This is a genomic window from Citrobacter sp. CK189 (assembly GCF_030333505.1).
Classification (GTDB): domain Bacteria; phylum Pseudomonadota; class Gammaproteobacteria; order Enterobacterales; family Enterobacteriaceae; genus Citrobacter_B; species Citrobacter_B koseri.
The window spans coordinates 377,933-435,603 of record NZ_JAOWFV010000040.1 but is presented as its reverse complement, the minus strand read 5'-3'; the positions used below and the strand labels follow the sequence as shown (position 1 = coordinate 435,603).

General features: G+C 51.8%; 45 protein-coding genes, 1 tRNA gene and 4 pseudogenes (1 of these 50 cut by a window edge). 30 read left to right on the top strand and 20 right to left on the bottom strand.

Going from position 1 to position 57,671, the window contains the following annotated elements; translation table 11 throughout:
• Nucleotides 1–104: the 5' portion of a PTS sugar transporter subunit IIC gene (locus tag OGV83_RS20385; RefSeq protein WP_024130738.1), read on the bottom strand. The gene continues 1,240 nt to the left of window position 1, outside the view; 104 of the gene's 1,344 nt are visible here — the first part of the coding sequence; its start codon is at nucleotides 102–104; its stop codon lies beyond the left edge, outside the window.
• A 363-nt stretch (nucleotides 105–467) separates the two neighbouring features.
• Here OGV83_RS20385 and OGV83_RS20380 point away from each other — a divergent pair, with 363 nt between their 5' ends.
• Nucleotides 468–926, top strand: a complete 459-nt coding sequence (locus OGV83_RS20380) for a YbaK/EbsC family protein (protein ID WP_012134213.1) — start codon at nucleotides 468–470, stop codon at nucleotides 924–926.
• Nucleotides 927–990: 64 nt separating this feature from the next.
• On the opposite strand, the gene bglJ is transcribed toward OGV83_RS20380, so the two are convergent.
• Both bglJ and OGV83_RS20370 read right to left on the bottom strand, forming a co-directional pair.
• Nucleotides 991–1,659, bottom strand: a complete 669-nt coding sequence (bglJ, locus tag OGV83_RS20375) for a DNA-binding transcriptional activator BglJ (RefSeq protein WP_286464518.1) — start codon at nucleotides 1,657–1,659, stop codon at nucleotides 991–993.
• Complete coding sequence (locus OGV83_RS20370; protein ID WP_058668534.1) at nucleotides 1,620–2,342, bottom strand: LuxR C-terminal-related transcriptional regulator; 723 nt, start codon at nucleotides 2,340–2,342, stop codon at nucleotides 1,620–1,622. The genes bglJ and OGV83_RS20370 overlap by 40 nt, the downstream gene beginning before the upstream one ends.
• Before the next feature lie 569 nt (nucleotides 2,343–2,911).
• On the opposite strand from OGV83_RS20370, the gene OGV83_RS20365 reads away from it, so the two are divergent.
• The 7 genes from OGV83_RS20365 to OGV83_RS20335 all read left to right on the top strand — a co-directional run bounded on the left by OGV83_RS20365 (nucleotide 2,912) and on the right by OGV83_RS20335 (nucleotide 9,237).
• Entirely contained in the window at nucleotides 2,912–3,688 is a 777-nt protein-coding gene (locus OGV83_RS20365; RefSeq protein ID WP_024130740.1) for a threonine/serine exporter family protein, read from the top strand.
• Complete coding sequence (locus OGV83_RS20360; protein ID WP_012134217.1) at nucleotides 3,679–4,152, top strand: threonine/serine exporter; 474 nt, start codon at nucleotides 3,679–3,681, stop codon at nucleotides 4,150–4,152. Before OGV83_RS20365 ends, OGV83_RS20360 begins: the two co-directional genes overlap by 10 nt.
• A gap of 124 nt (nucleotides 4,153–4,276) precedes the next feature.
• Nucleotides 4,277–4,816: a primosomal protein DnaT gene (gene dnaT, locus OGV83_RS20355; protein WP_049008309.1), complete on the top strand. Its 540-nt coding sequence runs from the start codon at nucleotides 4,277–4,279 to the stop codon at nucleotides 4,814–4,816.
• A gap of 2 nt (nucleotides 4,817–4,818) precedes the next feature.
• The gene (gene dnaC, locus OGV83_RS20350) at nucleotides 4,819–5,556 is read left to right on the top strand and encodes a replicative helicase loader DnaC (protein ID WP_049008305.1); all 738 of its coding nucleotides are present in this window, start codon (nucleotides 4,819–4,821) and stop codon (nucleotides 5,554–5,556) included.
• Nucleotides 5,557–5,619: 63 nt separating this feature from the next.
• Entirely contained in the window at nucleotides 5,620–6,111 is a 492-nt protein-coding gene (locus OGV83_RS20345) for a YjjA family protein (protein WP_058668533.1), read from the top strand.
• Between the two features lie 254 nt (nucleotides 6,112–6,365).
• Complete coding sequence (gene opgB / locus OGV83_RS20340) at nucleotides 6,366–8,657, top strand: phosphatidylglycerol--membrane-oligosaccharide glycerophosphotransferase (protein ID WP_058668532.1); 2,292 nt, start codon at nucleotides 6,366–6,368, stop codon at nucleotides 8,655–8,657.
• 64 nt (nucleotides 8,658–8,721) lie between these two features.
• On the top strand, nucleotides 8,722–9,237 hold the full coding sequence (locus OGV83_RS20335) for a GNAT family N-acetyltransferase (RefSeq protein ID WP_286464517.1): 516 nt from the start codon (nucleotides 8,722–8,724) through the stop codon (nucleotides 9,235–9,237).
• A 286-nt stretch (nucleotides 9,238–9,523) separates the two neighbouring features.
• Here the strand turns inward: OGV83_RS20335 and tsr are convergent, their stop codons facing one another.
• A complete protein-coding gene (tsr, locus tag OGV83_RS20330) occupies nucleotides 9,524–11,188 on the bottom strand; it encodes a methyl-accepting chemotaxis protein (RefSeq protein ID WP_012134223.1) in 1,665 nt (554 codons plus the stop codon).
• Nucleotides 11,189–11,554: 366 nt separating this feature from the next.
• On the opposite strand from tsr, the gene btsT reads away from it, so the two are divergent.
• The 3 genes from btsT to yjiA all read left to right on the top strand — a co-directional run bounded on the left by btsT (nucleotide 11,555) and on the right by yjiA (nucleotide 15,008).
• Nucleotides 11,555–13,705: a pyruvate/proton symporter BtsT gene (btsT, locus tag OGV83_RS20325; protein WP_047459136.1), complete on the top strand. Its 2,151-nt coding sequence runs from the start codon at nucleotides 11,555–11,557 to the stop codon at nucleotides 13,703–13,705.
• A 131-nt stretch (nucleotides 13,706–13,836) separates the two neighbouring features.
• Nucleotides 13,837–14,040 carry a YbdD/YjiX family protein gene (locus tag OGV83_RS20320; RefSeq protein WP_024130742.1) on the top strand — a complete coding sequence of 68 codons (204 nt, stop codon included), beginning with the start codon at nucleotides 13,837–13,839 and terminating at the stop codon, nucleotides 14,038–14,040.
• Nucleotides 14,041–14,051: 11 nt separating this feature from the next.
• Nucleotides 14,052–15,008: a GTPase gene (gene yjiA, locus OGV83_RS20315; protein ID WP_286464515.1), complete on the top strand. Its 957-nt coding sequence runs from the start codon at nucleotides 14,052–14,054 to the stop codon at nucleotides 15,006–15,008.
• A gap of 112 nt (nucleotides 15,009–15,120) precedes the next feature.
• On the opposite strand, the gene OGV83_RS20310 is transcribed toward yjiA, so the two are convergent.
• The 4 genes from OGV83_RS20310 to OGV83_RS20295 form a co-directional block, all read right to left on the bottom strand.
• Nucleotides 15,121–16,185 carry a DUF2955 domain-containing protein gene (locus tag OGV83_RS20310; protein ID WP_112001230.1) on the bottom strand — a complete coding sequence of 355 codons (1,065 nt, stop codon included), beginning with the start codon at nucleotides 16,183–16,185 and terminating at the stop codon, nucleotides 15,121–15,123.
• Nucleotides 16,175–17,242, bottom strand: coding sequence for an HlyD family secretion protein (locus tag OGV83_RS20305; RefSeq protein ID WP_047459142.1), 1,068 nt, complete (start codon nucleotides 17,240–17,242; stop codon nucleotides 16,175–16,177). Before OGV83_RS20305 ends, OGV83_RS20310 begins: the two co-directional genes overlap by 11 nt.
• A 12-nt stretch (nucleotides 17,243–17,254) precedes the next feature.
• On the bottom strand, nucleotides 17,255–17,713 hold the full coding sequence (locus OGV83_RS20300; RefSeq protein WP_012134229.1) for a MarR family winged helix-turn-helix transcriptional regulator: 459 nt from the start codon (nucleotides 17,711–17,713) through the stop codon (nucleotides 17,255–17,257).
• A gap of 149 nt (nucleotides 17,714–17,862) precedes the next feature.
• A complete protein-coding gene (locus tag OGV83_RS20295) occupies nucleotides 17,863–18,027 on the bottom strand; it encodes a DUF1127 domain-containing protein (RefSeq protein ID WP_071818873.1) in 165 nt (54 codons plus the stop codon).
• Between the two features lie 177 nt (nucleotides 18,028–18,204).
• Here OGV83_RS20295 and OGV83_RS20290 point away from each other — a divergent pair, with 177 nt between their 5' ends.
• Nucleotides 18,205–19,617, top strand: coding sequence for an aminotransferase-like domain-containing protein (locus tag OGV83_RS20290; RefSeq protein WP_012134231.1), 1,413 nt, complete (start codon nucleotides 18,205–18,207; stop codon nucleotides 19,615–19,617).
• A gap of 55 nt (nucleotides 19,618–19,672) precedes the next feature.
• On the opposite strand, the pseudogene OGV83_RS20285 reads toward OGV83_RS20290, so the two are convergent.
• Nucleotides 19,673–20,107, bottom strand: a pseudogene (locus OGV83_RS20285) (Rpn family recombination-promoting nuclease/putative transposase); the annotation flags it as partial.
• Between the two features lie 166 nt (nucleotides 20,108–20,273).
• Between OGV83_RS20285 and mdtM the strand changes: the two are divergent.
• Entirely contained in the window at nucleotides 20,274–21,515 is a 1,242-nt protein-coding gene (gene mdtM / locus OGV83_RS20280) for a multidrug efflux MFS transporter MdtM (protein ID WP_049009412.1), read from the top strand.
• 67 nt (nucleotides 21,516–21,582) lie between these two features.
• Here mdtM and metC read toward each other — a convergent pair whose 3' ends face one another.
• Nucleotides 21,583–22,773 carry a cystathionine beta-lyase gene (metC, locus tag OGV83_RS20275; RefSeq protein WP_219936051.1) on the bottom strand — a complete coding sequence of 397 codons (1,191 nt, stop codon included), beginning with the start codon at nucleotides 22,771–22,773 and terminating at the stop codon, nucleotides 21,583–21,585.
• A gap of 19 nt (nucleotides 22,774–22,792) precedes the next feature.
• Entirely contained in the window at nucleotides 22,793–24,043 is a 1,251-nt protein-coding gene (locus tag OGV83_RS20270; RefSeq protein ID WP_047459152.1) for a dicarboxylate/amino acid:cation symporter, read from the bottom strand.
• Between the two features lie 226 nt (nucleotides 24,044–24,269).
• On the opposite strand from OGV83_RS20270, the gene OGV83_RS20265 reads away from it, so the two are divergent.
• The 7 genes from OGV83_RS20265 (at nucleotide 24,270) to trpS (ending at nucleotide 31,344) form a co-directional block, all read left to right on the top strand.
• Nucleotides 24,270–25,196, top strand: coding sequence for a LysR family transcriptional regulator (locus OGV83_RS20265; RefSeq protein ID WP_012134237.1), 927 nt, complete (start codon nucleotides 24,270–24,272; stop codon nucleotides 25,194–25,196).
• 41 nt (nucleotides 25,197–25,237) lie between these two features.
• A complete protein-coding gene (locus OGV83_RS20260) occupies nucleotides 25,238–26,518 on the top strand; it encodes a DUF445 domain-containing protein (protein ID WP_058669144.1) in 1,281 nt (426 codons plus the stop codon).
• 82 nt (nucleotides 26,519–26,600) lie between these two features.
• A complete protein-coding gene (locus OGV83_RS20255) occupies nucleotides 26,601–27,752 on the top strand; it encodes a double-cubane-cluster-containing anaerobic reductase (RefSeq protein WP_286451523.1) in 1,152 nt (383 codons plus the stop codon).
• Nucleotides 27,753–27,761: 9 nt separating this feature from the next.
• Nucleotides 27,762–28,529 (top strand): putative 2-hydroxyacyl-CoA dehydratase activator YjiL, encoded by a 768-nt coding sequence (gene yjiL / locus OGV83_RS20250; protein WP_115182037.1) that lies wholly within the window; start codon nucleotides 27,762–27,764, stop codon nucleotides 28,527–28,529.
• Nucleotides 28,526–28,777: a putative Se/S carrier protein gene (locus OGV83_RS20245; protein WP_115182038.1), complete on the top strand. Its 252-nt coding sequence runs from the start codon at nucleotides 28,526–28,528 to the stop codon at nucleotides 28,775–28,777. The genes yjiL and OGV83_RS20245 overlap by 4 nt, the downstream gene beginning before the upstream one ends.
• Nucleotides 28,778–28,892: 115 nt before the next feature.
• Nucleotides 28,893–30,083 carry an MFS transporter gene (locus OGV83_RS20240; protein ID WP_286464514.1) on the top strand — a complete coding sequence of 397 codons (1,191 nt, stop codon included), beginning with the start codon at nucleotides 28,893–28,895 and terminating at the stop codon, nucleotides 30,081–30,083.
• 253 nt (nucleotides 30,084–30,336) lie between these two features.
• Nucleotides 30,337–31,344, top strand: coding sequence for a tryptophan--tRNA ligase (gene trpS / locus OGV83_RS20235; RefSeq protein WP_115182039.1), 1,008 nt, complete (start codon nucleotides 30,337–30,339; stop codon nucleotides 31,342–31,344).
• A 407-nt stretch (nucleotides 31,345–31,751) separates the two neighbouring features.
• Here trpS and OGV83_RS20230 read toward each other — a convergent pair whose 3' ends face one another.
• The 6 genes from OGV83_RS20230 to OGV83_RS20200 form a co-directional block, all read right to left on the bottom strand.
• A complete protein-coding gene (locus OGV83_RS20230; RefSeq protein ID WP_012134247.1) occupies nucleotides 31,752–33,014 on the bottom strand; it encodes an aromatic amino acid transporter in 1,263 nt (420 codons plus the stop codon).
• A gap of 106 nt (nucleotides 33,015–33,120) precedes the next feature.
• Nucleotides 33,121–34,491 carry a tyrosine phenol-lyase gene (locus tag OGV83_RS20225; RefSeq protein WP_047459198.1) on the bottom strand — a complete coding sequence of 457 codons (1,371 nt, stop codon included), beginning with the start codon at nucleotides 34,489–34,491 and terminating at the stop codon, nucleotides 33,121–33,123.
• Nucleotides 34,492–35,613: 1,122 nt separating this feature from the next.
• Entirely contained in the window at nucleotides 35,614–36,657 is a 1,044-nt protein-coding gene (locus OGV83_RS20215; protein ID WP_353654427.1) for a Wadjet anti-phage system protein JetD domain-containing protein, read from the bottom strand.
• A gap of 24 nt (nucleotides 36,658–36,681) precedes the next feature.
• Nucleotides 36,682–41,118 (bottom strand): coiled-coil domain-containing protein, encoded by a 4,437-nt coding sequence (locus tag OGV83_RS20210; protein ID WP_286464512.1) that lies wholly within the window; start codon nucleotides 41,116–41,118, stop codon nucleotides 36,682–36,684.
• A gap of 2 nt (nucleotides 41,119–41,120) precedes the next feature.
• Entirely contained in the window at nucleotides 41,121–42,017 is an 897-nt protein-coding gene (locus tag OGV83_RS20205) for a hypothetical protein (protein ID WP_198447320.1), read from the bottom strand.
• A 2-nt stretch (nucleotides 42,018–42,019) separates the two neighbouring features.
• Nucleotides 42,020–43,495, bottom strand: coding sequence for a hypothetical protein (locus OGV83_RS20200; protein WP_286464511.1), 1,476 nt, complete (start codon nucleotides 43,493–43,495; stop codon nucleotides 42,020–42,022).
• Between the two features lie 175 nt (nucleotides 43,496–43,670).
• On the opposite strand from OGV83_RS20200, the gene OGV83_RS20195 reads away from it, so the two are divergent.
• The 4 genes and pseudogenes from OGV83_RS20195 to OGV83_RS20180 all read left to right on the top strand — a co-directional run bounded on the left by OGV83_RS20195 (nucleotide 43,671) and on the right by OGV83_RS20180 (nucleotide 48,947).
• Nucleotides 43,671–44,561: a BrxR family helix-turn-helix transcriptional regulator gene (locus tag OGV83_RS20195; RefSeq protein WP_198447317.1), complete on the top strand. Its 891-nt coding sequence runs from the start codon at nucleotides 43,671–43,673 to the stop codon at nucleotides 44,559–44,561.
• Between the two features lie 60 nt (nucleotides 44,562–44,621).
• Nucleotides 44,622–45,738: pseudogene (locus tag OGV83_RS20190) on the top strand (IS3 family transposase).
• A 31-nt stretch (nucleotides 45,739–45,769) separates the two neighbouring features.
• Nucleotides 45,770–46,186: pseudogene (locus OGV83_RS20185) on the top strand (phage polarity suppression protein); the annotation flags it as partial.
• Between the two features lie 439 nt (nucleotides 46,187–46,625).
• Nucleotides 46,626–48,947: a P-loop NTPase gene (locus OGV83_RS20180; RefSeq protein WP_286460419.1), complete on the top strand. Its 2,322-nt coding sequence runs from the start codon at nucleotides 46,626–46,628 to the stop codon at nucleotides 48,945–48,947.
• Between the two features lie 41 nt (nucleotides 48,948–48,988).
• On the opposite strand, the pseudogene OGV83_RS20175 reads toward OGV83_RS20180, so the two are convergent.
• Nucleotides 48,989–50,122, bottom strand: a pseudogene (locus OGV83_RS20175) (tyrosine-type recombinase/integrase).
• A 150-nt stretch (nucleotides 50,123–50,272) separates the two neighbouring features.
• Nucleotides 50,273–50,363: transfer RNA gene (locus tag OGV83_RS20170), tRNA-OTHER, on the bottom strand.
• Nucleotides 50,364–50,409: 46 nt separating this feature from the next.
• Here OGV83_RS20170 and OGV83_RS20165 point away from each other — a divergent pair.
• From OGV83_RS20165 to OGV83_RS20140, 6 genes are read left to right on the top strand one after another with little or no spacing between them, the layout of a single operon-like run.
• The gene (locus OGV83_RS20165) at nucleotides 50,410–51,294 is read left to right on the top strand and encodes a ParA family protein (protein WP_159771542.1); all 885 of its coding nucleotides are present in this window, start codon (nucleotides 50,410–50,412) and stop codon (nucleotides 51,292–51,294) included.
• Nucleotides 51,291–51,665, top strand: coding sequence for a hypothetical protein (locus OGV83_RS20160; RefSeq protein ID WP_286464507.1), 375 nt, complete (start codon nucleotides 51,291–51,293; stop codon nucleotides 51,663–51,665). The genes OGV83_RS20165 and OGV83_RS20160 overlap by 4 nt, the downstream gene beginning before the upstream one ends.
• The gene (gene dnaB, locus OGV83_RS20155; RefSeq protein WP_159771547.1) at nucleotides 51,658–53,013 is read left to right on the top strand and encodes a replicative DNA helicase; all 1,356 of its coding nucleotides are present in this window, start codon (nucleotides 51,658–51,660) and stop codon (nucleotides 53,011–53,013) included. The genes OGV83_RS20160 and dnaB overlap by 8 nt, the downstream gene beginning before the upstream one ends.
• The gene (locus OGV83_RS20150) at nucleotides 53,010–54,494 is read left to right on the top strand and encodes a ParB family protein (RefSeq protein WP_032199437.1); all 1,485 of its coding nucleotides are present in this window, start codon (nucleotides 53,010–53,012) and stop codon (nucleotides 54,492–54,494) included. The genes dnaB and OGV83_RS20150 overlap by 4 nt, the downstream gene beginning before the upstream one ends.
• Nucleotides 54,478–55,017, top strand: a complete 540-nt coding sequence (locus tag OGV83_RS20145; RefSeq protein ID WP_032170378.1) for a DUF2857 domain-containing protein — start codon at nucleotides 54,478–54,480, stop codon at nucleotides 55,015–55,017. Before OGV83_RS20150 ends, OGV83_RS20145 begins: the two co-directional genes overlap by 17 nt.
• 48 nt (nucleotides 55,018–55,065) lie before the next feature.
• Nucleotides 55,066–56,169 carry an STY4528 family pathogenicity island replication protein gene (locus tag OGV83_RS20140; RefSeq protein WP_479684415.1) on the top strand — a complete coding sequence of 368 codons (1,104 nt, stop codon included), beginning with the start codon at nucleotides 55,066–55,068 and terminating at the stop codon, nucleotides 56,167–56,169.
• Between the two features lie 50 nt (nucleotides 56,170–56,219).
• On the opposite strand, the gene fic is transcribed toward OGV83_RS20140, so the two are convergent.
• On the bottom strand, nucleotides 56,220–57,296 hold the full coding sequence (gene fic, locus OGV83_RS20135; protein ID WP_159771550.1) for a protein adenylyltransferase Fic: 1,077 nt from the start codon (nucleotides 57,294–57,296) through the stop codon (nucleotides 56,220–56,222).
• Nucleotides 57,297–57,671: the final 375 nt, after the last annotated feature.

Genomic DNA, 57,671 nt, shown 5'->3' with positions numbered 1-57,671 from the left:
ATTGCCATAACATGACGTTGTGAGGAAATACGTCCGGCAACGGGACTTACGTAGTTTTCGACAAACCGAAAAATCACATTAAACACAGCATGGTTGGTAGACATAGCGTTCTCCTGTCAGTCAAAACAACATAGACGTGCTGGCAGCAGCACCGCCGTGTAAGGGTCCATTACTACTTTTCGCGACCGCGCCGGGGAGAACACCAGCGATACAGCAGAGAGAATGAAGTTTCATAAATGGCTCTTATTATGTGATACAGAGGAAGTGACAGGTTCAGTATTAATCCCCGCCCGCCGGACTGCAACCGGTTACTGTAACCGGTTTCCGTGAATGTGAAGACGATCGAAAAATCGCTCATGCTGCTGGTTTATTACATAAATTATTTACAGTGGCGCTTTCCTTATGACAAATTACGCCACGCGGTTTTCTGAAAAACAGGACTGCTAATACAGCGTCAGGAGAAAAGAATGAGTCTGCAATCGGTACGGCAGTTTCTGGCCGAACGTGCCCCGGATATTGAAATCATCGAATTAAATCAGAGTACGGCGACGGTGGAACTGGCAGCGAAAGCGCACAATGTCGCGCCAGGACAGATAGCGAAAACGCTTTCGCTTAAGGTGAAAGACGACATTATTCTGGTTGTCGCCAAAGGCGATGCTCGCCTGGATAATAAGAAACTCAAGAGCACGTTTGGCGCAAAAGCGCGAATGCTCAGCAGCGATGAAGTAGTGATCGCCACAGGGCACCCGGTCGGCGGTGTCTGCCCTTTCGGGCTGGAAACGCCTCTGCCCGTCTATTGCGACGTCTCATTAAAACATTATGCTGAAGTCTTACCAGCAGCAGGGGCAACGCACAGTGCAGTCCGAATTTCCCCCGACAGAATGGCAGAACTCACTTCAGCAACCTGGATTGATGTGTGCCAGTGATGCTATTTGTGCCCGGGCGATAAACCCGGCACAAGCAACCTGTAAATACAGAGCGACTACAGAATTACGCGGATAAGCGACCCGGCTTTTCGGCGCGCAGAGACAGCAGGATATCCGCCGCATCAAGCAATCCGGCATCTGAGCTGACGCCCAGTTTAGACATCACATTAAATTTATGGGCGCGAATCGTCTTGATATTGCGTTCCAGCTGGACGGCTATCTGTGGCATCGAATAACCATTCGACATAAAACGCAGAATTTCACGCTCAGTGGGGCTTATCATTCGGCTCTGATTGAGATACCAGAGGTTCAGAGTGTGTTCCGTCACCTCTCGCTTACTGTTCAATAATAAAAAGAGCTTTTCCTGCAAACTGGTCAGTGACGACGCTTTACTTAAGACCCCATCTAACGGCGAAGGCGACAGCGAATCAATTAACCGGGCTTCCGCATCATCATCCGCGATGACCAGTCGGCGCACACGAGGAAAATTCACAGCCAGTTCCGCCAGATAAGCCAGCCCCATCCGGCGATCTTCCCGCATCGCAGAAAGTGAAAAAATAACGACGGAAAAGGGAGTACTTAACATCGCTTTCTGGAAAGCAGATTGAGTTGGAAAAATATGAAGTTTATATTGGCAATCAGGAAACGCGTCAAATAAACTCTTCATTCCAATACTGCTCATTACGCACTTCTCTATGAGTGCGACATTTCCCTTGGCAATTCTGTTTTCCATTCAGTAGCATCTCCATAAACTGAAGGTAAATTCAATTCTCTTGCTCCCTGAGAACTGTTTATCCAGGCATACATCTCAGCATTGCTGTGTATTGACAGACGCCGCATCGCACTGTTTTTCTGCGCGCTAATCGTTTTATTACTCTTCTTAAGCAACATCGCTATCTGATTAATCCCCCAACCCTTACCCAGAAGCCGTAACACTTTCCGTTCCGACAGCGTAAGAACAACCGGACGATGGCCAAAACTCGAGACGTCTGGCAGAGCGGGAGATAGCAGCGTCTTACTGATCCTGTCCGTATGGGCATTGCCTGCTTCAATCACGTTTACCAGATTCTCAACCGGTTCAACGTCAGACAGCAACGTACTGAAGGGGCTCATCAGAAGCTCAATCGCCTGTGAGTAAAACGCACGGGAAACAAGAAATATCCAGTGAATATCATGGTATTGAGATAATAAAGCGTAAAATTGCTCGCAGACAGCGCGGGGATGTTTACATTCTCCCGTTAAATCCGTAATCACTACATCGGAGCGGCGCAGCTGCATTAATGTCAGTTCTTCTACGGAACGGCAGTACATCAGTTCATAAGCAGGGAAATGGCCCTGCACCACCTCTTTTAACCCCGTCTGTATAACAGGTATTTTACTGATAATAATTATGTTTTTGCGGCATCCTGGCAACATATCTCCTCCATATCCACAGGTCTCCCCTCCTGTTCACTCATTAATAAATAATATAATTAATGAGAAAAACAGACGTGGTAATAGACGAAGTGAATTGTTTATCCTTGGCTTTTATTTGAAATGTTATAGCAATAACGACTCTATACAATGATCCGCATAGTATAAAATCACCAAACTATTATTGCATAATTACCGCTAAAAATAATTGCGGTACAATTAAATTAACTAAATTAGATCATTAGCATTTCTAACATATGCAAGGGGAATTTAATAAACTCACGCTATGTTTCGCATCAGATAGTTATGCTTTCAGGAAGCACAAGAAAAGAATATCGTCTCATTAATTTCAGAGGTTACAGACGATACTTCATTCCCTGTCATTCACGTCCGACGTAAGGCATTCAATATACTGCAATTATGACATTCAGCGACTGATTGTCTGGCATCCTGCCTCTTTTTTCATCACAAAATTGATCTTAGCCAGAGCCAAAAGGGTCGGGCTTCATGATACAAAGAAGACTTTCGTCATTCAGATGGTACGCAACGCGTCTTTTCAGTCAGGGCGAGTCATGCAAACAGAGCAGTCGTTACAGCGAACGGTTACACGGTTATGTATTCAATGCGGGCTTTTTTTACTGCAACACGGCGCAGAGAGCGCGCTGGTTGATGAACTCTCCACCCGCCTGGGGCTGGCGTTAGGGATGGACAGCGTGGAAAGCGCCATCTCCTCCAACGCTATCGTTCTCACCACCATTAAAGATGGGCAGTGTCTGACATCGACACGTAAGAACCAGGATCGCGGTATTAATATGCACGTTGTCACGGAGGTGCAGCATATTGTCATCCTGGCCGAACATAATTTGCTGGATATAAAAGGCGTAGAGAAGCGCTTTAGCCAGCTCAGACCGTTGCGCTACCCGCGGTGGCTGGTGTCGCTGATGGTCGGGCTTTCCTGCGCCTGTTTCTGCAAACTGAATAACGGCGGATGGGATGGCGCGGTGATCACCTTTTTCGCCAGCATGGTGGCGATGTATATTCGCCAGATGCTGGCGCACCGGCATTTACACCCACAAATCAACTTTTGCATCACCGCTTTTGTCGCCACCACCATTTCCGGCCTTTTGCTTCGCTTGCCCACTTTCAGCCATACCCCGACCATCGCCATGGCCGCCAGCGTCTTACTGCTGGTGCCGGGGTTTCCGCTGATTAATTCCGTTGCGGATATGTTTAAGGGCCACATTAATACCGGTCTGGCACGCTGGGCGATTGCCAGTCTGTTAACGCTGGCGACGTGCGTCGGCGTGGTGATGTCGATGACGCTGTGGGGGCTACGCGGATGGGTGTAATCGATTTTCTTCTGGCGCTGATGCAGGACATGATTCTCTCCGCAATCCCGGCAGTGGGCTTTGCGATGGTGTTCAACGTGCCGCACCGGGCGCTCCCCTGGTGTGCGTTGCTCGGCGCGCTGGGCCACGGCTCACGCATGGTGATGATGACCGCCGGGTTTAATATCGAATGGTCGACATTTATGGCCTCGCTGCTGGTAGGGAGCATCGGCATTCAGTGGTCGCGCTGGTATCTGGCGCACCCCAAAGTCTTTACCGTCGCGGCAGTCATCCCGATGTTTCCGGGGATATCCGCCTATACGGCAATGATATCCGCCGTCAAAATCAGCCACTTTGGCTACAGCGAACCGTTGATGATCACATTGCTGACCAATTTCCTGAAAGCCTCCTCTATTGTCGGCGCGCTTTCCATCGGGCTTTCCGTTCCCGGTCTGTGGCTGTATCGCAAACGCCCACGGGTGTGATGCTTTTCTCCCTGCGCTCAGGCAGGGTGAGGCTGCGTTCCCTCACCCTGCCGATATCTCCCGTCTGTGTGTTACTATAAAAACAGTATTCCTTCTCGGTTGTGGTTCCCTGTTGAGAAACATTATGTCTTCCAGAATTTTGACCCCGGACGTCATCGGTATTGACGCCTTATTACACGATCACAACGCGGTGCTGGCAAAATCGGCAAGCGGCGCGGTGGCGGTCTTCGCCAATAACGCGCCCGCGTTTTATGCCGTGACGCCGGCACGTCTGGCGGAACTGCTGGCACTGGAGGAAAAGTTATCGCGCCCGGGAAGCGATGTCACACTGGATGCTCAACTCTACGAAGACTCCCAGGCCGCGCCTGTGGCTGTTCCGCTGGGGAAATTCGCCATGTACGCAGACTGGCAGCCGGATGCTGACTTTCAGCGGCAGGCCGCGCTGTGGGGCGTCGCGCTAAGGGAACCCGTCACCGCCGAAGAGCTGGCCTCGTTTGTGGCTTACTGGCAAGCGGAAGGTAAGATTTTTCACCACATCCAGTGGCAGCAAAAGCTGGCGCGCAGCGTGCAAATCAGCCGGGCCAGTAACGGCGGTATGCCGAAACGTGATGTGAACAACGTCAGCGAACCTGACGACCATATTCCACCTGGTTTTCGAGGGTAACGATGAAAAACGTTGGCGACCTGATGAAACGTCTGCAAAAAATGATGCCAGCAAATGTTGAGCCTGCATTCAAAACGGGCGAAGAACTGCTGGCATGGCAGAAAGAGCAAGGCGAAATGCGTGCGGCAGCGCTGGCGCGTGAAAACCGGGCGATGAAAATGCAGCGCACGTTCAACCGTTCCGGCATCCGTCCGCTGCATCAAAACTGCTCGTTTGATAACTATCGTGTTGAGAACGACGGGCAGATGAACGCGCTGAGCAAAGCGCGGCAGTACGTCGAAGAGTTCGACGGCAACATCGCCAGCTTTATCTTTTCGGGCAAACCCGGCACCGGGAAAAACCATCTCGCGGCGGCAATCTGCAATGAACTGCTGCTGCGCGGAAAATCGGTTTTGATCATTACCGTCGCCGATATTATGTCCGCGATGAAAGGCACCTTTAGCAATCGCGAAACCAGCGAAGAGCAGTTGCTCAACGATCTCAGCAATGTGGATCTGCTGGTGATCGACGAGATCGGCATGCAGACCGAATCCCGCTATGAAAAAGTGATCATCAACCAGATCGTCGATCGCCGCTCATCATCCAAACGCCCTACCGGGATGTTAACCAACAGCAATATGGATGAGATGACCAAACTTCTTGGCGAGCGCGTAATGGATCGTATGCGTCTGGGAAACAGTCTGTGGGTGATCTTCAACTGGGAAAGCTACCGTAGCCGCGTCACCGGCAAAGAGTATTAAGACCATTCCGACCCAGGCAAGCGCTATACTGCGACGAAAAGTACACACACACGAGTCATAACGATGAAAACCACAAAACGTCTTCTGTGCTGCGCGGTTGCCGCCAGCGCGTTTATCGCCACCAGCGCTTTCGCCGCGTCCTGGCAGGATTCTCTCTCCAGCGCCGCCAGCGAACTGAGCAAACAAAGCAGCTCTTCACAGCAGGGCGGCATGTCGCTGTCTTCTCTGACCAGCCTGCTGAATGGCGGCAATCAGGCATTAAGCGCTGATAACATGAACAACGCGGCAGGTATTTTGCAGTATTGCGCGAAACAGAAACTGACTTCTGTTACCGATGCGGAAAACGTTAAAAACCAGGTGCTGGATAAACTGGGACTTGGCGCCGCCGAACAGAAGCAGGACACCAATTATCTGGATGGCATTCAGGGTCTGCTGAATACCCAAAATGGCGAACAGCTTAGTCTGGATAACATTGGCAGCACGCCGCTGGCGGAAAAAGTGAAAACCAAAGCCTGCGACCTGGTGTTAAAACAGGGGATGAACTTCATTTCCTGATGCGCCAACATGCCGCGTTTCAACCGTTTAGCGTTGAGCGCGGCCTGACCTCTCTCTTTCTACTTCTCTCTGTCTCGCCTTCCCCGCATCACGGGAAGTGACGACGATCAAAAAAGCCAGGTTCTAAACCAATTCTTAATCACTGCACATTTTAATGTCACCATAATTGCAGCAATATGACATCGCCATTACATTGTATGTCCTGAAAAGAGATTACGCCGCCTGCCGAATGCGGGTTTATTGAGGATCATCAGTTGTCTGAGTTACTTTCCATCGCCCTGTTTCTCGCGTCCGTGCTGATTTATGCGTGGAAAGCGGGTCGCAACACCTGGTGGTTTGCCGCCATTTTAGCGGTACTTGGGCTTTTTGTTGTCTTAAATATTACGCTCTATGCCAGTGATTACTTTACCGGTGACGGCATTAACGATGCGGTTCTCTACACGCTGACCAACAGCCTGACGGGTGCCGGCGTCAGCAAATATATTCTGCCCGGCGCCGGTATCGTACTTGCGCTGGCCGCCGTATTTGGCGCGTTAGGCTGGGTTCTGCGCAGGCGTCGCCACCATCCTCACCATTTTGGCTACAGCCTGCTGGCGCTCTTACTGGCGCTGGGATCGGTGGATGCCAGCCCGGCATTTCGCCAGATCTCCGAACTGGTCAAATCCCAGTCGCGCGATGGCGACCCGGACTTCCCGGCTTATTACAAAGAGCCGTCGAAAACGATCCCGAATCCGCAGCTCAACCTGGTCTATATCTACGGTGAAAGCCTGGAGCGCACCTATTTTGATAACGATGCCTTCCCGGATCTCACGCCGGAACTCGGCGCGCTGAAAAACGAAGGGCTGGATTTCAGCCACACCATGCAATTGCCGGGCACAGATTACACCATCGCCGGAATGGTCGCCTCGCAGTGCGGCATCCCGCTGTTTGCGCCGTTTGAAGGCAACGCGTCGGCTTCCGTATCCAGCTTCTTCCCGCAGAATATCTGTCTGGGCGATATCCTGAAAAACTCCGGCTATCAGAACTATTTTGTGCAGGGCGCAAATCTGCGTTTCGCCGGAAAAGACGTGTTCCTCAAATCCCACGGTTTCGACCACCTGTATGGTGCGGAAGAGTTAAAAACCGTGGTGGCAGACCCGAGCTACCGTAACGACTGGGGCTTTTACGACGATACGGTGCTCGACGAGGCATGGAAAAAGTTTGAAGAACTCTCTCGCTCCGGCCAGCGTTTCTCGCTGTTTACGCTGACGGTGGATACTCACCACCCGGACGGGTTTATCTCACGCACCTGTAACCGCAAGCGTTACGACTTCGACGGTAAGCCGAACCAGTCCTTTAGTGCCGTCAGTTGCAGCCAGGAGAACATCGCCGAATTTATCAATAAAATCAAAGCATCGCCGTGGTTTAAAAATACCGTCATCGTGGTTTCCTCCGACCATCTGGCGATGAACAACACCGCGTGGAAGTACCTGAACAAACAGGATCGCAACAACCTGTTCTTCGTGCTGCGCGGCGACCAGCCTCAGCAGGATACGCTGGCGGTGAAACGCAACACGATGGATAACGGCGCGACCGTGCTGGATATTCTGGGCGGGGATAACTTTATCGGCCTGGGGCGCAGCAGCCTCTCCGGTCAGTCGCTGTCGGAAGTCTTCCTGAACAGCAAAGAGAAGATCCTGGCGATGAAGCCGGACATTATTCGCCTGTGGAACTTCCCGAAAGAGATGAAGGATTTTACCGTCGATCGGGATAAAGACATGATCGCTTTCTCAGGGAGCCACTTCCGCCTGCCGCTGCTGTTGCGGGTGTCGGATAAGCGCGTCGAACCGCTGCCGGAAAGTGAATACTCCGCCCCGCTGCGTTTCCAGTTGGCTAATTTTGCCCCGCGCGATAACTTCGTCTGGGTCGATCGCTGCTACAAAATGGCGCAGCTGTGGGCGCCGGAGCTGGCGCTCTCCACCGACTGGTGCGTTTCACAAGGGCAACTGGGCGGGCAACAAAGCGTCCAGCACGTCGATAAAGCACAGTGGAAAGGCAAAACGGCGTTTAAAGATACGGTTATCGATATGGAACGTTACAAAGGCAACGTTGATACGTTGAAAATCGTCGATAACGATATTCGTTACAAAGCCGACAGTTTTATCTTTAACGTGGCTGGCGCGCCGGAAGAGGTGAAACAGTTCAGCGGGATTTCACGACCGGAATCGTGGGGGCGCTGGTCTAATGCGCAACTGGGTGATGAAGTGAAGATTGAATACAACACGCCGTTACCGAAGAAATTCGATCTGGTGATCACCGCCAAAGCCTTTGGCGCGAATGCTAATCGCCCTATTCCTGTTCGCGTAGGCAAGGAAGAACAGACGCTGGTGTTAGAAAACGAAGTCACCACAACAACGCTGCATTTTGATAACCCGTCAAATGCCAGTACGCTGGTGATTGTGCCGCCCGACCCGGTATCGACCAATGAAGGCAATATTCTCGGCCACTCCCCGCGTAAGCTCGGTATTGGGATGGTTGAGATTAAAGTGGTGAATGCCGAAGGCTAAACTTAGTACAGGCCCGATAACACAACGTTTATCGGGTCTGCGCAATCCACGCTATACTCCCCGCATGAAGATGACTTTTCGCCCTACCACGCTGGCTGATATCACCGTCATGCCCGCCATTGAACGTTCTGCGGGTCAACGCTTTCGGGACGTGCCTGCGCTGGCATGGATAGCCGACGGCCCTGTTATTTCAGTTGAACAACACCGGGAACACGCCGCAAAAGGATTAAGCTGGCTGGCGCTGGCCGATGAGCGTCCTGTCGGTTTTTTACTGGCCGAGGCGCTGGATTCATCGCTGTTTATCGCCGAGGTGTCTCTGCTGTGTGAATGGCAGGGGAAAGGCATTGGTCGTCAACTGATTGCGTACGTCGCGGAGCAGGCGCGCAGCGGCGGTTTTGACGCGCTGACGCTTACCACCTTTCGGGATGTGGCGTGGAATGCGCCGCTCTATGCGCGAATGGGATTTGTGGTGCTGGATGATGAGCACCTGTCGCCAGGGTTACGTCAAAAGCGAGAGGAAGAAGCGGCGCACGGTCTGGCGTATGAATCACGCTGCGCCATGCGCCTGAGGCTGGTCTGAAGCGCCCGATGGCGGCTGTCGCCTTATCGGGCCTACAAGCACCGCATCCATACCGTATGCCGGATTCATCCGGCATCACAGCAGCTCCCTGCCCGTAGGCCGGATAAGCGCCAGCGCCATCCGGCATCACAGCAGCTCCCTACCCGTAGGCCGGATAAGCGCCAGCGCCATCCGGCAACACAGCAGCCTCCTACCCGTAGGCCGGATAAGCGCCAGCGCCATCCGGCATCACAGCAGCTCCTTACCCGTAGGCCAGATAAGCGCCAGCGCCATCCGGCATGACGGCTTAGAAGGTTTCCCAGTTATCGCCGCTATCCGCGACGGCTGCTTTACGCGGCAGTACAGACGCAGAAGCCGGTTTCACCGCTGCGGCATCACGCGCACGCTGCTGTTCCTGCTGAATGCGGAATACGGCAACGGCCTGCGTCAAGCGGCTGGCCTGCTCTTCCAGCGCGGCAGCGGCGGCGGCAGACTCTTCCACCAGCGAGGCGTTCTGCTGGGTAACGCGATCCATCTCCGCTACCGCCAGGCCAACCTGGTCAATACCACGGCTTTGCTCATCAGATGCCGAGGCGATTTCCCCCATGATATCGGTCACACGCGTCACCGCGTTCACGATTTCATCCATCGTTTCACCGGCGCTTTCGACCAGCGTTGAGCCCACATCCACACGGCTGACGGAGTCTTCAATCAGGCTCTTGATCTCACGCGCCGCCTGCGCACTGCGTTGCGCCAGGTTGCGAACTTCACCCGCTACCACGGCAAAACCACGACCCTGTTCACCCGCACGCGCCGCTTCTACCGCCGCGTTCAGCGCCAGGATGTTGGTCTGGAAAGCAATACCGTCGATCACACTGATGATGTCGGCAATTTTCTGCGAACTGGAAGCAATATCACGCATCGTTTGCACGACATTATCCACCACTTTACCGCCTTTCTGCGCGGTTTCAGACGCGCTCAATGCCAGATGGCTGGCCTGACGCGCGTTCTCGGCGTTCTGTTTCACCGTGGCGGTCAGCTCTTCCATGCTGGCGGCGGTCTCTTCCAGAGAGGCGGCCTGCTGTTCAGTACGGGAAGAGAGATCGTTGTTGCCCATCGCGATTTCGCTGGCGCCGCTGTAAATCGCATTCGCGCCGTTACGCACATCACCGACGGTACGAACCAGCTCGCCCTGCATATGACGCAGGCTCTGCGCCAGTTGTCCCATTTCGTTAGAGCCTTCCACATCAATGCGTTTCACCAGATCGCCGTTCGCAATATGACGAATACTTTCGATCAGACGGTTCATCGGCGCGATCAGGGAGAGCTTAATGCCGAACCAGACGGCGACGATCACCAGCAGCACAACGATTAACACGCTCGCCAGTACCCACATCGCCTGGCTGTATGAACGGTTATTATCTTCTACCGCAATGTCATACAGACGATCGTTCTGCTGCATGTAGTTAACATACTGCTTCTCAAAACCGTCCTGATAACCCTGAGTGGGCTGATCGAAGAAGTCGTTGATCTTACCTGCGCCCAACAGCTGGATCAGCTCCGCCAGCGCATTATGGTAGATATCGTAGTTACGCTTGATCTCCACTGCCGCCGTTTCACTCTGGCGCGGATCGCGAGGCAACGCCTCGTACTCAGCCCAGTGTTTTTCCGCCAGTTTCAGAGAGGTCGTCGCAATTTGCATCAGATCGGTAACGGTCGCACCGCTGCCAATATTGTTCTGATCCATCATGTAACGGATACCCGCCCGGTTCAGGGTGTTTCGCGTTTGCAGCAGCGCAACCCAGCTGGCGTTCAGCGTGGACTGTTGCTGACGAATGGTTTGCAGAACGGTGAAGTTCTCTTTGTCATTCTTCAATGAGTTAAAGAACAAACCGCCTGAGGTGAGTTGTAAAAGGCCAAATATTGCCAGGACCAGCAGCAAGCTGGTCACAATCTTGATTCGTTTTAACATGTTTTCTCTTTCCGCTAGACAGATACCAGAATTTTCGGCCTGGAAAGGGAAAACTTTACCGAATTCGTACTGGTTGGGACGATATCAGCACGAATGATTCTCCGTTCACGATCGACGAAAAAGAAATGCTGGATTTTAATTAGTGATCTCAATCACATAAATGACCGCATCCCGCCGTCGGAAAAACCACTCACTGACACTCCTGACCGCTTAAGCCCACATATAACCACTCACTTATTTACCTTACTTTACGCGCGCGTATCTCTGGCAGGATCACCTCAGCATAGCAGTCAATTTACCTCCTCAAACACAGACTCAAACCCAACGGCTTCGGCCAATTATTAATCTTAAAAACCAGGTTTTACTATGGATACGAAAAAGATATTCAAGCACATACCCTGGGTGATTCTTGGAATCATCGGTGCATTCTGCCTCTCGGTCGTCGCCTTACGCAGAGGTGAGCACGTCAGCGCCCTGTGGATCGTGGTCGCTTCCGTCTCTGTTTATCTGGTGGCTTATCGCTACTACAGCCTGTACATCGCCCAGAAGGTGATGAAACTCGACCCAACGCGTGCTACGCCTGCGGTCATTAATAACGACGGCCTGAACTACGTCCCGACAAACCGTTACGTACTGTTTGGTCACCACTTTGCCGCTATCGCTGGCGCCGGTCCGCTGGTCGGCCCGGTTCTGGCCGCGCAAATGGGCTACCTGCCGGGTACGCTGTGGCTGCTGGCGGGCGTAGTGCTGGCCGGTGCGGTACAGGACTTCATGGTGCTGTTTATCTCTTCCCGCCGTAACGGCGCGTCTCTCGGTGAGATGATCAAAGAAGAGATGGGCCCGGTGCCGGGCACCATCGCCCTGTTTGGCTGCTTCTTAATCATGATCATCATCCTCGCGGTACTGGCGCTGATCGTGGTAAAAGCGCTGGCCGAAAGCCCGTGGGGCGTCTTCACCGTTTGCTCAACCGTACCTATCGCGCTGTTTATGGGGATCTACATGCGCTTCCTGCGTCCGGGACGTGTGGGTGAAGTCTCCGTTATTGGCATCGTGCTGCTGGTTGCCTCTATTTACTTCGGCGGCGTGATTGCGCACGACCCGTACTGGGGCCCGGCGCTGACCTTTAAAGACACCACCATTACCTTCGCGCTGATCGGTTACGCGTTTATTTCCGCACTGCTGCCGGTATGGCTGATCCTCGCCCCGCGCGACTATCTGGCAACCTTCCTGAAAATCGGCGTTATCGTCGGTCTGGCGCTGGGGATTCTGATCCTCAACCCAGAGCTGAAAATGCCAGCGATGACCCAGTACATCGACGGTACCGGCCCGCTGTGGAAAGGCGCGCTGTTCCCGTTCCTGTTCATCACCATCGCCTGTGGCGCGGTATCTGGCTTCCACGCGCTGATCTCTTCCGGTACGACGCCGAAACTGCTGGCTTGTGAAACCGACGCGCGTTTCATCGGCTATGGCGCAATGCTGATGGAGTCCTTCGTGGCGATCATGGCGCTGGTTGCGGCGTCTATCATCGAACCGGGTCTCTACTTCGCGATGAACACCCCACCGGCGGGCCTCGGTATTACCATGCCGAACCTGCACGAAATGGGTGGCGAGAACGCGCCGCTGATTATGGCGCAACTGAAAGACGTCACCGCACACGCGGCGGCAACCGTCAGCTCCTGGGGCTTTGTGATTTCGCCTGAGCAGATCCTGCAAACCGCGAAAGACATCGGCGAACCGTCGGTACTGAACCGCGCAGGTGGCGCACCGACGCTGGCGGTCGGTATCGCTCACGTATTCCACAAAGTGTTGCCGATGGCTGACATGGGCTTCTGGTATCACTTCGGTATTCTGTTCGAAGCGCTGTTCATCCTGACCGCGCTGGATGCAGGCACCCGCTCCGGCCGCTTTATGTTGCAGGATCTGCTGGGTAACTTCGTCCCGTTCCTGAAGAAAACCGACTCTCTGGTTGCTGGCGTCATCGGTACTGCGGGTTGCGTCGGTCTGTGGGGCTACCTGCTGTATCAGGGCGTGGTTGATCCGCTGGGCGGCGTTAAGAGCCTGTGGCCGCTGTTCGGTATCTCCAACCAGATGCTGGCCGCCGTGGCGCTGGTTCTGGGTACCGTGGTACTGGTTAAAATGCAGCGCACCAAATACATCTGGGTTACCGTTATCCCGGCAGTATGGCTGCTGATCTGCACCACCTGGGCGCTGGGTCTGAAACTGTTCAGCACCAACCCGCAGATGGAAGGCTTCTTCTACATGGCTAACCAGTACAAAGAGAAGATTGCCAACGGCAGCGAACTGACCGCGCAGCAAATTGCCAATATGAACCACATCGTCGTGAACAACTACACCAACGCAGGCCTGAGTATTCTGTTCCTGGTAGTGGTGTACAGCATCATCTTCTATGGGTTCCGTACCTGGCAGAAAGCCCGCACCATCAACGGTCGTACCGATAAAGAGACGCCGTATGTACCGGTGCCGGAAGGCGGCGTGAAGACCTCTTCACACCATTAATCGGATGCCGGGTGGCGCTACGCTTACCCGGCCTACAAAATGCAGTTAACGTAGGCCGGATAAGGCGCAAGCCGCCATCCGGCAAAACCAACGCCCGGTTCGCTGGGCTTTATTCATATCTGGATGAGAAAATGTTTGGTAACTTAGGTCAGGCAAAAAAATATCTCGGCCAGGCGGCGAAGATGTTGATTGGCATTCCAGACTACGACAACTATGTCGAGCATATGCAAACCAACCATCCAGACAAGCCGTACATGAGCTATGAAGAATTCTTCCGCGAGCGCCAGCAGGCACGTTACGGCGGCGACGGAAAAGGCGGCATGCGCTGCTGTTAATGGAGGCACTGATGACCCCGATTGCAGTTACCCTACTCACCGGTTTTCTCGGCGCGGGTAAAACCACCCTGCTGCGCCACATTCTTAACGAAAAGCACGGCTACAAGATTGCCGTTATCGAAAACGAATTCGGCGAAGTTTCCGTTGACGATCAGCTGATTGGCGACCGCGCCACCCAGATCAAAACCCTGACTAACGGCTGCATTTGCTGCACCCGCTCCAGTGAACTGGAAGACGCGCTGTTAGACCTGCTCGACAATCTCGACCAGGGCAACATCCATTTCGACCGTCTGGTGATTGAGTGTACCGGCATGGCCGACCCCGGCCCGATTATTCAGACCTTTTTCTCCCATGACGTGATTTGCCAGCGCTACCTGCTGGACGGCGTGATTTCGCTGGTCGATGCGGTACACGCCGACGGGCAGATGAACCAGTTCACCATCGCCCAGTCGCAGGTCGGTTATGCCGACCGCATCCTGTTAACCAAAACCGACGTGGCGGGAGTTAGCGAAAAACTGCGTGAACGCTTAGCGCGCATCAACGCCCGCGCCCCGGTTTACACCGTCACGCACGGCGATATCGATCTCTCCCTGTTGTTCGACACCAACGGCTTTATGCTGGAGGAGAACGTAGTCAGCGCCAAACCGCGCTTCCACTTTATCGCCGACAAACAAAACGATATCTCATCAATTGTGGTGGAGCTGGATTATCCGGTAGACATCAGCGACGTTTCCCGCGTCATGGAAAACCTGCTGCTGGAGTCCGCCGAGAAACTGTTGCGCTACAAAGGAATGCTATGGATTGAAGGCGAACCGAACCGCCTGCTGTTCCAGGGCGTCCAGCGCCTGTACAGCGCCGACTGGGACCGCCCGTGGGGCGACGAACAGCCGCACAGCACGCTGGTGTTTATCGGCATTCAACTGCCGGAAGACGAGATCAGAGCCGCGTTTGCGGGGCTGAAGAAGTAACCCTCATTCTGGATTGCCCGGTGGCGCTGCGCTTACCGGGCCTGGAAATCCCGCTCCTTGTAGGCCGGATAAGGCGCAGCCGCCATCCGGCACTCACTCCCCCTCCCCCCACTCACTCAGTAATCACAAACCGCGTCGCTGCAAAGCAGTTGAGGATGCGGTGGACCAGAAACACCATCGTCAGCGTCGCTACCAGCGCGACGGTGACTGAAGTGATGCGGTACAGATCGCTGAACACCAGATCGCTGTCCGGGTGCAGGTTCTGGCCGAACATAATGCCGATGGTGGTGATACTGGCAAAACCGACGCCCGCGCCAACCTTTTCCATCACATGCAGACGAGCGCTGAAGCCTAGCCCGAGACCGATCAGCGGCATCATCAGCAGCATATGGTTGCTGAAGTCATAAATAAGCAGTTGCACCAGCAGAATATACAGGCAGGCCAGCACCACGCCGACGACGCGCCAGATCGAGCTGATCACCGCGCCACGATAGTGCATCGGAAACAAAATCAAAATTCCCGCCATCAGCGCCGACAACGAATCGCTCAAATCGCAGATCTGGAAAATCACAAAGATCATCGTCGCCACGGTGCCGGAAAGCAGCGACTCATGGCGAATACGGGCATCATCCTTCTCAATACGCGGCGGCAGCTGACGCGGTTCGACATCCGGGATCAGATAGTGCAGCAGCGCGCTCAGGGCTACCGCCATCACGCAGGCCTCCATATTGGAGAACATCAGCGTGTGCCAGTTGGTGCCAGGGTAACTCATAAAGTTGAGCATCGTGCTCTGGCACACCACGCCCATCGAACCGAGCAAAAACAGCGGCCCCTTGCTCATAAAACGAAAGCGCATCACGTACAGGCCAAACACCACCAGCGTCATAATTACCGGCCACTGCGAGAGATAGCCGACAATCAACACCATTTCAACGCAGTTCACCGCCGCGCTGAATACAAACTGACGAGCCACATGGCGGTTAAACACCGGCACCAGCGACAACAGCATCAGCGGATAAACCACAAAAAAGACGCCGTACTGCACGTTGTAGAAGGTCGAGATACTCAGCGCTATCGTCCCGGCAACGGAAATACGCACGGTCTGGCGAAAATCATTGGCGGTGTAGACAATATTCCCGTGCGGCGTAAAGACGTGGGCCAGGGTGTTAATAGACATAGTGAAGCCAGCTTACCAGGTGGATCTGCGCCCCTGCAAAGGTGCGGGCAAACATCCCCTCGCTGTTATACAACTGCACCGTAGCGCGAGCGCCGGTCGGCAGGGGGTTCTCCAGCGGGGTATCCAACGCAACGTGAATGCGCATACGCTGGGCATCGCGCACCCAGCGCGTCGACTGTTCCGGCTGCGACAGCTGTCCGTTAACCGCTTCCTGCCCGGCCAGAATCCCGGCGTCGCTGCTGGTCACATGCGCAGGAAACACTTTGCCCGGCATGGCGTCAAACACCACTGCGGCATCGGTATTTACGCGGGTGTGACGCAGGCTTTTCTCACGAAAATCGGCCACAATATCGGTCTGGTTACTGACCAGCGCCATCAAAGGCGTAGCGGCGGTGGCGTAAAGCCCAGGGTTGAGCTGGAGATTGCTCACCGTCCCGTCGGTTTCCGCCCGCACCTTCGTCCAGCCCAGGTTCAGCTGTGCCTCTTCCAGCGCATTGCGGTATTTTTGCAGCGTCACATTGCGACTGTCGTCGCGTTCACCGCGCTGGATCAGCAGGTTCTGGATACTGGCATTCAGCGCCGCCACCGACTGCTCGCTGGTCTGCCAGGTGGTGCGCACTTTATCCAGATCCGACTGCGAAACATTCTGCATCGCGCTCAGCCGCTGATAGCGGTCAAGCGTGAGCTTATCGTTGCGGGCGGTGTATTGCGCGGTGCGCAGGTTGGCGCGCGCAGAGGCGATCTGCGCATCCAGCTGTTGGTTGCTCAGTTTCGCCTGCTCAAAGGCAATCTGTGCGGCCTCAACTTTATTGATAAACGGCGTTGGGTCCAGTTCATACAACAGGTCGCCCTTTTTCACCTGGCTATTGTTGCGTACGTAGACGTGAGAGACATAGCCGGAGACGCGCGAGGAGACCGGCGTCACCACGCGCATCACGGTGGAATCCGGCGTCAGCGGGATCCAGATATCGGCAACAATAAACCAGGCGAATATTGCAAGGAAAGCGGCAATACTCACCCTTACCCAACGGGCAAATTTTTGTTCTGGGGTCATCATAGTTTTTTAGAGTTAATTATCTTCTTCGCGGATTAACCGCAGATTGCAGGCGATTTGATTTAATGTGGCGCTGAAGGCGGCAAGTTCCGCTTCCGGGATAGTTCGGGTGACGCGTTGCTGATAGGTCTCAATCACCCGGTTCAGTTCTTCCAGCCTTGAACGGCCTTGCGCTGTCAGCGTCAGCAGGCGGATGCGTTTGTCATATGGCGATGTTGAACGCACCAGATAGCCCTGTTTTTCCAGTTGCGTGAGGGTGCGCATCAGCGGCGGCAGCTCAATGCCCTGCACCTCCGCCAGTTCGCTGACCGAGACGTTATCACCCAACTGATGCAGTTGCATCAGCACCGTCCAGCTTGACTGCGTCAGGCCGGTATCGGTGATGGCAGCATCAATAATTGCACGCCACTGGCGTACCACCATTGCCATGCGCATCCCCATCGGACGGCGGGCAAACAGCTCATCTTCAGTCATCTCTCTTTCCCCTCTTAGCAGATGGGAAAATAATACTTATCAGGATAAGTATCAAGAAACAGCTAATAAGGAAGCATAAATTGATAAATTACGTGAATGTAAAAAAGGCCGGACTGAATACAGCCCAGCCTCTGTGGTGTTACGGGGGATCACTCAATCTGATCCCGTCGCAGCCCCACATCCTTTAACTGCTCATCGTTCATGCGTTGCAATACGCGCTGCGTCTGCGCCCGCAGTCGCCATCTTTTTATTGCCCGCCAGACCTGAACAAAACCAATAAACGGCTGTTTTGCGCGATTCTCGTGAAATTCCATACTCCACCTCCCCACCTGGTCAGAGGCTTTATCTTCCCGGATCTTCACCACCACAATACAGATTCAAAAAATACTTTTCTTTGCCATACAGATTGGCTAAAACGGTATCTGAACGCGATTTCGACCACCGTTCTGTACTGGTTTTTCCATCTGTATGGCAAGAGTGAGGGATACAGCATGACGCGTTACCAACATCTGGCTAATCTGCTGGCCGAGCGTATTGAGCAAGGGCTGTATCGCCACGGGGAAAAATTGCCCTCGGTGCGTAGCCTGAGTCAGGAGCATGGGGTGAGCATCAGTACCGTACAGCAGGCATATCAGACGCTGGAGACGTTGCAGCTTATCACTCCACAGCCGCGCTCCGGCTACTTTGTCGCCCCACGCAAGGCGCAACCGCCGGTGCCGCTGATGTCACGCCCGGTACAGCGACCGGTAGAGATCACCCAGTGGGATCAGGTGCTGGACATGCTGGAAGGGCACAACGACAAATCAATTATTCCTTTCAGCAGCGGCGTCCCCGATATCCACCAACCCAGCCTGAAACCGCTCTGGCGCGAACTAAGCCGCGTGGCGCAACATAACCTGGGGGCGGTGCTGGGCTACGATGAACTGGCCGGATACCGCGAACTGCGGGAACAGATCGCCCGCCTGATGCTTGACAGCGGTTCGGTCGTCAGCGCTGATGATATCGTTATCACCAACGGTAGCCAGAGCGGTTTGTCGCTGGCGCTGCTGACCGTCTGCCAGGCGGGTGATATTGTCGCCGTCGAATCCCCCGCCTATTACGGCACCATGCAGCTCCTGCGCGGCTTAGGAATAAAAGTCATTGAAATCCCGACCGACCCGGATACCGGTATCAGTATTGAAGCGCTGGAACTGGCGCTGGATCAATGGCCGATTAAAGGGGTTATCCTCGTACCAAACTGCAATAATCCCCTCGGGTTTATTATGCCGGACGCACGCAAACGGGCAGTGCTCAGCCTCGCGCAGCGCCACGATATTGTGATTTTTGAAGATGACGTGTATGGCGAGCTGGCGACGGATTACCCTCGCCCCCACACCATCCACTCCTGGGATATCGATGGTCGGGTGCTATTGTGCAGTTCGTTTACCAAATCCGTCGCGCCGGGCCTGCGCGTAGGCTGGGTCGCTCCGGGTCGTTACCACGATCGTCTGCTGCATATGAAATACGCCGTCATCGGCACCAACGTTCCCGCCACGCAGCTGGCGGCGGCCACCTTCGTCCGCGAGGGCCACTATCACCGTCATGTCCGGCGAATGCGCCAGATCTACCAGCGCAACATGGAGATCTATACCTGCTGGGTACGCGAATATTTTCCCTGCGGGATCTGCGTCACCCGACCAAAAGGCGGCTTTATGCTATGGGTCGAGCTGCCGGAGCATATCGATATGGTCTGCGTCGCCAGACAGCTATGCCGCCTGAAAATCCAGGTCGCGCCGGGGTCACTGTTTTCCGCCTCCGGGAAGTATCGCAACTGCGTGCGCATCAACTGTGCGTTACCGCCGAACGAGAAACATCGTGAAGTGATGCAAAAACTTGGAGAGGCGGTGAAAGTGGCGATGGAATAAGCCCGCCCGGCAGAACGGCGTTTACCGGGCCTGTGATGCGCTGGCGAATATGTGTTTAGTGGTTCAGTGCGATAACCTCTTCAACAGCAAGTCCGGTGATACGTAAAACCGTATCGCGATCGATGCCGTCTTCCAGCATTGTACGCGCGATACGCTGCGCCTCAGCCCGTTGGCCTTGCTGTAAGCCTTGCTGCATACCCTCCTGGCGACCCGCTTCATGTAATCGTTCAGCTATCGTCATCAGACTCTCCTTGTGTTGGGGGGAACGTTCGGCCACCTCGTGAATAAACTGGCTAAAACGAGATGCATCGCCGCACTGCATCATATAATTAAACAGCACTTTAAGCTGGCTGTCGGTAGTGTATCCCATCACCAAAAGTGAGGCCAGTTGCTCCACCAGCCCCATCAGGTCACGCTGGCGGATATGTTTTTGTATCAACTCCAGCAAGGCAATACGCCGATGTTGCATGATCTCACTATCCGGCGTCACCTTACCTTGTCAGGATGCCAACGACATTCGGTATTATGCGTTGCTGCGAGGCGCTATCAACGATAAATTCACCTTTCTGCAAGGCGTACATTTTTTCTGAATACGCCACGCAGAAATGTTTCACTGTACCCGTTCAGGGTTTTCTCCGACATGGAGTGCGATTTATATGCAACGGATACGTCAATTCTTCTCCCGGCGCGCGACAACGCTATTTTTCCCGATGGCGCTGATTCTGTACGACTTTGCCGCCTATCTGTCGACGGATTTGATTCAGCCGGGCATCATCCATGTCGTGCATGATTTCAATGCCGATGTCAGCCTGGCTCCGGCATCCGTCAGTCTCTATCTGGCCGGAGGGATGGCATTGCAGTGGTTGCTCGGCCCGCTTTCCGACCGGATTGGCCGCCGACCGGTGCTGATTACGGGCGCGCTTATTTTCACCGTTGCCTGCGCCGCCACGCTCCTTACAACGTCGATGACGCAGTTTCTGGTCGCGCGTTTCATTCAGGGCACCAGCATCTGTTTTATCGCCACGGTCGGTTACGTTACCGTGCAGGAAGCCTTCGGCCAGACCAAAGCCATAAAACTGATGGCGATCATCACCTCAATAGTTCTGGTTGCGCCGGTTATCGGCCCGCTCTCAGGCGCTGCGCTAATGCACTTTGTTCACTGGAAAGCCCTGTTCGGCATTATTGCACTGATGGGGCTGATCGCCCTGTGCGGCCTGGCGCTGGCGATGCCAGAGACGGTACAACGCGGCGCGGCGCCGTTTAGCATTCCCGCCGTCCTCCGCGATTTTCGCCATGTCTTTCACAACCGGATTTTCCTCTTCGGCGCCGCAACGCTTTCGCTGAGCTACATCCCGCTAATGAGTTGGGTGGCGGTCTCGCCAGTAATCTTAATCGACGCGGGCGGCATGACTACCGCGCAGTTCGCCTGGGCGCAGGTGCCGGTGTTTGGCGCGGTAATCATCGCCAATATGATGGTCGCTCGGGTGGTGAAAGATCCCGGCGATCCGCGTTTTATCTGGCGCGCGCCGCCGATACAGCTTGTCGGTCTGGCCATCCTGATCGCAGGAAATCTGTTGTGGCCTCATGTCTGGCTGTGGTCAGTGCTGGGCACCAGTCTGTACGCTTTCGGGATCGGGATGATTTTCTCGACGTTGTTCCGCTTTACGCTGTTTTCCAACACTCTGCCTAAAGGCACCGTCTCAGCGTCGCTGAATATCGTCATCCTGACAGTCATGGCCGTCGCTATCGAAGTCGGACGCGGGTTGTGGTTTAACGGCGGCAAGATTCCGTTTCATCTGCTGGCGGTGGTGGCAGGAATTGCGGCGGTGTTCACATTGAAAGGGCTATTACAGCGCGTGCGTCAGTATGAGGTAACAGAACTGGCAACTGAGAAATAAACTCATGCCTGATGGCGCTACGCTTATCTGCGCCGACAGCAGGCCCCGCTATACGGGGCCTGCTTTTTTAAGCGATACGCGCAAACCCGGCGTCCAGGTCTGCGATAAGGTCGCCCACATCTTCCAGCCCGATATGCACCCTGACCAGCGTGCCGCTGAAATCCACATCGCCAGCAGGACGGATACTGTTCAGCTCTTCCGGTTGGTTCGCCAGAATCAACGACTCAAATCCGCCCCATGAGTAGGCCATATGGAACAGCGAGAAGTTATCGAGGAAATTTGCCATCTGCTCATCGGTCAGCCGCTTTTTCAGCACGAATGAAAACAGGCCAGAGCTACCGGAAAAGTCACGCCGGAAGTACTCATGTCCAGGGCACTCCGGCAGCGCCGGGTGGTTCACTCGCGCCACTTCCGGGCGAGCCGACAGCCAGCGGGCAATCTGAATACTGCTCTCCTGGTGCTGCTTCAGGCGAACTGACAGCGTGCGTAAACCGCGGCTGCCGTTATAAGCAGTATCAGCATCCAGCGTCTGCCCCATCAGATAAGAGTTCTCCCGCAGACGATCCCAGCAGCGGGCGTTAGACACTGCTGTTCCCAGCATACCGTCGGAATGGCCGATGGTGTATTTAGTACCCGCCTGAATTGAAATGTCCACGCCGTAGTCGAGCGCCTTAAACAGCACGCCGGCCGCCCAGGTATTGTCGATCATAATGACAATCTCCGGGTTCACCGTACGGATCGCCTTCACCATGCCCGGTACATCCTGAACTTCCATAGTGATGGAACTGGGTGATTCGAGGAACACCACTTTGGTCTCCGGGCGGATCAAATCGACAATGCCCGCGCCAATCAGCGGATCGTAATACGTCGTTGATACATCAAACTTGCTCAGAATCTTATTGCAAAAGTCCTGCGTGGGTTCATAGGCCGCACCGGTCATCAGGAGATGATCGCCGCCCTGCACAAAGGCGAGAATCGCATTCGTCACCGCCGCTGCGCCGCAAGGATAGAGCGCACAGCCAACGCCGCCTTCCAGCTCACTCATCGCCTTCTGAAACGCGAAGTGGGTATAAGTACCACGGCGACCATAGAACAGCTCGCCGTTCGCACGATTGGCCGTCGCAAATTTTTTGTCCTTCACGGTATCAAACACCAGTGAAGAAGCGCGCTGGATCACCGGGTTCACCGCTCCCTGGGTATAACGTTTGTCGCGTCCGGCGATAATTAACTGCGTGTCGAGCTTAACTGAATCTTTCATAACGTCTCCTGTTACATCCTTAATCCATGCGGAAAGCCGGGACTACTGCGTCCGTGGTGTTGATATCAGCGTTCACCGGTTTCTTTCCGGCGAAGCGCTCCACAATCTGCGCCGCGTTCAAATCATGAATTACGTTGATAAGCGTTGCTGGCGCATCCGTAATCGTGCCCAGCACCACCAGCATTGGAATGGCCTCCATCGGCAACCCCAGCGTGGTGACAATAAAGATCTCACCGAGGAATGCGCCGCCAGGGACGCCGCCGACGATAATCGCCGAAAGTACAGCAATCAGCATCGTCAGGAAGAACGTTTCGGTGGTGAACTCCATGCCTAAAACGGAATAGATAAAAACAATCTTCAATGCGGCAATCATCGCCACGCCGCCCTTATTGAGGTTAACCAGCAGCGGGATGGAGACATCAACGATTTCCGGGTTAATGCCCATCGCCTTACCCGCACGCAGAGTCACCGGCAGCGTGCCGAGCGAGGAACACGTCCCCAGCGCGGTCACCGAAGGTTCAATGGCGTTACGCCAGAAGGCCTTCACCGCAGGTAGCCCGCCGCCAATGTAAGAGTAAAGAACAGAACCGAAGATGTAGTAAACCAGCGTGGCAACCATGAACAGGCCGATAGCCCGGGCAAAGGTCAGCAACAGGCCGGAGTCCTGACTGGCCATCGTCGCAGCGAAGTAACAGCCGAGGCCGATGGGAGCCACCTTCATGATGATCGCCACAATCTTCATGATCACCGTGTTGGCGTCTTCCAGCAGTGAGGCGATACGTTTGCCCGCCTGTTCTGATTGCCCAATGGCGATCCCGGCGATAATCGCCATCACGATCAGCGCCAGAATATTCGATTTAGAAAACAGTCCGATAAAGTCGCTGGTGGTGATCATACTGACAAAATCCATCTTGCCGCTGCCCGCCTGCACGGATTGCGAAAGATCGATAGTCACCCCCTGCGCCGGGTTATACCAGAGCGCGAGCGCCACAATTCCGGCGGCCGGAATAAAAGCCATCGCGATAGAGACGATAAAGATAATCGCCATAATGCGTCCCAGACGTTTCAGATCGGTCATGCTGGCGATAGAAGACATTACGCTGATCCCCACCAGCGGAACGATAATCATAAATAACAGGTTCAGGAAAATCTGACCTATCGGCTGGAGTTGACTTGCAAACGTCGGAGCATAAATACCTAGTAAGCCGCCGACAACCAGAGCGAGTAATAAAATAAGTGAAGATCTGTAGGGTTCGAGTCGTGACCACATAACAGGCACCTTTTAATTTAAATTATATTAAATGAGATTAAATTCACAATTTTTCGCGTTCTTTCTTTTGCCTCCTGTTTAATTTGTGACATAACTCACTTAAGTTGTTATTTTTTCATTTTGTCAGCAAGTTATTTCCTGTGATTCAATAGTTACATGTTTCAAACGCGAATGTAACGGCCTATTCGTACCGTTTTTGCAAATCACTTGTGAATAAAAGGAAACAATGAACACATCCATTTCCCTGAAGCATTTAGAGTTTTTTATCAAGATTGTGGATTGCGGTGGATTATCTGAAGCCGCTGCCCAGCTTAACGTGTCACCTTCAGCGGTAAGTAAAAGTCTGGCAGCAATGGAAGATACGCTGGGTACAACGTTAATTAAACGTACCACCCGCAGTATTACCCTGACCGATGCCGGGCAATATTTATTTAACCGTGCGACTAAATTACTCAACGAGTTTGATGAAACCTTAAATACCACTTCCGGTTATTATCACAGCCCGCAAGGTGAATTACGCATAACCTGTTCAATTGCCTTTGGATATTCCCGATTAGTTAATCTGGTGGATAAATACCGTACTCAATATCCAGACGTGAATCTCTACATCGACCTCAACGATAATTTTGTGAATCTGAACGAAACGGATTTCGATATCGCTCTGCGCATCTCCACCGCGCCGCCGCAAAACTATGCCATGCGCAAGCTGGTGCCGATCCGCTGGGCGTGGTGCGCCTCCCCCGGCTATCTGGCGAAAAAAGGGATGCCGCAGCGTCGCGTCGAGCTGGTGAATCATGATTGCCTGGTCTATCCCGGACTCACCCCGGTGCTTAAAGTGGCGGACGAGCAGGAGCGCCTGCACCAGTTAAAGCTGCATATGCCGATCCAGGCCAACAGCAGTCTGGTATTGCTAAAATCGGTGCTGGAAGACCAGGGCGTGGCTTATCTGCCGACCTACCTGATTGGCGATCACATCCAGAAAGAGGAGATCACGCCTCTGATGCTCGACGGCACCATCACCTGCGAAACGCACGCCCTTTATGCGCTCTATTTCCCGAGTAAATACAGCAACCCGAAGGTGCGTTCGTTTATCGATTTTCTGGTGGCGGAACTGGGAACCTTGCCTGCATGGGATAACTGGATCCCGGGATGATCTTTTGCACGATCCCCCCGTCTGGCTCTATCCTTAACGCTATGAATAAAATTGCTGAACTCAAACGCGCCAAACGACTGGCGCTCTCGCTGCTGCTGATTGCCGCCGCCACGTTCATCACGACGCTTTTCCTGCCGCCAAATTTTTGGGTACTCGGCATTAAAGCCATTGCGGAAGCGGCAATGGTGGGCGCACTGGCGGACTGGTTCGCCGTCGTGGCGCTGTTTCGTCGGGTGCCGATCCCGTTTATCGCGCAGCATACCGCCATTATCCCGCGTAATAAGGATCGAATCGGCGAAAATCTTGGCCAGTTCGTGCAGGAGAAATTTCTTGATACCCAGTCGCTGGTCGCGCTCATTCGCCGTCATGAACCGGCCTTGCTGATCGGCAACTGGTTCAGTCAGCCGGATAACGCCCGGCGGGTTGGGATGCATTTGCTGCAAATCATGAGCGGTTTTCTCGAACTGACGGACGACGCCCGTATTCAGCGCCTGCTCAAGCGGGCGGTACACAAAGCGATCGATAAAGTGGACTTCTCTGGCACCAGCGCGTTAATGCTGGAGAGTATGACCAAAAACGATCGTCATCAGGTACTGCTGGACACCCTGATCGCGCAGTTGATCGCCCTGCTTCAGCGCGACAGCTCACGCGCGTTTATCGCGCAGCAAATCGTGCGCTGGCTGGAGACGGAACATCCGCTAAAAGCAAAAATTTTACCGACCGAATGGCTGGGGGAACACAGCGCAGAACTGGTTTCCGATGCGGTGAATTCGCTGCTGGATGATATCAGCCACGACCAGGCGCACCAGATCCGCCACGCCTTCGATCGCGCCACCTTTAAGCTGATCGACAAACTCAAAAACGATCCAGAGATGGCCTCCCGGGCGGAAAGCATCAAAGCGTACCTGAAAGAAGATGAGGCGTTTAACCATTATCTTGGTGAACTCTGGGCTGATTTACGCCAGTGGCTGAAGGCAGATATTAACGCAGAGGGTTCCCGCGTGAAGCAGCGGATCGCCCATGCCGGGCAATGGTTCGGCGAAACGCTGGTGGCGGATGATGCCCTTCGCGCTTCGCTCAACGGCCATCTGGAACAGGCTGCGCACCGGGTCGCGCCGGAGTTCGCCGCGTTTCTGACGCGCCACATCAGCGACACGGTAAAAAGCTGGGATGCCCGCGATATGTCACGCCAGATAGAGCTGAACATCGGCAAAGATTTGCAGTTTATCCGCGTCAACGGCACGCTGGTCGGCGGCTCCATCGGGCTGGTGTTGTATCTGCTGTCACAAATACCGTCCCTGCTGACGTTACCCAACTTTTAAGCAGATCAATAAACACCTGGTTTTTACAGGGTTATAATGCGTGGTCTTTTCATTGTCTCCCGTGTTACGGGGAAGGAAAACCATGTCGCTTATCACCGATCTACCCGCCATTTTTAACCAGTTCTCCGACGCCCGTCAGAAAGGCTTTCTCACCGTCATGGATCTTAAAGAACAGGGGGTTCCACTGGTCGGCACCTACTGCACGTTTATGCCGCAGGAGATCCCAATGGCGGCGGGCGCGGTTGTCGTTTCCCTGTGTTCAACGTCGGACGAAACCATCGAAGAAGCCGAAAAGGATCTGCCGCGCAACCTGTGTCCGCTGATCAAAAGCAGCTACGGCTTCGGCAAAACGGACAAATGCCCCTACTTTTATTTTTCCGATCTGGTGGTGGGCGAAACCACCTGCGACGGCAAAAAGAAAATGTACGAATACATGGCCGAATTTAAGACAGTACACGTCATGCAACTGCCCAACAGCGCCAATGACGCCGCCTCCCGTGCGTTATGGAAAGCAGAGATCCTGCGTCTGCAACAGGCTGTGGAAACGCGTTTTGGCCGCCCCATCAGCGAAACCGCCCTGCGCGACGCGATCGTATTGAAAAACCGCGAACGCCGCGCGCTGGCCAATTTCTACCGCGTCGGCCAGCTTAATCCTCCTGCTCTTAGCGGCAGCGATATCCTGAAAGTGGTGTACGGCGCGACGTTTCGTTTTGATAAAGAAGCGCTTATCGACGAGCTCAACGGCATGGCTGACCGCGTGCGCCAGGAGTGGCAGGACGGCAAGCGGCTGGACGCCCGCCCGCGCATTCTGATCACCGGCTGCCCGATTGGCGGCGCGGCAGAAAAAGTGGTACGCGCCATTGAAGAAAACGGCGGTTGGGTCGTCGGATTTGAAAACTGCACGGGGGCAAAAGCCACCGAACAGTGCGTTGAAGAGACGGGCGATGTCTATGACGCGCTGACCGACAAATACCTCGCAATTGGCTGTTCCTGCATTTCGCCCAACGACCAGCGGCTGACGTTGCTCAGCCAGATGGTAGAGGAGTATCAGGCGGACGGTGTCGTGGATGTGATTTTGCAGGCCTGTCATACCTATGCCGTTGAGTCTATGGCGATTAAGCGCCACGTACGCCAACAGCACAACATCCCTTATATCGCCATCGAAACGGACTACTCCACTTCGGATATCGGGCAACTCAGCACCCGCGTCGCGGCCTTTATCGAAATGCTGTAAGGAGCGCCCGTGACGTATTCGATTGGCATTGATTCCGGCTCCACGGCGACAAAAGGCGTTTTGCTGGCGGAGGGCGTTATCACACGCCGTTTCCTCTGCCCCACGCCGTTTCGCCCCGCCGATGCTATCCACGAGGCGTGGGAAACGCTAAACGCAGGGCTGGACACGCGCCCGTTTCTGACGCTAACCGGCTACGGACGCCAGTTGGTTGATTTTGCCGATAAACAGGTGACAGAAATCTCCTGTCACGGGCTGGGGGCACGCTTTCTGGCTCCTGAAACCCGCACGGTCATCGACATTGGCGGCCAGGACAGCAAGGTTATTCAGCTGGATAACGACGGTAATCTCACCGACTTTCTGATGAATGATAAATGTGCCGCCGGAACCGGGCGTTTTCTGGAGGTGATTTCGCGCACCCTCGGCGCCAGCGTGGATCAACTGGATACGATCACCGACGGCATTGAGCCTCATGCTATCACCAGCATGTGCACGGTTTTTGCCGAGTCTGAAGTGATCAGCCTGCGCTCTGCGGGCGTTGCGCCAGAAGCCATTCTTTCCGGCGTGATCAACGCGATGGCCAGACGTAGCGCCAATTTTATCGGCCGACTGTCTGCCGGGGGACCTTTGCTGTTTACCGGCGGCGTCAGCCACTGTGCGGCATTCGCGCGTATGCTGGAAAGACACGTTGCGATGCCGGTTTACACCCATCCTGACGCGCAGTTTGCCGGGGCCATTGGTGCGGCGCTGATTGGTCAACGCCAGAGAAAACGCGGATGACGGAATATCTGTTTTTATTTCATTCGACGGTGGGCGTCATTCAGACCCGCAAAGCGCTTCAGGCTGCGGGAATGACCTTTCGGGTGGCGGATATTCCGCGCCAGCTACGCGGCGGCTGCGGGTTATGTATTTACCTGCACTGCCCCCCCGGCGAAGAAACGCAGTGGATTATCCCCGGTCATACCGAATCCATCTATCGCTGCGTGGATGATGGCTGGCACTGCGTAAAAACGATCGACGCCTGCTGAATTTCCCAACGCATATGCCTTGCCGGGCCCTCACACGCCTCTATTTTTTACTTTTTATTATCATTTACACATGTAATATAACAAACACAAATTAACGCGCTAAGTGAGAGCAAGTATGGTTCAGGGCAATGCCGATTCAAACCGTCATGCCATCAGTACGGCACTCTTCGGCTTAATGGTACTGACGCTGGGAATGGGGATCGGACGTTTTCTGTATACCCCGATGCTACCGGTCCTGCTGTCTGAAGGTCAGTTTACCTTCGCGGCGCTTTCCTGGATTGCCAGCGCCAACTACGCGGGGTATCTGGCGGGCAGCCTGTTGTTCTCCTTCGGCGCCTTTCACCTCCCCTCTCGCTTACGGCCAATGCTGTTGACATCGGCGGTAGCAACCGGGGGATTAATCCTTGCGATGGCGATATTTACGCAACCTGCCATCGTGATGCTGATCCGTTTTCTGGCCGGGGTCGCCAGCGCCGGAATGATGATTTTTGGCTCGATGATCGTCCTGCAACATACCCGTCACCCGTTTGTGATTGCGTCGCTTTTCTCCGGCGTTGGCGCCGGTATCTTGCTGGGCAACGAGTATGTTATCGCCGGTTTACGCTATGCGCTTTCTTCCCATGCGCTGTGGTCAGGCGCTGCCGTTATCTCCGCCGTGTTACTGCTGCTCCTGGCGTTCCTTATCCCTGCCCGCGCCCACGCGTTGCCGCCCGCTCCTCCGGCGCCGACGCATCATCCGCTGATGCGCTGGTGGCAACTGGCGCTGCTATATGGCTTCGCCGGATTTGGCTACATCATCGTCGCCACCTATCTGCCGCTAATGGCGAAAAACGTGGGCTCGCCGCTACTCACCGCCCATCTTTGGTCACTGGTGGGACTGGCGATCGTTCCCGGTTGTTTTGGCTGGCTGTGGGCGGCAAAGCGCTGGGGCGTATTACAATGCCTGACGGCGAATCTGCTGATTCAGGGAGTCTGCGTCATACTCACGCTCGCCAGCGACGCACTGCCGCTTCTTATTATCAGCAGCATTGGTTTTGGCGCGACGTTCATGGGGACAACCTCGCTGGTGATGCCGCTGGCGCGGCAGCTGAGCGTGCCGGGGAATATCAATCTGTTGGGTCTTGTCACACTCACCTACGGCATCGGTCAGATCGTCGGCCCACTGTTAACCAGCCTGTTAGGCAGCGGCACGGAGGCGATCGCCAGCGCAACGCTTTGCGGCGCTGCGGCCTTATTTTTCGGCGCCGTCATCAGCATGATTCAACTTGTTAAGCAGCGGCAGTTTACGCAAAAAAGAGAATGCTGAAGAGCGCTGATGGCAAGCAGAGTGAACAGGTTGCCCATTAACAACCCTGACATAGCAGGTTTACCCCTGCGCTTAACCGTGATACGGTCATTTTTATGAACAAACAGACTGCGATTCCCCAACGCCATAACCGCTGGTGGCTGCCTGACTAAAGGCGGCACGGTTCTGTTTTATCCCCGTATTAATAGCCGCCGAAAGGCGGCTATTGCGTTCCAGAGACGTCTTTCGGTTTTTTCACGTAAAGGAGTCTTTGATGAACACAAAACCCACCATTCTGACCGGCGATCGCCCTACGGGCACCCTGCACCTCGGGCACTACGTTGGCTCACTGCGCCAGCGCGTTGCTTTGCAGCATACCCATCAACAATTTGTGCTGATTGCCGACCTGCAAGGGCTGACCGATAACGGTACGAACCCGCAAAAGATCCGCGACAACATCCCGGAAGTGCTGGCGGATTATCTGGCTGCCGGAATCGACCCTGAACTCACCACGCTCTGCCTGCAATCCGCCTTACCTGCACTGGCGGAACTGACCATGCTGTATATGAATGTCGTCACTGTCGCCCGCGTAGAGCGTAATCCGACGGTGAAAAATGAAATTGCGCAGAAAGGCTTTACCCGCTCGTTACCGGTCGGATTTATGGTCTACCCCATCAGCCAGGCGGCGGATATCACCGCGTTTAAAGCGGAATATGTGCCCGTAGGAGACGATCAGTTGCCGATGATCGAGCAGACTAACGAAATCGTACACAAGATGAACAGCCTGCTGCCTGCCCCACTGCTACGTCACTGTCAGGCGATTCTGAGCGACACCGGCCGCCTGCCCGGCATCGATGGCGGCGCTAAAATGTCAAAATCTCTCGGCAATACCCTGCAACTCTCCGCCAGTGAAGAGACGATCCACAAAGCGGTTAGCGCCATGTACACCGATCCTCACCACCTTAACGTCAGCGATCCGGGTCAGATCGAAGGAAATGTCGTGTTCACCTGGCTGGATGCCTTTCACCCGGACAAAACGAAAGTCGCGGCGATGAAAGCGCATTATCAGCAGGGCGGGCTTGGCGATCGCACCTGTAAAAACGAACTGGAAACCTGTTTGCAGGAGTTGATTGCCCCAATGCGCGAGCGGCGGGCAACCTATATTCAGGATAAAGGCATGCTGATGCAGATACTGCAACAAGGCAGTGAACGGGCGCATGAGGTCACACAGACAACGCTACGGGAAGTGAAACGCGGGCTGGGATTGCCCGTACTATTTTAACGCTTGTCAACCCGGCGGCAGGGTTGCCGATCGTGTTACTCCTCCACATTTTGCAGAGTGAACAAAAAGCTTTACACCACGCACACGATAAGAACGATGCGGCGATCTTTTACGCAATGCCTGCGCTGACTAAAATAGCGCCTGCATTTTAAACAGAGGATTGTTGTTATGTTGTTCTGGAAAAAGATGGTGAAGAAGATCGACGCATTCTCAACGTTGATTCCACCACGCTACTTCCGGGTGTAAATCCAGGCAGGCCTGTCAGCGACAGGCCTGATTGCTTTTGTGAGTTTTATTCTTGCGCAGTCCGCATTTTCTTAACACCACCACCCACACCCTCAGCCAGGCGTAACGATAAACCAGCGGATGCTGTAACCTGAGTAATGTCAGAAACATAGCGCCTCCCGCTAACGGAACGTCGGCAGCAAACCAAACACATCCAGCACCACCGTCAGATACACAATCCCTCCGCCGACAATTACCAGATTCAGCACCGTATTGTTACAGGGGGCGGTATAACGCGCCGTGGCAAAACGCTTACGGGACGCTTTCACCAGAAATGGCGGCAGGATCACGCTCCAGATGGTAAACGCCAGTCCCGCATAGCCAATCGCGTGGACAAAACCATTCGGGAAAAAGAAACAGACGGCAGCGGGCGGGAAATAGGTCACCAGCGCGGTTTTCAGTCTGCCGATGCCGTTATCCGGGAAGTGGAACAGATCGGCAATATAATCAAACAGACCCAGCGTAGCGGCCAGCAGCGAACTGGCAACGGCAAAGTTACCGAAAAAGGTCAGGATTAAATCCATATAGCGACTGGTAAACAGCCCACTGATGGCTTCCACAAACACATCAATATTGCCGCCTTTGGCAATGATCGGCGAAAACTCGGCGCGGCTGATATTGCCCATCGTCACCGCCAGCCAGAAGATATAGAGCAGCACGGCAAACAGGGTGCCAATCACGATGGAGCGCGTAATATGGGACACGCCGTGGGTGCCATACAGTTTCACCAGACTCGGCACATTGCCGTGAAAACCAAAGGAGATAATGCAGAACGGCAGCGTCATCAGAATATAGGGAAGATATTGCGTATTCGGCAGTGCGATGGCGACGCTATCGACCAGTTTCGCCACCTCAATATGGCCGATTAGCCCGGAGAACGTGGCAAAGAACGCCACAAACTTACCGACGATCAGAATGGTGGTGATCCGCCCGACCAGCAGCGAGCTGTACCAGGCGATTACGCCAACCAGCATACTGACGACAATAACGGAGATGTTTGCCGGGAAACGAAAACCGCTATATTTAAACACCGTCTGCGCCATCACCGCCGATGACCCGGAGATATACGCATAGGTTAAAATATAGAGTACAAAACCAAAGGCGATGCCAACCACGATATTCCACTTTCGCCCTAATAGATCCTGAGTAAAGGTGTTAAAACTGGCTCCGGCACCATAGTGAAGGTTCACTTCAACCAGCATCAGGCCGGTTAATAACATCATGATGGCAATAACGATCAGAATAACAGAGGCGCCGGGAAACCAGACTCCCGCCATCGCAATAGGCAGGGAGAACATTCCCCCGCCGACTACCGTTGCGATGACAAGCATCGTCCCGCTAATAAGTCCGGGGGAACTCTGTCGTTCAATGGCATTAATATCCATGATAAATGTTCCTGTTGACTATTAATTATAATTACGGCTGTCATTTGTACATCTTCGGATAATAAAAAACAAAAAGCCCCATTTAAAAATGGGGCTATCAATATCATTAAATATAATCAAAACGTGCAGTAAAGAAGCGCAACTGCTTAGGCTCATAAATAAACTTCAGCCCGCGAATATCCTCTTTATGCTTATAGAGTTTAATAATGCCATCGGCCACCACATCCATATGCGCATAAGTATAAACGCGGCGTGGAATAGTCAGGCGTACCGTTTCCAGTTTTGGCCGGTGGTGATCGCCCGTCTCTTTATTACGCCCTGCGGAGATGATGCCACGCTCCATGCTGCGCACGCCCGTTTCCATATAGATGCTTGCCGCCAGACTCTGCGCCGGGAACTGATCCTGGGTCAGGTGTTCGCAGAAGCGACGAGCATCGAGGAATACCGCATGGCCGCCTACCGGTTCAACAATCGGCACACCTGCCGCCTTCAGCTTATCGCCCAGATAACGAACCTGCTTCACACGGTGCTCAATGTACTCAAACTGCATGGATTCACGCAGACCAATGGCCATTGCTTCCATGTCGCGCCCGGCCAGACCGCCGTAGGATGGCATCCCTTCATATACCACCACCAGCTCTTTAGCCGCCGAGAACATCTCATCATCGTTCATGCACAGGAACCCGCCGATATTCACCAGGCAGTCTTTTTTCCCGCTCATGGTACACCCATCGGCGTAGCTGAACATTTCATGGACGATCTCTTTGATGCTCTTGTTCTCAAAGCCTTTTTCCTGCTCTTTGATGAAATAGGCGTTCTCTACGCAGCGGGTTGCATCGTAGAAGACTTTAATGCCATGCGCCTGCGTCAACTCCCTGACGGCACGCATATTCGTCATCGAGACCGGCTGACCGCCCGCAAGGTTCACCGTCACCGCCAGACAGATATAGGCAATATTTTCGGCGCCCTTTTCGTCAATCAGTTTTTGCAGCTTTTTAAGATCGATATCGCCTTTAAAGGCGATATTCAGACCGGCATCGTGCGCCTCATCACGGACGATATCCACAAAGGTGGCGCCATTTTTTTCCTGATGATAACGCGTGGTGGTGAAATACATATTCCCTGCAACATATTGCCCCGGTTTAATCGCCAGCTGCGATAGCAGGTTTTCCGCCCCGCGCCCCTGGTGCGTAGGAACAATATGTTTAAAGCCAAACAGCTCCTGAACCGTTCTTTCCAGATGATAAAAGTTTTCACTGCCTGCGTAGGCCTCATCACCAATCATCATCCCGGCCCACTGCTTATCACTCATGGCGTTCGTACCACTGTCCGTCAGCAGGTCGATATAGATATCTTTCGAGTTCAACAGGAAGGTATTGTAGCCCGCTTCCTGCATTTTTTGGATGCGCTCATCACGCGAGATCATAGATACAGTTTCAACGCTTTTAATACGGAAGGGTTCTGCCGGATAATTCATTTTGTTTCTCCAGTTAACAGTGGTCATGTTCGTATTAATGTGAAGTAAAGCATACCTGGCCCATCAATAAAGTTTGATGGAATATAACTATCCGCCTCCTGATTCAGGGGGAGAAATAATGTGAGGGCACTATGCAAGATTTAATTCATGAAGAAAATAGCTCCGTCAATATTCGCCATTGGCGTAAATCATAAAATCTGTAAATACGCGTGATTTAAATCACATAGCATTTTTTTACTGACTCAATTTCAACAAGTTATTTTTTATCTTTTGAATTGCAGTTTCCCTCCAGACGCGGTAAAAGAGAGAAAGCAGTGAAAACTTAACTTTCCAGCCTCTTTTCCGCTCACATTGTCGATTTTGTATACCAGGATATTGTGAGATTGCGATCACCCTCCGCGCTTAATTTTGTGACTAACATCACTAAAAGTGTAAAGTAAAGTTTACGACACAGATCGATTTCAGAGATTACGATTTGCTTCAGGGATGAGGTTCACATTTTTTGGCATGAATTTGGGGAGAGTAGATAAGCAGCAAAGTTCACGTAGTTTGAGAATAAAAAGAGACCGTCGAACACAACGTTGCCAGTGGTTTTGATGAAGAACATGACTCTCTGCTGACGAGGTAGGATTCGCTATCCAACAGACACGCAAACAATGTGGCCCATCATAAAAGTTTTGATAAAGGAACGATTGGACCAGACGAGACTATGCACATACAGATGTCGAAGATGATGAATGGAGGCAGGATTGTCGACAGGCTGTTCTGTGTTCCGCCGACAAGCCGATTGACGTGCCGTAAGGGCTTGTAGAATGGTACATGAGAGAGGTGTTAAGGGGATACAAGGCCGGACTTGCCTTTTCATTTAATTATTTGAAATATTAATGGGTTATGAGGATTTATTTTGGGAGGTTTGCCCCCAAAGTGGGACATAAAAATGAATACTGGGTGGAAGATCACAAAGTTGGATCTTTATTCTCAATAAATGGAGTCCATATGATTAGCAAATATATATCATCGGTCACGATAAATAATAAATCAGCAATAAAGATTACTCTCCGATAGGAGAACCCACCTTTATTATAAGTAGGCTATCCCCTAAAAAACACATTAGGATTCGAACTATATGACTAAACCTAAAGAAGCCACACCTTCTTGGGGTAGACGCTGATGGATCGCCAGAAGAGTCTTCATTTCTCGTAAAACAAACTGTGGCATCCAGCCACACTGTAATTCGAAATCAAACCGTTCGTTGTTGGCGTTCCCTTCTGATGTCATCAGGCCATTTAAGATCAGTTCATTATAAAGCCATTCATCTAAATGCAAACTGATACCGTAATCGTTAAGCAACTTACAATGTAACTGATGGGCGATTTTTAAGCCCGCAACATCCAGATCGCCAAAATAAAGTAGCTGTTCTACCAGTTCGACCTTAAGAAGTTGTGACACGCACTCCGCCTGGCCGGAAACTTTGTTACCTGCGCCATAAATGACCAGTGACCAGCGAGTCTGAACTTGATTAAGTTGGCATAGTCGATAATACACATCAGAGTTTTCAACAATGATAGCAGGAAGATCGTGGCAGCGTGACGACTCATACGGTAAAGGTGGTGCACGTCGAAACGCGCCCATATCAGCCAAAGTCAGAGTGACATGCTTCCAGCCGTCAGGTGGCATAGAATCCAGCGCTTTTTCGTCACCAAATATCAGCAGAGACCGCTCACGGTGCCCTAGAAGGCCAGGGAATAGTGGCTTGTCGCCCTTAGTTTGGCGAAAGAGATATGTGTTTAGTTGCTGTAGGCGAGCCTTGATTGGCAGGGTAAGTTGTCCTGTAATACGTTGTGCTAACCAAGGATGCCAGGCTATTTCTGATATTGCCTTCGTAGGAACGAGGGCTCCTTCGTAAACAAAATTACCTGGCAGGCTCATACCCCGCCAATAGCGCTGCCAACTCGCTTTGTGCTTAGGCTGAGCCCGCCAGTCCTTCTGAAGCAGTTGCGTAACTGCCTGACTCAGCAAATCAGGTGCATCCTGACTCAAGGCCTCCCGGCTGTGTACACGTAACACCTCATCCAGCACCGCATTAGCTTTTACTGTACGAGCGGCCTTGCCGGCGGCAAGGCGATGTCTATTAGCTGTCGACTCAAGTCGGGATAGCCAGATCATTACACTATTCATCCCATCTCTACCTTAAATGACCGGATCGTTTTGTGACTTAGCAACCAGAGAAGCCGCCCACAGGGCATGGCGTTCTTTATCAACGGTTACCAAATCCCGCCGCCTCAGTTTTTGAACTTTGTTCAGGAAGAGATGGTTATCAAACATCGATTGGGCGTTTTCATCCGAAATACCAGTCAGGTAGATGAGCTGGATTTTATAGGCTTTGGCCATTTGGGTTTGAATTCGCATTAGATCATCGGCATTCGATTTACCCAGCGGGTTATCGGCTAACAAGAATCCTGCACTTGAAATACCCGTATCGTACTCTCGTACTTTACCAACCGTCACAAACAGTAAAAAGGCAGAGGTAAGGCGCTGTCCACCCGAACCTTCGAGTCGGGTGACAGGAGTCCATCGTGGACAGCTGGCATTCGTCTTCAGCAAACGCACCTCCAGTTCCCCTTCGCCAAATACCGACTGGACCAAATCAGCTGTCAAGGCGTCCCGGTTGGGCGCTCGGGGTATCTGTCCCCTGGCTATCCACTGCTGCAAGCGGCTGCTGGCAAAACCCCTGAGATCAGCGGCAACATCATTCAGTCGGTCGGTCATTTTGATAATGGGCCGACCAGGCAGTACGGGGCAATCCTCAGGAATTTTTACCGACATCGCGCGCTTGAGAAGTTTAATCGCCCCTTCCAGATGAGCAGTCAGATGGGTGACAGTCAGATCAATCGAACGCTGGAATTGTTCCAGGCTATCCTGCACAGCTTCAAATACCTGAGTGATCCCTGTACCGACCCTGTCCAAATCGCCCAGCACTTCATGATAAGTTACGATTGAGTCCAACTGCCGTAAATATTCCTGACTGGCTCGAGCGTCTGGCTCCTTAGCGGACTCTTCTTCGATCCTTTTACGGAATTGTCCCCAAACCGTAGAGACGTTTATATTTTGCTGTTTTAGCGCTTCATTTAGACCGGCATACTTTTGGCATTGTGTTGCCAGATCGTCAGCATATTCAGTAATGCTCTGAATTCTGCCTGGTAGACCCGCTGCTGAGGTCGGCGTAATGGGCTGGATCATCGCTTGAGCTGTTTTAGCATTCTGAAGCCGTTCTTTCACATTTGCCATCTTTTGCAGCTGCAGCTTTTTTTGTTCACACTGAAGTTTTAGCTGGTATTCAGTTTGATGGAGGTTGTTGACGATTTCGTCCAGAGACGTATGGATCGCTTCTATCCCGGTGGGTTTCTCTTCCCAGACAAAATCTTCGTCAAGTGCTTTACTAGCCTCCTCACAGCTTTGGGAACAATTTTGCAGAGTTACCTGAGAGTTAATTAGATTTTGCGTGAATTGCTTCTGCTGTTCGTTGAGGCGTACGATGCGGTTATTAATTACCGTTAGCTCATTGATAGCCGCCGCTTTTACCTCATCCGGATATGTATTGTAAGTGGGTTGAGCTATCAAACGCTCAGAGGCGTAACGTTGTGCCTGTTCAGCATCTTTTAGTTGTTGCTTGAGAGCGGTCACTTGATCACCGTTGGCTGCTTCGAGCAGTTTTTTGTGCGCCTGAGCAGCCATCTCATGGGCATCTTTGGGGCTTCGTCCTTCCATACCTTCAGTCGCCGTAATCTCTGAATAGAACGGCTCGTTACACAGATTACTCCAGTTGCCCATCTGGATATTTAAAAGGGTTTTCTCGGAGCGCTTGTTCTCCTTGATCTCGCTCAGCCGTTCCTGTCTCTCTCTCTGGGTGCAAAGAGTGTCCTTGCTTCGTTGAATCTGTGCAGCTAACTGCTCCAGTTTCATTATCGCCGTTTCACGCTTCGCCCATTCTGTTTCTACAAAAAGACTCAGTTTATCATGTGCTTTTTCTGCCTGAATTTTCTGCTGCTGGGCGTTGTTTAACCGCACCTGGACATCTCTCTTCTCGTCACGCAGTTTTTGCTCATCATGCTCAGCTTGCTTAAGTGCTGCATCAGCATTTTCCAGTATTAAGAGAGCCTGCTCCCGTTGGTCAAGCAGTCCCGCCCAATACTTACCATACTGTTCGTAATGCAAACGCCAGTCACTCCTGAAAGATTTCAGTACATTAAGGGCGCTCTCCGCAGCCTTCACACTGACCTCCTGCGACGCTACGATATTCTCCAGGTCTTGCAGCCTGGCTTCGTAAGCGGCCTGGCTATATCCGTGCTTATCGGGATTTGAGAGGACGACCTGTACTAATTCAGACGTTTCTCGGCGGAGATCTTGTGCTTCATGCAGCAGGTAAATAGCAATAGGTGCCTTCTTCCAGAGCAGGATCTCACTAATTTTATGGACCTGTTCAAACGTTACATTATCGAGTGCGACCAAGCTCAGGTAGCGGCCAGGGTTTTGATCGATCACCGCTGCAATCTTTTGTGCATCATCGTTGTAAACAGAGGCCAAATAGTGTGGAAATGTCCAGAGCTTATCCCGTGCAATGCCCGCCGCATAAAACGCTTCAAGTGCCTGATTGACCTGCTTAGCGACCAGTTCATGTCCCGTCTTCCTTAACTCGTCCAGTTCGTGCCGGGCTTGCAGTAAACGCTCTTTCATTCCATTCAGCGTTTGATAGTTCGCATTCAATACCTTGTCGAGCTGCAATCCACACAGCTCGCTGTGCCAACTCGTGTCTTCAATATCTAGGTCATGTTGCATTGACGTTGGCAGTTTTTGATAGGTTTTTGCTAAAACTAAGGCACTATCCACAGCTGACTGGTGTTTTTGTTCAGCCAGAATGAGTTTTTGCTGGGCCTCACTTTTCTCAATTGATGCCTCCCGCACAACATTCAGCTGTGCTTCCAGCGCCTGCTCTTTCTGATGATGAATTGTATTAGCCAGTTCTTCACTCTGCTTTGCATCGCGTAAGGTTAATTCCAGTCGGTATTGGGCTGCTACTGGTGTTTCATCCTTCTGGATCAACCCAGTTTCACATAATTCATTCCGTTGCGATTCGCCCTGCCGTTTGTCTCTTTTATATCTCTCACGATCCGCCTCCAGGCCACCCAGCATCTTTTGTAGTTCGTCGTATGATTGTTTAAGGGTATTACTTTCCCTATCCATCTGCCCTAATTCTTCCTCAAGCGTAGCCTCCTGCTGGCGATGCCTGTCGATTGCCCACTCTAATGTACCCAAGGCCTCGCCAGCAGTACGCTCGAAAATCACCTGTAGCGGTCTTTCCGTTTCACTTTGGAATACCTTCAGATCTTCATCTGCCTGGCGGTACTCATTCAGGGCCTTAGCATAGGCTTTGTAGTCTATAGCAGCGTGAGTAATCTCAATCTGGAGCTGATTGGTATCGGCTTCGTCTTGAAGCGCATCGACTATCGCTTTTTGTTTGTCGAACTGATGCTGCACAAGATCATATTCAAGCAGTGCTCTGCGCTTACCTAACTGCTCACGCAGAGACATCGCCTGGCCAATATGCGTTTGCAAACTATCCATGTTATCTTCAAGCTGCGTCTGTTCAACCTGAGCATCCCCGACAAAGGCTGCGAGATCGCGCATTGCTTCTCGGAAGCCATCATCCAGCAGTTGCTGCTGCGCCAAGGTGCTTTCCAGCTGTTTAGCCGGATCAAGAAACGCCAGCCAGTTAGCCAGCACATCCTTCAGGAAGGACTCGTTACGACGGATCCCCTCTAACTCTCCCTGACGTTCAACTTCATGCGCTACCAGTTCCCGCAGCCGCTCAGCCGCATCTTTAGACATGGTGCAGGCGAAGAACGCACCAAGGAAATCATGTTCAGTTTTGTATTCGATAAAACGGGTCAGGCCACCTTCTTCGGAGTTGAAGGTCACCATTGTTTTGATAAGATCAACGTTAATTTGCTGTTCCAGCAAAAATGCTCGCCACTCGTTCTGTCTGCTGGTTTTACGCCAATGCATGCCACCTTCACTACCAGCCTTGAGATTAAGCCAGCTATCAAAACTGCGCAGGCTATTGGCATAGGGACGTAGCTCAGAATTGCGTTCCGCGCGGGAATAAGAAGGGATTTCATCAAACGGCGCGCCCATCAGGGAGTCGGGCGCATCACAAATAAACAGTGTGCGGTCAACATCATCTCCATTACGCTGATGAGCATGTCCCAGTAATAACGTTTGTCCTGATTCATTGACCATCTCAACCAAAACAACAGAGAGTTCTTTATAGAAGTAATTGCGGTAGTGGTATTCACTCTGGCGATGATTTGCCAGATATTGGGTGAAGTCACTAACGGACGGCTCAAAAATCGATAACAACAGCGCGATGTAGGTGGACTTACCGCCCCCATTCACAAGCTGCTGATAAGTACTGGTCACCACCTTCGCATTCCTGACGGGCGAGCGCAGGCCTTCAACAACAGGGCTACCGACCGCTTGAGACAGGCCAATATAGTCCAGTGTGAGGTCCTTGTAGAAAGCTTCTTCATGGCCTGCGCCATCCATATAAACCCGTTTAATCAGCCACATGCTTAAATCTCCGTCAAACGTTGCGTTTCTGTGGTTCCAGTTATAATTAGACGTTCATCGATCGGAAGAAACTCCAGGGTATCCGCTAATGCTACGATATCGCTTTCAACTAAGTCGGAGGATCGCTCTTCAGTGGCTGAACTGATGCTCATGACAAAACGCACCGTCTCTTCGATGCCAGTATGGCGCAGATAATGTCTGAGTTTGTGGGTCGGATACCAGTCGGACTCTCCCGACAGACTGCTGTCTTCGGCCAGAAAGCCTTCCTCTTGCAACACTTGTATCCAGCGCATAACCATTTCTGTTTGTGAGCGAATACTTGAGACACGCCCTACCTTGTCGTTGTGAATACGGGGAATGCGTTCTTCCTGCACAAACCTGGCAGCCATAAGTAGACCATCTACGGTGTCGTCACTCTCGGCCTTGCGCTGGGCAATCACCTGGTCGGCAACATCATTGAGCCGGGCAACCACCGAGGTGGCATTAATGGCACGACTCTGACCGAACTCGACACGAACTGTGTCTGGAGTTGGAAACAAATCAGCCAGCAACGCAATCAGAGTCAACCCTGCAAACAGGCGCTGTTCTTTCCGTTCCTTACCCTGTTGTTCAATCGCTGTTTCAAGTAATAAGCGTTTGTTCAGCCAACCCAAGGATGGAGCAAACGGGCCTCGGCCATCTGCAGCCAGTAATACTCCGTATGTCTCACTAATCCCGAGATAACGCAGCTTCATTCCTGCTGCAACACCACGGATAATCTCAGCAAACAGGACATCACCTTGCAGATCAAGCGCGCACTGAACCGGCTCATCCCCCATTTTATATCCCAGCGAATTCATAATTGCCTGTGTGGCAATTTCGGCGTAGCGTTTCGCTTGTTGATGCGTGTTGTTGTACATAACTACTCCTCAAAGGGGTGTACGGGAGTGGCCGTTAACAGTTTGATATTGTTAGCCCGCCAGAGCGATGTTTCGATAGCATCGTCACCTATCTCTACTTCTATTGTGGGATCGCTGTTAGCCGCCAGACTGCCGATATGGAGTAAACAAACCTGTTGTTCTTGTTCCGATAATTCATCGCACTCATAGGCGTCGAAAACATCTCTAAAGCTCACATGGCCCCAATTCTTCAATTGGTTACTTACCCAATCACTGCATTTCTTAATCACAGATTCAGGGATACCTCTCAGTCTCAGGTTGGTTTCAATAGCTACTGGCTGATCGGTGGGATCCTGTATCTCATGTGGAAGTGCTTGTTCAAATTTATCGAGATAGAGATTCAGCAGTGCCTCAAGGTCAAACAATGTATGCCGATCGTCATCCTGACTTCGGGGAGCCAACAGGCGAGCAATGAGACTATCGATTTCCTTATCGACAGTTTCAGGGGAATGGGATAACAAGGGTTTGAGTACACCTTTTTCTAGCGTTTCCCGGAAAAGGGTATTATCTCTGGGAATAATGAGTTTCAGACGAGCTCGCTCAAAATCTTTATTCACATCCAGTAAGCAGTCTTGATAGCGCTGCGTAAAGGCGCAGACCTCAGCAAAAATCTCCTGTGCCTTACGTAGCTTATTTAATTTGTCGGGATTTAATTTCAAACTTCCTTCAACCAGCATTTCGGTGATGGCCGACATTGAGTTCTGGATATGTTCCAAAACCTCTCGTGTTTTATCAAAGGAATCATTGAGTACCGGACGAATATCGTGTGCATAAGATGCACTCAAATCACCAGACTGGGCGGCACGCACTTTCATCCGCATCCCAATCAGATATTGCTCCAGTTGCCGCTGTGTTGACTGGATTTGGTGAACTGCCTTGTCGATCTCACCACGACGGATAGTTTTAAGCGTGCGCCAGGCCAGAATCGCAGCGCGTTCTATCGGCGTTTCATCCAAACGGAGGGTATAGAACAGCATTCCTTCATCAGTCAGCGACCAGAGAATATCATCTGAGCCGGATAGCTGGTCGTGGCGTACCAGACGGACTATCTGCTCTTCGGAATGCGTTCGTTGCGAGAAATCATAATAACGGAGGCGGAAAGGATCTTTGATCGCCGCAAAAATCTTGCTGGCCACTTGTGCGTAGTCGGATTCTTCTTGTCCCGGATAGGCTTCATTGAGGTGCCCAACCAGACATAACTCCGCTTCTTTACGCGTCATTCCTGGCTGGCGCTCGCGGTCAGCATAATAAAGCATGGCGTCAGAGAGATACATGATTGCCGCCAGCGCATCAAGCTCAACACCATCGAACGGATTGCGCTGAAGGGCTCTATATATTGAATCCAGCGTCCGCACGACCAGCAAGGCGTGAGATTGAATAGACAGCTCGCGACGTGCCATTGATTCATTACGAGCCTGCTCCAAAAACCCTAGCGACATAACATTCTCCCTCTGAGACGGAAGCCACTATAGTACGCCCCATCCAATTAAGCAAAGAAACTTTGCTTAATTTTCTTTGGTGGCAATGTTATTTGTTTTGATGCCATTCGCCTTCTATAATTAATCCGTATATCAAACCGCAACTGATTAACCTGCAAATAAGAATAAAACTGATATGTATTACTCAATGTTTCTTGAGAAACACAAATCCCCCCTCAGCCACGCACAATGGTTGCGCTTGCGCTATATTGAGCGCCAGCTACTGTGGGAACGAAAAGTCACTTCACGCATGATTGCTGAAGAGTTTGGCGTCTCGGCGCAACAAGCTCGTACTGATGTAAGAACCTATATGGAGGTAGCTCCAGGCAATGCTATTGAGAAGGGGGCCGGCCGAAAAGGGTATTTCCCCAGTACGACATTTTCGCCTGTTTTACTGGGAGACAACGATCTGGTCTGGCGTGCAACGGTAGAATTTCCCCCCCCGCAAGCGGCCCACGCGCAGGAAATTCCGCTCATCCATCGCGCAGTGCATAGCCGCACGCTGGCAATTTTTTTGTCAGCAATCGAACAGAAGGGACAAGTAAAAGTGACTTATGCGTCAATGGAAAACCCGGAAGGCATATCCCGTACACTAAGCCCTACGGTAATTATCACCGTTAATGGGCGCCAGCATGTGCGAGCCTATGATTGGGGTAGTTCGGCGTTTAAGGACTTTGTTTTGGCGCGATTTCTGGACTCGCCGGAACTGATTGTTCCTGCCCCCCCCCCTCCGCGCAAAGATACCGCGTGGGAGGTCGTGATCCCCGTGCGTTTTATCGCCAATCCAACACTAAACAAAGCGCAACAAGAGGTAATTAAGCGGGACTACATACTTGAACCATCTGAATTCAGTATTCGTGCACCAATGATTTTTTATTTATGCCCTGAAAACAATCTGCCTAAAACAGATGATGAATATGCACAAGCTACTGACGCCAGCAGCCACGGCCCCTTTGTCTACCCAGTTCTAGCTGTGCACGCCCAAACAGGTGAGCCTATTCATAAGTACCGCCATGCTGGCGAGTGAATCGCCACGGGTTTAACAGACATTTCAGAGTCATTTAAGATGGCTTAAAGAGAGGTGCACATGAGCAGTGAGCGTTATCCTGAAGAGTTTAAAATTGAAGCAGTCAAACAGGTTATTGATCGTGGCCATTCTATTTCCAGCGTTGCAACACGTCTCGATATCACCACTAACAGCCTTTACGCCTAGATAAAGAAGTACGGGCCAGACTCTTCCAATAACAAAAAACAGTCAGATGCTCAGGCCGAGATCCGCCGACTCCAGAAGGAACTGAAGCGGGTTACTGACGAACGTGACATATTAAAAAAGCCGCGGCGTACTTCGCAAAGCTGTCCGACCGAGGTACGCCTTTATCCGTGACAACACCTGTTGCTGGCCTATTCGTCTGCTCTGTCGGGTGCTGGACGCTCATCCGAGTGGGTTTTACGCCTCCACATTCACTCCGGCATCAGGCGGATCTGAGGCTGACAGGACAAATCAAACAGTTCTGGCTGGAGTCCGGTTGCGTTTATGGCTATCGCAAGATCCATCTAGACCTGCGAGATAGCGGGCAACAGTGTGGGATTAACCGGGTCTGGCGGCTGATGAAGCGTGCCGGGATAAAGGCTCAGGTCGGGTACCGAAGCCCACGAGCGCGTAAAGGGGGGACCAGTATCGTGACACCCAACAGGCTCCAGTGGCAATTCAATCCGGAAGCTCCGGATGAACGTTGGGTAACGGACATAACGTAATCCGAATCCACGAAGACTGGCTGTATCTGGCCGTGGTTGTTGACCTGTTCTCGCGCAAAGTTATCGGCTGGTCAATGCAACCCCGGATGACCAAAGATATTGTCCTGAATGCGCTTCTGATGGCCGTATGGCGACGTAATCCCCAAAAACAGGTGCTGGTTCATTCTGATCAAGGTAGTCAGTACACAAGCCATGAGTGGCAATCGTTCCTGAAATCACACGGACTGGAGGGCAGTATGAGCCGCCGCGGTAACTGTCACGATAACGCAGTTGCAGAAAGTTTTTTCCAGCTACTGAAGCGTGAACGGATAAAGAAAAAGATCTACGGGACGCGGGAAGAAGCCCGCAGCGATATTTTTGATTACATCGGAATGTTTTATAATAGTAAGCGGCGGTATGGTTCGAGTGATCAGATGCCACCGACGGAATATGAAAATCAATATTATTAACAGCTCAGGTGAGAATAACCGCTCCCGAAGCCTGCAAACGCTGTTCGATATTATCGACGTAAAAAAATGGGAAATTAATCAGGCTGCTGGTCGCTATATTCGCTCCCATGAGGACGTGCAGCGCATCCGTAACCGACTGAATGATTTTATGCAGACGCACGGCGCGGAGCTGACCGCCGCTCTTGCACCTGAGTTGATGGGCTATAACAACCAGCATCACGCTGTAAAACACTGCGTGATGCAGCATTCGGTGGATTACCTGCGTGAAGCGCTGTCGGTGTGGCTGGCCGCTGGTGAAAAAATAAATTATTCCGCACAGGATAATGACATTTTAACAGCCATCAGATTCAGGCCTGACGCGGCTTCACGGGATGATAATCGTGAAAAATTCACGCCTGCGCAAAACCAGAATTACGTCCGAAAACGCGCTGAACTGGCCGCGCAGTAGCCCTTCAAAAAATCCCCGTAAATCCTGCCCTTTTTCCGGAATTAAGCCATGCATTAGGTGCATGGTTTTGCATACGTTTTCACGTCCCTGCCTCTCCCGCCAGCGCCAGCTCTGGCGCTGCCTGAGGCCGCCCATGCACCTGCATTAAAAGAGACACATCGAGCGAGCAGACGTGGCAGGGGAGAGCATTGCGCGCCAATATGGTTAAATTTTTTAGCATAATTGAATTAGGTTGACTTCATAAAGTTTGTAGCAGTACGACGTTACATCCAGTGCTAACTTAACTGAAATGCATAAATCTCCACTAATCATGCTGTTATGATTTGTTGCATACATCAAAGTAATTGGGATAGATGCAATAAATGATATTGCATCACATCTGTTTATGAGCATAATTCAGAGGGAGCAACATAAACATGTGAACATAAATGGAAAAACTATGAAAATTGATAACCAACCTTTGCTTGAACACAGCCTAAAAAGTGGCATCAATTTATTTCTTGGTGCTGGTTTTTCAGTAGAAGCAAGCTCAAAAGATGGAAAACTCCCAGTCGGAAATGATTTAAAGGATGAATTACTTGATCATTTCAAAAGGAAAAAGCCATCAACTCTAGATCTCCCTCAACTCTGTCAGATATTAAGCAGCTCATCAAAAAAAGAACTTAAAGACTTTTTCATTAACCGCTTTACGGTTACAGAATTTGATGAACTTTACAAATCAATTGAAAACATTAAAATAAAATCTATTTTTACAACCAATATTGATGATCTAATTTTCAAAATATTCAAAGACAGCAGCAGATATTATATAAATGACATTCAACTTAGAGGCCCTGCGATAAGCAACGGTGAAGCCATTGATTATATAGGGCTACATGGGTGTGTGGCATATCCTGGCTCAGAGTTTGCTTTTTCACCTTTAGAAATTTCTTCTAGCTTTGAGAGAGATAAAGATAGGTGGTTCACCTACGTAAATAAAATTCAAACATCACCAACGTTGTATTGGGGCTACAGAGTCCAAGATGCAGGCGTATTACAAGCTTTATCAAACTCTTCTAATAAGGGTAGGCAAAGAGCTGATGCTTGGATCGTATTGAGAGAAGATGATGAAGAAGCCAGAGAGTACTACTCTTCGTTAGGTTTTCAAATAATAATTGGAGAAACTATAGAGTTACTCAAGTATTTCTCTAAACTTAAAAGCGATGATAAATCAATCCCCCAGAAGAATACTATTGAAAATAAGTTCGAAGAATATAAAATACCAACACTTTCCTCTGTTCCTGTGCGTTCTCTCACTGAGTTTTTCTTAGGGGCAGAGCCAATATGGTATGATATCTTTACAAATAAAATTCATAAAACAAACCATTTGCAAAAAACAAAAAACGAGTCATTCAAATCTAAGCATGTATTAATTATCGGAGCACCTTTAACCGGCAAATCAACTTTACTAAAGCAATTATCTGTTGAAGCCAAAGAACTTGGCTCGGTTTTATATATCAATGAGATAACGCCAGAAAAAGCGCGACTGCTTTATAGAGAGATAAAGATTTCCAATGAGAAAGTTTATATATTTATAGATAATGCTGTGGATTCTTCTGAAGCAATACAAACGCTAATCCATCTACCCAACATTAAAATAATAGCCGCTGAAAGAGATTTCATTTACGACACTGTTTCATATCGATTCACACCTCAGCAGTTTAATATATTAGATGTGTCTGGCCTAAATGATTTCGATATACAATCGGTTATAGATAGCATTCCTCAAGGCATTAACAAACAGAATGACTCATTTTCTCATAGCGATGGTGATATAAATATTGAGCCAAGCTTCCTTGAGGTTATGACACATGTAATTAAAGACAACGCATTGGCAGATAGATTTGTAGAAGCATTAAAAGAATTTAAAAAAACGGCTGCACCAGAGCATGACTTGTTATTGTTAGCGTGTTATTTGTATAGTTGCCGCATACCAATCTCAGTTGATATTGCTGCTGCATATCTTAGAAGTTATAATTACGATGCATTAAAATCATTCCGAATGCTATCAAGTATGGATACATTCTTATACCCATATGAAGGACAGTTAAGCGTAGATAACCAAGCCTATTTTGTTCCGCGCTCCAGGACTGTTTCAGAGATAGTAATGAAGAAAACTTATCATAAAGACATGGCAAAAATGTTAGAGACTTTCCATCAAGAAGTTTCACCAACCAGAATAAGCCGATATGATATTTTTAAACGCTACGCCTATGACGCCAAATTGATGGGGCGTGCGTTCCCTGATTGGGAGCGAGGGTTAAAATTCTATGAGGAAGCTTTCACTCGTGATAGGACACACTCATTAAAACAACAAGGGGCATTATACTTAGCCCACAAGAAAAAATATGAGTTAGCTTTCATATGGATTGACGAAGCCAAATCAATAACTGGCAACAACAACCCAACAATCAGAAATACCTATGCAGTAATATTGTTCAATGCAAATTATGATAAACCTAACTCTCCAGAGGTGTTATCAACTCTGGAAGAAAGTATGGAAATACTACAACGTTGTTATAATGATGACTATAGGAAAATTTATCACGCAAGGATATTTGCCGAACAATCAATCAAATTCAAGTTGAAATACCCTGATATCTCCAGAAAGAAAGGTTATTTAGAGTTAAGCATGAAATGGCTGGAGTCTGAATTGAAAAATAGGCCAAATGATCGATGGATGAATAACCTCACGCGGACCATTCGAAGAAATTTGCGCTAAAATTCATTAATTGGCATATGGTTGGCTCTGTTAAGAGCCAACTAATCATTATTGTTTTTTGCGAAATAATATGGAGTAATAGCATAATTTTCATTTGCTTCTAAATAATCAGCCCACCATTGAATCATTAATTTACGCTCATCTAAATGCTCTGAAGTGTGAATATATGCTGCACGAACATTATTACGCTCAGAATGGCTCAACTGACGTTCAATCGCATCCTCGCTCCATAATCCAGACTCTCCCAACGCTCCACGAGCCATAGTCCTAAATCCATGTCCACAAACCTCAGTTTTCGTGTCATATCCCATCGCGCGCAATGCGCTGTTTACTGTGTTTTCACTCATAACCTTAGTTGCGTCATGATCACCAGGAAAAAGCAGATCTTTATCACCACGAATCTGCTTTAACTGGTCTAACAAAATCATCGCCCGCTGACTAAGCGGAACAATATGCTCCTCTTTCATTTTCATACCACGATATGAGTAACGCACTCCTTTGATTTCTTCTCGTTTTGCAGGTACTCGCCAAAGAGATTTATCGAAGTCGAATTCATCCCAACGCGCGAAACGTAACTCACTGGAACGCACAAAAATTAGTAAGGAGAGCTCGACCGCGATCCGAGTCATTACCCGCCCGCGATATGCAGCAAGACGAGCAAGAAACTCAGGGAAGCGGCTAGAGGGCAAAGCTGGATAGTGTCGTGTTTGGTAGTCGATAACGCACCGGCCATGTCACTGGCTGGATTTGAGCTGGCGAATGTCGGACGAACCGATATGAGGGAAGATATATAGCTCAAGATAGCGAAGAACCCGCGAACGATGGTCTTCGCTCCAGCACTTGTTACTTTCATGCCATTCACGAGCAATGGTTTCGAAAGTATATGCCCCCGAATTCTCGGCCTGAGCTTCTTTCTGTTCGGCTTTAGGGTCAATGCCCTGCACTAGCAGTTTTTTAGCTTCATCACGCTTTGCTCGTGCCTGAGCAACAGTCACATTAGGCCAAACACCAAAAGCGAGGCGCTCCTCTTTCTTATCGGAGGGGCGCCGGTATTTCATGCGCCAGTATTTAGATCCCTTGGCCGAAACCTCGAGATACAAACCGCCACCATCGGCCATTTTGTAGGTTTTGTCTTTTGGCTTTGCGGTCTCGACCTGTCTGGCGTTGAGCTTCATTTGGGGCACATTTCTAATCTAAGTTAAGATGCCCCCAATGACATACGGATTTCAACGGACAACCTCGGACAACTCAGGACGTAAAAATCGCTGCAGGCGTTGATTTTAAAGGGATAACTGGACTTTCTCGGATGGTCTGGGAAGTACTATTGGTGCGAAGGCCGGACTCGAACCGGCACGTATTTCTACGGTTGATTTTGAATCAAAGCGATCGGGTAACTTAACCTACTAACAAATCAGCGTTTTTACAGTGAAGTCCTTTTCAGACAACGAAAAAGGCACTGGTTATGAAAAACGCAGATGCACACAGTTTACCTACGCTAATTGCCGCCATTCTTTCCACCAAGGGCGGTGTGGCGAAAACTACCGATACGGCTAACCTCGGCGGCTACCTGGCCGATCAGGGGCTGAAAGTCCTGATGATTGACGCCGATATCCGCCAGCCGACACTCAGCAGCTATTACCCTCTGGATAACGAAGCCCCCGGCGGGATCTACGAGCTTATCGCGCAGAACGAGCTGGATCCAGCGATCATCATCTCACACACCTCCATTCCCGGACTGGATATCATCATTTCCAACGATCCGCGCGGCGAACTGATGAGCCTGCTTCAGGCTGCGCCCGACGGTGTAATCCGTCTGCGCCATCTGGTACGCCAGATAACCGGCTATGACGTCATCCTGATCGATACCATTGGCGCACGCACTATCGCGCTGGAAATGGTGCTGTTAGCCAGCGATCTCATTATCTCCCCGGTTCTACCGGAAATGCTCTCCGCACGCGAGTTTCTGCGCGGCACTCTGCAAATGTACCGGGATCTCCAGCCCTTCACCCGCTACGGCATCCCGCTGCCGCCGCTAAAGGCGGTGATCAACAAGCTCGACCACACTAACGATGCCCGCGAAATTCACCACAATCTGCTTCAGGTTCTTCAGCACAAACAGAAAGAGCAGGAGCTTCTGGTGCCTACCGAGATCCTGATGACGCCGGTTTACGCCAGCGTGGCCTATCGCCGGGCGGCGTCTCTGGGAATACCAGTGCATCGTCTGGATACCTCTCGCGCCAGAGGCCGGGCAACGCCCTGCGCCGCTGAAACTATGCGGATGCTGGCCGAAGAGCTGTTCCCGCAGGTACTCGCCCTGCCCCATCAACCGGTGGAGGGCATCGCATGAAACGGAAAATCTGGCGAGCATTTTGCTCTTATTACGCCCAGTATCCCTTCGAGAAAGACGATGAAGTTATCGTGTTCTTTGAAGCCACCGATCGTGAAGAAGCGCGGGAAACGCTACCGGTATTAATGTCGCTACTCTGGCATATCCCAACGGAAAAAGTGGACTGCTACAACCTGGAAGATGAGAGCGAGCTACGGGATACGTCTGGTTCGCTGACCGCTCCCAGAGACTGGCCGCTGTTTGAAATCGGCTGGTCCAACAATAAGCCGCTCTACTCCAGCGATTTACCGCTATTACTGCTGCCTCCGCATCAACAAACCCGACTGTGGGAAGCCTTTTTGGCCTGTCAGGAGGGTAATCGAGATGAGTAAGCGCAAGCGGCCACAACCGCCCCACTCCGTCGAAGCGGAACAATCGGTGCTCGGCGGGCTGATGCTGGATAACGATCGCTGGGATGACGTCGCCACACAGATTTCCGCGCAGGACTTCTTTATCTCCGCGCACCGGACGATTTATGCCCATATGCAGACCCTGGTCGAACAGGGAAACCCCATCGATCTGATCACCCTGAGCGAATCGCTGGAACAGCAGGAACAACTCGGACAGGTGGGCGGCTTCGCGTATCTGGCAGAGTTGTCAAAAAACACGCCCAGCGCCGCCAATATCATGCCCTACGCGCAATACATCGCCAGCTACGGCGAACTGCGCCAGCTTCTGTTATTAGGCAATGAACTGAGCGATATGGCAGGCCAGCCGCGCAGCAATGTGCCCGATGTACTGGCTTTCGCCGAACAAAAGCTGTTTGCCATTGCGCAGTCGCATCAGGATGGAGGCCTGACCGACATCAACGCCTGCTTTGACAACGTGCTGGCAGGCATCTCCCAACGCTACGAGGCAGAACGCGGTAGCCTCAGCGGCACGCCATCCGGGCTGGAACAGCTCGACGCCCTGACCTGCGGCTTCCAGCCTGCCGACCTGATTATCGCTGCTGCTCGTCCCTCGGTCGGCAAAACCGCTTTCGCCCTGACGCTGTGTGTCAACGCGCTAATGCTGCGCCCCACCCAGCCAGTGCAAATCTACAGCATGGAAATGTCGTCGGAGCAGCTACTGCTGCGGCTGGTTTCTCTGATTGGCCGCGTCTCGCAAACCCGGCTACGCAGTGGCGATCTGAGTGATGACGACTGGCAGCAGATTGGCATCAGTGCCAGCATCCTGATGAACGAATGGAAAGATCGCCTGCTGCTCGACGATTCCGGGATCCTCACGCCATCCTTGTTACGCAGCCGGGCCAGACGATCGTTGCGCCAGCACGGAATTCCCTCGCTGATCGTGGTCGATTACCTGCAACTGATGCGCTGCGGCGGCTCGGAAAATCGCAATCAGGAGATCTCGACGATCTCCCGCTCGCTGAAAGCGCTGGCGAAGGAACTCAACTGCCCGGTGCTGGCGCTGTCACAGCTTAATCGGGCGCTGGAGTCGCGCCTTAACAAGCGCCCCTGCAATGCCGACCTGCGCGATTCAGGTTCTATCGAGCAGGATGCGGATGTCATCTTATTCCTCTACCGTGACGAGCTGTACGATCCCAACACGCTGGATCGGGGGATCGCCGAAGTCATTGTCAGCAAACAGCGCAATGGCCCGATTGGCACGGTGCGAACCCGCTTTATCAGCGATCAAACCCGCTTCGAATCGCTCAGCCAGCAGGGAGTTGGGTCATGAACAACAAACTGACTTCGACGGAACTCCAGTCCCGCCTGCTACAGGGCAATTTTGATCGGGGAAGATCGCCCGATGAACGGTTCGCCGATCCACTGATGGAAACCTCGATGATCGTCACGCTGGAGCAACTCCGTCCTTACGATCTCAATCCCCGGCTGATGCGTAACCCCAGCTATGACGACATTAAGGAATCGATCCGCCGTCGCGGGCTGGACACGCCGCCGCCAATCACCCGCCGTCCCGATCAGGAGTGGTTCATTATCGCCAACGGCGGCAATACCCGCCTATCGATCCTCAATGAATTGTGGCGCGAAACGCATGACGAACGGTTCTGGCGCATTCAGTGTCTGTACAAGCCGTGGGCCGGTACATCCGATCAACCCATGCTCGGCGAGCTGCACTGCCTGATAGGTCATCTGGCAGAAAACGATCTGCACGGCAAACTCAGCTTCATCGAACGTGCGCTGGGGATCAATAAAGCACGGGAACTGTACCAACAGGTGGAAGATTGCCAGCTTTCGCAGCGAGAGCTGGCAGAGCATCTGAAGAACGACGGCTATCCTATCAACCAGTCGCATATCAGCCGGATGGAGCAGGCGCTGGAATACCTGCTGCCCTGCATCCCCGAAGTGCTATACGCCGGGATGGGCCGCTCGCAGGTGGAAAAGCTGCTGTCATTGCGGGCGGCATCATTACATCTCTGGCAGCGTCACGCTGACGGAGAGGCCAGCGCCTTTGATAATCTCTTTTCTTCCGCGTTGTCGCTGTTCAACGACCAGCCTGAAGACTTCGCTATTGAGCGCGTACAGGATGAGCTGCTGGGGCTGATGAGTCAGGAGCTGAACGTTGATTACAACCTGCTGTTGCTGGACGTCGATCCCTCTGAGCAAAAACGCCAGGCCGTGCTCGGCCCCACGCCGGAACCGCCGCCCTATATTCCACCAGAAGAACCCGAACCACGCCCGGTAACGCGAAGGCGTAAACCTGAAACAGAGGAAGAAGAAGTTGGCACGCCAGCCCCTCAGCCTGAACCAGAAGAAGCACCATCGCTATTGTGTGAAGGGACAGAACCCGTCACGGATATCTGGCGTATCCCACAACTGTGGGATACCACGGAGTCCTTACGATCGGTCAGCGATCGCCTGGCGTGGGATCTGGCTGAACATTACGCCATCGACGACCGGATAATTTCAGATGCCGATGTAAATGGCATTGGCTTCCAGGTGATGCCATTCGCATCAGATCACCCCATGTTTACCCGGCCACAGTCACGCGCCTGCTGGGCACTGCTGGCGGCACTCAACGAGATCCCACTGACGGAAGATCTGGCCTCCGCACTGACTCCTGGGCTTTTTTTTCAACGTGATACAGACGGCTTCTTCTTCAGCGATGAATTCCTTATTAAAGCATTCCGGCTGATCCGTATTGTCCGCCGGATCAAAGAATTTCAGCAGGAGGCACAACATGCTGCCGACGATTAATCAGGCCGTTTTGTCACAGGTGATACAGGCCCTGAAGGACGGCAATGTCCGCTATTGCGAAGCGCTGGGCTTTGACCGTGAGGAACTGAACGAACTTAACGCCCTGACCTTTGAAGAACTGATGCATCTGGGCAACACCTCGGCGCAGTTCCTGAAAATCACCATCAACCATGACGTGCTACGCAAAATGCTGGTTCAGGTGCGCCAGGAACAAAAATTCCAGCAACTGGTCGGCCAGGCGGTGCAGCTTGGCGGCTCAATCGCGTTAATCAGCCACTACTTTGGTATCTCGACCGCTGAAATCAGCGCTCGCCGTCGGCTGATGGGGATCCACGTTCGTCAGGGGCGCAACCAGGTTCCCGGCGAAGAAGAGGAAGCCGCGCTCTGGAACCGCTGGCAGGAGATCAAAGTCGATAACATCGACTCTATACCGGCACTGGAAGCCATGATGCTGCTGGCACAGGAACGTTCGCTCTCACTGACCGTAGTCTGGAATCTGATCCGCCAGTGGGAAAAAAGCTGAGTGACCGAGGGGAAGATCATGACACCGTATATCCAGGCGCTGATCGCTATGACCGGCGACAAACTCCAGCAACGGATGCAGAAGGAGCCGGGAACCGCTTCTGATAGCCTTCTGTTTATGGGCAATCAGCATGACACGGTTCCGCGTCGCCTGTTGCAGGATCCGCTGTTATCGCCCAGAGATAAATTCGCCTGGCAGGTGATCCGGATGCAGGCGCAGGACAACGGCGGCGCGGTGTTCCCCTCTTACAGCGAATTACAGATGCAGCTCTCTAACCGCCCGCAGGATGAAAAAGCCTCGCGCAGCACCGTCAGCCGGGCATTGTTGATGTTGCGCCTGACGCGCTGGCTCAGCCTGTGCCATAAGGCGCGGGATCGGGTATCCGGCCGCATCCTCGGGAATATCTATGCGCTACACGATGAACCGCTGAGTGTGCTGGATGCCGTGCGTTTCGATGCCAGCTATCTTCATTTGCTGGAGCAGTGCTCGCGACATGAAAACAAATCTATTCGCGCCACTGCACAAGGTATTCTGTACGACATTCGCAAGGACACCAGCCTGCGTTATTTATCGTCGCGTATAGAACTGCTGGAAGAACGCGCCCGCTGGCAGCAACGCCAGTCTCCTGAGGAGACTAAGCCAGAAACGTCCGGTCTCAATACGGTACCAGGCAAAATTTCACCTGGTACCGAATCAGGACTAAGCCGGAAACCGAGGCCTGGCGGCTTAGTCTCAAATCAGGACCGGGCTTCTGTACGTACTGTATCTACAGATATTTGTAATAGTACTACCGCGCGCGCGAACAGCTCACCGCCGAACTGGCCGCCGGAAATTCCGTTAACTAATCCTGAAAAACAGCTTGTCTTGCAGGCCATGCAGAACCTGCCGCCCCCGCTGCGCCAGGACGTGCTTGATGACGCAGCTCAACGCGTTGCCCGTGGCGGCATACAAAACCCGCTCGCCTATCTGCTGGCAACGCTGCGCAAAGCGCAGGGCGGTGAGTTTAATCAGTATCGACGCGGCAAAGCGACGGTGCCGGAGTTTGTGCCGCATGTGGTTTCAGAGCCGAAAATACCGGCTGAACCGCGTAAAAAACGGGATATCAGTAAGTTGGTTGCGGAGATTCGGGCGCAGTGTTTGGAGAAAAAGTGATGCCAGTGGCATCACCATTTGTCCACGCTTTTGTTTTCTGGGCCCATTCACTACTGATTCAACTCCTGTAGCAACCTGGTGTTAATATACAGCTTTTCACGGCCAACGCTCATTTCCTCCAACACACCAATTTCGACCAACTGCTTGAGGTATGTCGATGCCGTCTGGCGCTTGGCCACCCCACGTTCGACAAGGTTATCGATCCGACAATATGGTTGTGCAAAAAGCGCCTGGACAAGTTCATGGGTGTAGATTTTAGGTAGCTTCTCGCGTACATACTCTGTGGTTTCAGCCATTAATGCCCGCACAATCGATATCTTATCAGTAGTCCATCGGGACGTACTCTCCACAGCCTCCAGCATAAATAATATCCACGATTCCCAGTCACCCTCTTCTGTCACCCTACGAAGGAGCGTGTAGTAATCATCGCGTCTCTCCAAGATAAAGCGGGATAAATACAGGATTGGTAGCGAAAGCAATTCGCTCTGGATCAGATATAGAATATTCAAGATACGGCCCGTTCTCCCGTTCCCATCCGGGAACGGGTGAATGCACTCAAACTGATAGTGCGCAATAGCCATTTTAACCAATGGATCTAAATCATCATCACCGTGTATAAACCGCTCCCAATTCGCCAGTAGCTCACGAATAGCGTCTTCACCCACCGGCGGCGTATATACCACGTTATTATTCTGATCACGCAATACCGTGCCCGGAGTTTTCCTGATATCAGTTTGAACTGCACGTAATTTGGTACAGATAGCTACCGCTGTGTTTGTACAGAGTGGATAGTCCTCAAGATGGGTATAGCCATCATAGAGCGCTGTACGATAGCGCAGCGCTTCTTTAGTGGCCGGATCTGCGCCATCTGCGCGGTCAGCATACTGAAAGAGTTGATCGCTGGTAGTTACGATATTCTCTATGCGCGATGAGTCCTTCGCTTCCAGCATCGGGAGGATGTTTATCAGCAACCCTTGGTCAGGGATCAACTCACCAGCAGTTTTCAACTCAGCGATTGCTGCGCGCGCACTTATGCATGCTTTAAGTACGCTGCGTGTTTCAATGCGCTCCAGGTCAGGCGGCAGTATCGGCAAATCGTTGTAAGGGGTTTCTGCATTCCAGTTCATGTGTTTATGAAAACCGTTTTAATCGACATATAACCATAATATGTCGTTGTCATCGACATGTCACGTCATCATGTTTAAAAAATCACATTTTATCGACATATCACTGGAACATGCCGATGCGGTAAACACATCCAGACAACATGTTTTAAAAAAGCAAATTTCATCGACACATAGCAAGAACATGTTGATACCTTAAGCATATCTCGACAATATGTTTAAAAAAGCGAATTCTATCGACACATAGCCAGAAAGTGTCGATGCCATAAGCATATCCCGGCAACATGTTTAAAAAAACAAGGCTTTATCGACATATGGCTGGAATGTGTCGATGCGGTAAACATATCCAGAAGACATGTTTAAAAAAGCGAATTTCAT

Coding starts and splice junctions, on each gene's coding strand:
- OGV83_RS20260 (WP_058669144.1), top strand. CDS start 25,238: ATGAATAAAATTGCTGAACTCAAACGCGCCAAACGACTGGCGCTCTCG.
- OGV83_RS20365 (WP_024130740.1), top strand. CDS start 2,912: ATGCAAACAGAGCAGTCGTTACAGCGAACGGTTACACGGTTATGTATT.
- OGV83_RS20240 (WP_286464514.1), top strand. CDS start 28,893: ATGGTTCAGGGCAATGCCGATTCAAACCGTCATGCCATCAGTACGGCA.
- OGV83_RS20165 (WP_159771542.1), top strand. CDS start 50,410: ATGAAAAACGCAGATGCACACAGTTTACCTACGCTAATTGCCGCCATT.
- yjiA (WP_286464515.1), top strand. CDS start 14,052: ATGACCCCGATTGCAGTTACCCTACTCACCGGTTTTCTCGGCGCGGGT.
- OGV83_RS20310 (WP_112001230.1), bottom strand. CDS start 16,185: ATGTCTATTAACACCCTGGCCCACGTCTTTACGCCGCACGGGAATATT.
- OGV83_RS20345 (WP_058668533.1), top strand. CDS start 5,620: ATGAAAACCACAAAACGTCTTCTGTGCTGCGCGGTTGCCGCCAGCGCG.
- OGV83_RS20150 (WP_032199437.1), top strand. CDS start 53,010: ATGAACAACAAACTGACTTCGACGGAACTCCAGTCCCGCCTGCTACAG.
- OGV83_RS20230 (WP_012134247.1), bottom strand. CDS start 33,014: ATGGATATTAATGCCATTGAACGACAGAGTTCCCCCGGACTTATTAGC.
- OGV83_RS20335 (WP_286464517.1), top strand. CDS start 8,722: ATGAAGATGACTTTTCGCCCTACCACGCTGGCTGATATCACCGTCATG.
- OGV83_RS20210 (WP_286464512.1), bottom strand. CDS start 41,118: ATGTGGCTGATTAAACGGGTTTATATGGATGGCGCAGGCCATGAAGAA.
- OGV83_RS20265 (WP_012134237.1), top strand. CDS start 24,270: ATGAACACATCCATTTCCCTGAAGCATTTAGAGTTTTTTATCAAGATT.
- metC (WP_219936051.1), bottom strand. CDS start 22,773: ATGAAAGATTCAGTTAAGCTCGACACGCAGTTAATTATCGCCGGACGC.
- OGV83_RS20255 (WP_286451523.1), top strand. CDS start 26,601: ATGTCGCTTATCACCGATCTACCCGCCATTTTTAACCAGTTCTCCGAC.
- btsT (WP_047459136.1), top strand. CDS start 11,555: ATGGATACGAAAAAGATATTCAAGCACATACCCTGGGTGATTCTTGGA.
- OGV83_RS20140 (WP_479684415.1), top strand. CDS start 55,066: ATGACCGGCGACAAACTCCAGCAACGGATGCAGAAGGAGCCGGGAACC.
- bglJ (WP_286464518.1), bottom strand. CDS start 1,659: ATGGAAAACAGAATTGCCAAGGGAAATGTCGCACTCATAGAGAAGTGC.
- OGV83_RS20215 (WP_353654427.1), bottom strand. CDS start 36,657: ATGATCTGGCTATCCCGACTTGAGTCGACAGCTAATAGACATCGCCTT.
- trpS (WP_115182039.1), top strand. CDS start 30,337: ATGAACACAAAACCCACCATTCTGACCGGCGATCGCCCTACGGGCACC.
- OGV83_RS20295 (WP_071818873.1), bottom strand. CDS start 18,027: ATGGAATTTCACGAGAATCGCGCAAAACAGCCGTTTATTGGTTTTGTT.
- OGV83_RS20305 (WP_047459142.1), bottom strand. CDS start 17,242: ATGATGACCCCAGAACAAAAATTTGCCCGTTGGGTAAGGGTGAGTATT.
- OGV83_RS20160 (WP_286464507.1), top strand. CDS start 51,291: ATGAAACGGAAAATCTGGCGAGCATTTTGCTCTTATTACGCCCAGTAT.
- dnaB (WP_159771547.1), top strand. CDS start 51,658: ATGAGTAAGCGCAAGCGGCCACAACCGCCCCACTCCGTCGAAGCGGAA.
- OGV83_RS20320 (WP_024130742.1), top strand. CDS start 13,837: ATGTTTGGTAACTTAGGTCAGGCAAAAAAATATCTCGGCCAGGCGGCG.
- OGV83_RS20360 (WP_012134217.1), top strand. CDS start 3,679: ATGGGTGTAATCGATTTTCTTCTGGCGCTGATGCAGGACATGATTCTC.
- mdtM (WP_049009412.1), top strand. CDS start 20,274: ATGCAACGGATACGTCAATTCTTCTCCCGGCGCGCGACAACGCTATTT.
- OGV83_RS20180 (WP_286460419.1), top strand. CDS start 46,626: ATGAAAATTGATAACCAACCTTTGCTTGAACACAGCCTAAAAAGTGGC.
- tsr (WP_012134223.1), bottom strand. CDS start 11,188: ATGTTAAAACGAATCAAGATTGTGACCAGCTTGCTGCTGGTCCTGGCA.
- dnaC (WP_049008305.1), top strand. CDS start 4,819: ATGAAAAACGTTGGCGACCTGATGAAACGTCTGCAAAAAATGATGCCA.
- OGV83_RS20205 (WP_198447320.1), bottom strand. CDS start 42,017: ATGTACAACAACACGCATCAACAAGCGAAACGCTACGCCGAAATTGCC.
- OGV83_RS20145 (WP_032170378.1), top strand. CDS start 54,478: ATGCTGCCGACGATTAATCAGGCCGTTTTGTCACAGGTGATACAGGCC.
- OGV83_RS20270 (WP_047459152.1), bottom strand. CDS start 24,043: ATGTGGTCACGACTCGAACCCTACAGATCTTCACTTATTTTATTACTC.
- OGV83_RS20290 (WP_012134231.1), top strand. CDS start 18,205: ATGACGCGTTACCAACATCTGGCTAATCTGCTGGCCGAGCGTATTGAG.
- OGV83_RS20380 (WP_012134213.1), top strand. CDS start 468: ATGAGTCTGCAATCGGTACGGCAGTTTCTGGCCGAACGTGCCCCGGAT.
- dnaT (WP_049008309.1), top strand. CDS start 4,277: ATGTCTTCCAGAATTTTGACCCCGGACGTCATCGGTATTGACGCCTTA.
- fic (WP_159771550.1), bottom strand. CDS start 57,296: ATGAACTGGAATGCAGAAACCCCTTACAACGATTTGCCGATACTGCCG.
- OGV83_RS20370 (WP_058668534.1), bottom strand. CDS start 2,342: ATGTTGCCAGGATGCCGCAAAAACATAATTATTATCAGTAAAATACCT.
- OGV83_RS20195 (WP_198447317.1), top strand. CDS start 43,671: ATGTATTACTCAATGTTTCTTGAGAAACACAAATCCCCCCTCAGCCAC.
- OGV83_RS20300 (WP_012134229.1), bottom strand. CDS start 17,713: ATGACTGAAGATGAGCTGTTTGCCCGCCGTCCGATGGGGATGCGCATG.
- OGV83_RS20200 (WP_286464511.1), bottom strand. CDS start 43,495: ATGTCGCTAGGGTTTTTGGAGCAGGCTCGTAATGAATCAATGGCACGT.
- OGV83_RS20225 (WP_047459198.1), bottom strand. CDS start 34,491: ATGAATTATCCGGCAGAACCCTTCCGTATTAAAAGCGTTGAAACTGTA.
- OGV83_RS20245 (WP_115182038.1), top strand. CDS start 28,526: ATGACGGAATATCTGTTTTTATTTCATTCGACGGTGGGCGTCATTCAG.